57 protein-coding genes and 2 riboswitches (1 of these 59 cut by a window edge) are annotated in these 52,075 nt (G+C 74.1%); of the genes, 25 read left to right on the forward strand and 32 right to left on the reverse strand.

The window, feature by feature from the left end; all coding sequences use genetic code 11:
• Window positions 1-74: 74 nt before the first annotated feature.
• On the forward strand, window positions 75-422 hold the full coding sequence (locus K1Y72_RS15265) for a hypothetical protein (protein WP_220166989.1): 348 nt from the start codon (window positions 75-77) through the stop codon (window positions 420-422).
• Window positions 423-430: 8 nt separating this feature from the next.
• Here K1Y72_RS15265 and K1Y72_RS15270 read toward each other — a convergent pair whose 3' ends face one another.
• Together K1Y72_RS15270 and K1Y72_RS15275 are read right to left on the reverse strand one after the other, a co-directional pair.
• On the reverse strand, window positions 431-1,192 hold the full coding sequence (locus tag K1Y72_RS15270; protein ID WP_220166990.1) for a bestrophin-like domain: 762 nt from the start codon (window positions 1,190-1,192) through the stop codon (window positions 431-433).
• A gap of 49 nt (window positions 1,193-1,241) precedes the next feature.
• Window positions 1,242-2,084 (reverse strand): hypothetical protein, encoded by an 843-nt coding sequence (locus tag K1Y72_RS15275; protein ID WP_258572498.1) that lies wholly within the window; start codon window positions 2,082-2,084, stop codon window positions 1,242-1,244.
• An 81-nt stretch (window positions 2,085-2,165) separates the two neighbouring features.
• Between K1Y72_RS15275 and cds1 the strand changes: the two genes are divergently transcribed.
• Window positions 2,166-3,263 (forward strand): L-cysteine desulfhydrase Cds1, encoded by a 1,098-nt coding sequence (gene cds1 / locus K1Y72_RS15280; RefSeq protein WP_220166991.1) that lies wholly within the window; start codon window positions 2,166-2,168, stop codon window positions 3,261-3,263.
• Between the two features lie 7 nt (window positions 3,264-3,270).
• On the opposite strand, the gene K1Y72_RS15285 is transcribed toward cds1, so the two are convergent.
• Complete coding sequence (locus K1Y72_RS15285; protein ID WP_220166992.1) at window positions 3,271-4,584, reverse strand: M50 family metallopeptidase; 1,314 nt, start codon at window positions 4,582-4,584, stop codon at window positions 3,271-3,273.
• A 131-nt stretch (window positions 4,585-4,715) separates the two neighbouring features.
• Window positions 4,716-5,501 carry a FadR/GntR family transcriptional regulator gene (locus K1Y72_RS15290; protein WP_220166993.1) on the reverse strand — a complete coding sequence of 262 codons (786 nt, stop codon included), beginning with the start codon at window positions 5,499-5,501 and terminating at the stop codon, window positions 4,716-4,718.
• Between the two features lie 184 nt (window positions 5,502-5,685).
• Between K1Y72_RS15290 and K1Y72_RS15295 the strand changes: the two genes are divergently transcribed.
• The 4 genes from K1Y72_RS15295 to K1Y72_RS15310 are packed head-to-tail and all read left to right on the forward strand — an operon-like array spanning window position 5,686 to window position 10,734.
• The gene (locus K1Y72_RS15295) at window positions 5,686-7,221 is read left to right on the forward strand and encodes an amino acid permease (RefSeq protein ID WP_308287094.1); all 1,536 of its coding nucleotides are present in this window, start codon (window positions 5,686-5,688) and stop codon (window positions 7,219-7,221) included.
• A 13-nt stretch (window positions 7,222-7,234) separates the two neighbouring features.
• The gene (locus K1Y72_RS15300; protein WP_220166994.1) at window positions 7,235-8,593 is read left to right on the forward strand and encodes a glutamine synthetase family protein; all 1,359 of its coding nucleotides are present in this window, start codon (window positions 7,235-7,237) and stop codon (window positions 8,591-8,593) included.
• An 8-nt stretch (window positions 8,594-8,601) separates the two neighbouring features.
• Complete coding sequence (locus tag K1Y72_RS15305) at window positions 8,602-9,969, forward strand: aldehyde dehydrogenase family protein (protein ID WP_220166995.1); 1,368 nt, start codon at window positions 8,602-8,604, stop codon at window positions 9,967-9,969.
• Entirely contained in the window at window positions 9,970-10,734 is a 765-nt protein-coding gene (locus K1Y72_RS15310) for a 3-oxoacyl-ACP reductase (RefSeq protein ID WP_220166996.1), read from the forward strand.
• Here the strand turns inward: K1Y72_RS15310 and K1Y72_RS15315 are convergent.
• Complete coding sequence (locus tag K1Y72_RS15315; RefSeq protein ID WP_220166997.1) at window positions 10,721-11,917, reverse strand: MFS transporter; 1,197 nt, start codon at window positions 11,915-11,917, stop codon at window positions 10,721-10,723. The two genes, K1Y72_RS15310 and K1Y72_RS15315, sit on opposite strands and share 14 nt — an antisense overlap.
• Before the next feature lie 47 nt (window positions 11,918-11,964).
• On the opposite strand from K1Y72_RS15315, the gene pdxR reads away from it, so the two are divergent.
• The 5 genes from pdxR to K1Y72_RS15340 all read left to right on the forward strand — a co-directional run bounded on the left by pdxR (window position 11,965) and on the right by K1Y72_RS15340 (window position 17,897).
• Complete coding sequence (pdxR, locus tag K1Y72_RS15320; RefSeq protein WP_220166998.1) at window positions 11,965-13,368, forward strand: MocR-like pyridoxine biosynthesis transcription factor PdxR; 1,404 nt, start codon at window positions 11,965-11,967, stop codon at window positions 13,366-13,368.
• Between the two features lie 61 nt (window positions 13,369-13,429).
• A riboswitch (glycine riboswitch) is annotated at window positions 13,430-13,525 on the forward strand.
• A 4-nt stretch (window positions 13,526-13,529) separates the two neighbouring features.
• Window positions 13,530-13,618: riboswitch (glycine riboswitch) on the forward strand.
• A gap of 72 nt (window positions 13,619-13,690) precedes the next feature.
• Entirely contained in the window at window positions 13,691-14,782 is a 1,092-nt protein-coding gene (gcvT, locus tag K1Y72_RS15325; RefSeq protein ID WP_220166999.1) for a glycine cleavage system aminomethyltransferase GcvT, read from the forward strand.
• A gap of 20 nt (window positions 14,783-14,802) precedes the next feature.
• The gene (gene gcvH / locus K1Y72_RS15330) at window positions 14,803-15,192 is read left to right on the forward strand and encodes a glycine cleavage system protein GcvH (protein WP_220167000.1); all 390 of its coding nucleotides are present in this window, start codon (window positions 14,803-14,805) and stop codon (window positions 15,190-15,192) included.
• A gap of 2 nt (window positions 15,193-15,194) precedes the next feature.
• Entirely contained in the window at window positions 15,195-16,454 is a 1,260-nt protein-coding gene (glyA, locus tag K1Y72_RS15335) for a serine hydroxymethyltransferase (RefSeq protein WP_308287095.1), read from the forward strand.
• Between the two features lie 69 nt (window positions 16,455-16,523).
• Window positions 16,524-17,897 carry an L-serine ammonia-lyase gene (locus tag K1Y72_RS15340; protein WP_220167001.1) on the forward strand — a complete coding sequence of 458 codons (1,374 nt, stop codon included), beginning with the start codon at window positions 16,524-16,526 and terminating at the stop codon, window positions 17,895-17,897.
• Here the strand turns inward: K1Y72_RS15340 and K1Y72_RS15345 are convergent.
• On the reverse strand, window positions 17,871-18,329 hold the full coding sequence (locus K1Y72_RS15345; RefSeq protein ID WP_220167002.1) for an ATP-binding protein: 459 nt from the start codon (window positions 18,327-18,329) through the stop codon (window positions 17,871-17,873). The two genes, K1Y72_RS15340 and K1Y72_RS15345, sit on opposite strands and share 27 nt — an antisense overlap.
• 137 nt (window positions 18,330-18,466) lie before the next feature.
• Between K1Y72_RS15345 and K1Y72_RS15350 the strand changes: the two genes are divergently transcribed.
• From K1Y72_RS15350 to K1Y72_RS15360, 3 genes are all read left to right on the forward strand, one after another.
• Entirely contained in the window at window positions 18,467-19,258 is a 792-nt protein-coding gene (locus K1Y72_RS15350; RefSeq protein WP_220167003.1) for a helix-turn-helix domain-containing protein, read from the forward strand.
• A complete protein-coding gene (locus K1Y72_RS15355; RefSeq protein ID WP_220167004.1) occupies window positions 19,249-19,434 on the forward strand; it encodes a DUF397 domain-containing protein in 186 nt (61 codons plus the stop codon). Before K1Y72_RS15350 ends, K1Y72_RS15355 begins: the two co-directional genes overlap by 10 nt.
• Window positions 19,435-19,656: 222 nt before the next feature.
• Window positions 19,657-20,001, forward strand: coding sequence for a hypothetical protein (locus K1Y72_RS15360; protein ID WP_220167005.1), 345 nt, complete (start codon window positions 19,657-19,659; stop codon window positions 19,999-20,001).
• Between the two features lie 31 nt (window positions 20,002-20,032).
• Here the strand turns inward: K1Y72_RS15360 and K1Y72_RS15365 are convergent, their stop codons facing one another.
• Together K1Y72_RS15365 and K1Y72_RS15370 are read right to left on the reverse strand one after the other, a co-directional pair.
• On the reverse strand, window positions 20,033-20,431 hold the full coding sequence (locus K1Y72_RS15365) for a VOC family protein (RefSeq protein ID WP_258572517.1): 399 nt from the start codon (window positions 20,429-20,431) through the stop codon (window positions 20,033-20,035).
• Window positions 20,432-20,765: 334 nt separating this feature from the next.
• Window positions 20,766-21,140 (reverse strand): VOC family protein, encoded by a 375-nt coding sequence (locus tag K1Y72_RS15370; RefSeq protein WP_220167007.1) that lies wholly within the window; start codon window positions 21,138-21,140, stop codon window positions 20,766-20,768.
• 233 nt (window positions 21,141-21,373) lie between these two features.
• Between K1Y72_RS15370 and K1Y72_RS15375 the strand changes: the two genes are divergently transcribed.
• On the forward strand, window positions 21,374-21,904 hold the full coding sequence (locus K1Y72_RS15375; RefSeq protein WP_220167008.1) for a DUF1707 SHOCT-like domain-containing protein: 531 nt from the start codon (window positions 21,374-21,376) through the stop codon (window positions 21,902-21,904).
• Here K1Y72_RS15375 and map read toward each other — a convergent pair.
• Window positions 21,901-22,686 (reverse strand): type I methionyl aminopeptidase, encoded by a 786-nt coding sequence (gene map / locus K1Y72_RS15380; protein ID WP_220167009.1) that lies wholly within the window; start codon window positions 22,684-22,686, stop codon window positions 21,901-21,903. The two genes, K1Y72_RS15375 and map, sit on opposite strands and share 4 nt — an antisense overlap.
• Before the next feature lie 89 nt (window positions 22,687-22,775).
• On the opposite strand from map, the gene K1Y72_RS15385 reads away from it, so the two are divergent.
• From K1Y72_RS15385 to K1Y72_RS15395, 3 genes are all read left to right on the forward strand, one after another.
• On the forward strand, window positions 22,776-23,045 hold the full coding sequence (locus K1Y72_RS15385) for a helix-turn-helix transcriptional regulator (RefSeq protein WP_220167010.1): 270 nt from the start codon (window positions 22,776-22,778) through the stop codon (window positions 23,043-23,045).
• Between the two features lie 70 nt (window positions 23,046-23,115).
• On the forward strand, window positions 23,116-23,748 hold the full coding sequence (locus tag K1Y72_RS15390; RefSeq protein WP_220167011.1) for a dihydrofolate reductase family protein: 633 nt from the start codon (window positions 23,116-23,118) through the stop codon (window positions 23,746-23,748).
• A 65-nt stretch (window positions 23,749-23,813) separates the two neighbouring features.
• Entirely contained in the window at window positions 23,814-24,173 is a 360-nt protein-coding gene (locus tag K1Y72_RS15395; protein ID WP_220167012.1) for a helix-turn-helix domain-containing protein, read from the forward strand.
• Window positions 24,174-24,185: 12 nt separating this feature from the next.
• Here the strand turns inward: K1Y72_RS15395 and K1Y72_RS15400 are convergent, their stop codons facing one another.
• Complete coding sequence (locus K1Y72_RS15400; protein WP_220167013.1) at window positions 24,186-24,782, reverse strand: ClpP family protease; 597 nt, start codon at window positions 24,780-24,782, stop codon at window positions 24,186-24,188.
• On the reverse strand, window positions 24,779-25,405 hold the full coding sequence (locus tag K1Y72_RS15405) for a ClpP family protease (protein WP_220167014.1): 627 nt from the start codon (window positions 25,403-25,405) through the stop codon (window positions 24,779-24,781). Before K1Y72_RS15405 ends, K1Y72_RS15400 begins: the two co-directional genes overlap by 4 nt.
• 195 nt (window positions 25,406-25,600) lie before the next feature.
• Here K1Y72_RS15405 and K1Y72_RS15410 point away from each other — a divergent pair, with 195 nt between their 5' ends.
• Window positions 25,601-26,491 (forward strand): LysR family transcriptional regulator, encoded by an 891-nt coding sequence (locus K1Y72_RS15410; protein ID WP_220167015.1) that lies wholly within the window; start codon window positions 25,601-25,603, stop codon window positions 26,489-26,491.
• Here K1Y72_RS15410 and K1Y72_RS15415 read toward each other — a convergent pair.
• The gene (locus K1Y72_RS15415; RefSeq protein ID WP_220167016.1) at window positions 26,479-27,675 is read right to left on the reverse strand and encodes an MFS transporter; all 1,197 of its coding nucleotides are present in this window, start codon (window positions 27,673-27,675) and stop codon (window positions 26,479-26,481) included. The two genes, K1Y72_RS15410 and K1Y72_RS15415, sit on opposite strands and share 13 nt — an antisense overlap.
• Before the next feature lie 65 nt (window positions 27,676-27,740).
• On the reverse strand, window positions 27,741-28,364 hold the full coding sequence (locus tag K1Y72_RS15420) for a TetR/AcrR family transcriptional regulator (RefSeq protein WP_220167017.1): 624 nt from the start codon (window positions 28,362-28,364) through the stop codon (window positions 27,741-27,743).
• 102 nt (window positions 28,365-28,466) lie between these two features.
• On the opposite strand from K1Y72_RS15420, the gene K1Y72_RS15425 reads away from it, so the two are divergent.
• Entirely contained in the window at window positions 28,467-29,885 is a 1,419-nt protein-coding gene (locus K1Y72_RS15425; protein WP_258572499.1) for an MFS transporter, read from the forward strand.
• Between the two features lies 1 nt (window position 29,886).
• On the opposite strand, the gene K1Y72_RS15430 is transcribed toward K1Y72_RS15425, so the two are convergent.
• The 3 genes from K1Y72_RS15430 to K1Y72_RS15440 all read right to left on the reverse strand — a co-directional run bounded on the left by K1Y72_RS15430 (window position 29,887) and on the right by K1Y72_RS15440 (window position 31,644).
• Window positions 29,887-30,249, reverse strand: a complete 363-nt coding sequence (locus K1Y72_RS15430) for a YybH family protein (RefSeq protein ID WP_220167018.1) — start codon at window positions 30,247-30,249, stop codon at window positions 29,887-29,889.
• 76 nt (window positions 30,250-30,325) lie between these two features.
• Window positions 30,326-31,117, reverse strand: coding sequence for an SAM-dependent methyltransferase (locus tag K1Y72_RS15435; protein WP_220167019.1), 792 nt, complete (start codon window positions 31,115-31,117; stop codon window positions 30,326-30,328).
• Window positions 31,118-31,185: 68 nt separating this feature from the next.
• Complete coding sequence (locus tag K1Y72_RS15440; protein ID WP_220167020.1) at window positions 31,186-31,644, reverse strand: Lrp/AsnC family transcriptional regulator; 459 nt, start codon at window positions 31,642-31,644, stop codon at window positions 31,186-31,188.
• A 78-nt stretch (window positions 31,645-31,722) separates the two neighbouring features.
• On the opposite strand from K1Y72_RS15440, the gene K1Y72_RS15445 reads away from it, so the two are divergent.
• Together K1Y72_RS15445 and K1Y72_RS15450 are read left to right on the forward strand one after the other, a co-directional pair.
• Window positions 31,723-32,805 (forward strand): Glu/Leu/Phe/Val dehydrogenase dimerization domain-containing protein, encoded by a 1,083-nt coding sequence (locus tag K1Y72_RS15445; RefSeq protein WP_220167021.1) that lies wholly within the window; start codon window positions 31,723-31,725, stop codon window positions 32,803-32,805.
• Between the two features lie 4 nt (window positions 32,806-32,809).
• Window positions 32,810-33,163, forward strand: coding sequence for a VOC family protein (locus K1Y72_RS15450; protein ID WP_220167022.1), 354 nt, complete (start codon window positions 32,810-32,812; stop codon window positions 33,161-33,163).
• Between the two features lie 18 nt (window positions 33,164-33,181).
• Here the strand turns inward: K1Y72_RS15450 and K1Y72_RS15455 are convergent, their stop codons facing one another.
• Window positions 33,182-34,006: an SAM-dependent methyltransferase gene (locus K1Y72_RS15455; RefSeq protein ID WP_220167023.1), complete on the reverse strand. Its 825-nt coding sequence runs from the start codon at window positions 34,004-34,006 to the stop codon at window positions 33,182-33,184.
• Window positions 34,007-34,049: 43 nt separating this feature from the next.
• Between K1Y72_RS15455 and K1Y72_RS15460 the strand changes: the two genes are divergently transcribed.
• Window positions 34,050-34,841: an aminoglycoside phosphotransferase family protein gene (locus K1Y72_RS15460; protein ID WP_220167024.1), complete on the forward strand. Its 792-nt coding sequence runs from the start codon at window positions 34,050-34,052 to the stop codon at window positions 34,839-34,841.
• Window positions 34,842-34,855: 14 nt separating this feature from the next.
• Here the strand turns inward: K1Y72_RS15460 and K1Y72_RS15465 are convergent, their stop codons facing one another.
• On the reverse strand, window positions 34,856-35,434 hold the full coding sequence (locus tag K1Y72_RS15465; RefSeq protein ID WP_220167025.1) for a helix-turn-helix domain-containing protein: 579 nt from the start codon (window positions 35,432-35,434) through the stop codon (window positions 34,856-34,858).
• A gap of 96 nt (window positions 35,435-35,530) precedes the next feature.
• Here K1Y72_RS15465 and K1Y72_RS15470 point away from each other — a divergent pair, with 96 nt between their 5' ends.
• The gene (locus K1Y72_RS15470) at window positions 35,531-36,412 is read left to right on the forward strand and encodes an SDR family oxidoreductase (RefSeq protein ID WP_220167026.1); all 882 of its coding nucleotides are present in this window, start codon (window positions 35,531-35,533) and stop codon (window positions 36,410-36,412) included.
• Between the two features lie 8 nt (window positions 36,413-36,420).
• On the opposite strand, the gene K1Y72_RS15475 is transcribed toward K1Y72_RS15470, so the two are convergent.
• Both K1Y72_RS15475 and K1Y72_RS15480 read right to left on the reverse strand, forming a co-directional pair.
• Window positions 36,421-37,866: a hypothetical protein gene (locus tag K1Y72_RS15475; protein WP_220167027.1), complete on the reverse strand. Its 1,446-nt coding sequence runs from the start codon at window positions 37,864-37,866 to the stop codon at window positions 36,421-36,423.
• Window positions 37,867-38,370: 504 nt separating this feature from the next.
• Window positions 38,371-38,937: an RBBP9/YdeN family alpha/beta hydrolase gene (locus K1Y72_RS15480; protein WP_220167028.1), complete on the reverse strand. Its 567-nt coding sequence runs from the start codon at window positions 38,935-38,937 to the stop codon at window positions 38,371-38,373.
• A 136-nt stretch (window positions 38,938-39,073) separates the two neighbouring features.
• Here K1Y72_RS15480 and K1Y72_RS15485 point away from each other — a divergent pair, with 136 nt between their 5' ends.
• On the forward strand, window positions 39,074-40,183 hold the full coding sequence (locus K1Y72_RS15485; RefSeq protein ID WP_220167029.1) for a hypothetical protein: 1,110 nt from the start codon (window positions 39,074-39,076) through the stop codon (window positions 40,181-40,183).
• Window positions 40,184-40,201: 18 nt separating this feature from the next.
• On the opposite strand, the gene K1Y72_RS37160 is transcribed toward K1Y72_RS15485, so the two are convergent.
• From K1Y72_RS37160 to K1Y72_RS15545, 12 genes are all read right to left on the reverse strand, one after another.
• A complete protein-coding gene (locus tag K1Y72_RS37160) occupies window positions 40,202-41,191 on the reverse strand; it encodes a C39 family peptidase (RefSeq protein WP_220167030.1) in 990 nt (329 codons plus the stop codon).
• A gap of 172 nt (window positions 41,192-41,363) precedes the next feature.
• Window positions 41,364-41,570 (reverse strand): hypothetical protein, encoded by a 207-nt coding sequence (locus tag K1Y72_RS15495; RefSeq protein WP_220167031.1) that lies wholly within the window; start codon window positions 41,568-41,570, stop codon window positions 41,364-41,366.
• Between the two features lie 53 nt (window positions 41,571-41,623).
• Window positions 41,624-42,004, reverse strand: coding sequence for an STAS domain-containing protein (locus tag K1Y72_RS15500; RefSeq protein WP_220167032.1), 381 nt, complete (start codon window positions 42,002-42,004; stop codon window positions 41,624-41,626).
• Window positions 42,001-43,134 (reverse strand): cobalamin B12-binding domain-containing protein, encoded by a 1,134-nt coding sequence (locus tag K1Y72_RS15505; protein ID WP_308287096.1) that lies wholly within the window; start codon window positions 43,132-43,134, stop codon window positions 42,001-42,003. Before K1Y72_RS15505 ends, K1Y72_RS15500 begins: the two co-directional genes overlap by 4 nt.
• On the reverse strand, window positions 43,131-44,810 hold the full coding sequence (locus K1Y72_RS15510; RefSeq protein ID WP_308287097.1) for a PP2C family protein-serine/threonine phosphatase: 1,680 nt from the start codon (window positions 44,808-44,810) through the stop codon (window positions 43,131-43,133). Before K1Y72_RS15510 ends, K1Y72_RS15505 begins: the two co-directional genes overlap by 4 nt.
• Window positions 44,811-44,998: 188 nt before the next feature.
• A complete protein-coding gene (locus tag K1Y72_RS15515) occupies window positions 44,999-45,403 on the reverse strand; it encodes an STAS domain-containing protein (RefSeq protein WP_220167034.1) in 405 nt (134 codons plus the stop codon).
• A gap of 190 nt (window positions 45,404-45,593) precedes the next feature.
• Entirely contained in the window at window positions 45,594-47,237 is a 1,644-nt protein-coding gene (gene pgm, locus K1Y72_RS15520; protein ID WP_220167035.1) for a phosphoglucomutase (alpha-D-glucose-1,6-bisphosphate-dependent), read from the reverse strand.
• Window positions 47,238-47,326: 89 nt separating this feature from the next.
• Complete coding sequence (locus K1Y72_RS15525; RefSeq protein ID WP_220167036.1) at window positions 47,327-48,625, reverse strand: glycoside hydrolase family protein; 1,299 nt, start codon at window positions 48,623-48,625, stop codon at window positions 47,327-47,329.
• Window positions 48,626-48,741: 116 nt separating this feature from the next.
• Complete coding sequence (locus K1Y72_RS15530; protein ID WP_220167037.1) at window positions 48,742-49,185, reverse strand: winged helix-turn-helix transcriptional regulator; 444 nt, start codon at window positions 49,183-49,185, stop codon at window positions 48,742-48,744.
• Between the two features lie 27 nt (window positions 49,186-49,212).
• Window positions 49,213-50,376, reverse strand: a complete 1,164-nt coding sequence (locus tag K1Y72_RS15535; RefSeq protein WP_220167038.1) for a thiolase family protein — start codon at window positions 50,374-50,376, stop codon at window positions 49,213-49,215.
• A gap of 612 nt (window positions 50,377-50,988) precedes the next feature.
• Window positions 50,989-51,573, reverse strand: a complete 585-nt coding sequence (gene amaP, locus K1Y72_RS15540) for an alkaline shock response membrane anchor protein AmaP (protein WP_220167039.1) — start codon at window positions 51,571-51,573, stop codon at window positions 50,989-50,991.
• Between the two features lie 2 nt (window positions 51,574-51,575).
• A protein-coding gene (locus K1Y72_RS15545) for a DUF6286 domain-containing protein (protein WP_220167040.1) crosses the window boundary here: on the reverse strand, window positions 51,576-52,075 show its 3' portion. The gene runs 136 nt beyond the window's last position; 500 of the gene's 636 nt are visible here — the last part of the coding sequence; its start codon lies off the right edge, out of view — the gene reads right to left on this strand; its stop codon occupies window positions 51,576-51,578.

The raw sequence follows: 52,075 nt of genomic DNA on the forward strand, positions 1-52,075 counted from the left end.
GCGTCGACGGGCAGGAACACGGGTGCGGCGCCGTCGCGGGGGGGGGCGGGGGGGCGCGGCTGGGGGGGGCGGGGATGATCGGGCGGGGGGGGCTGGCCCGCCCCCCGCCCCGCGGCCGCCCCCGCTCCGGGCCCCCCCGCGCCGGGCGGGGCGCCGCCGTCGCGGGGGGGCGGCGGGGCGCCCGCCTCTCCGGCGTCGCGGCGGGCCTGCACGCCGTGCTGCGCTTCCCCGGCGGCGCCGACGAGGCCGCGCTGCAGGACGGCCTGCGGGCGCGCGGCGTCGCCGTCCACACCCTGGAGCAGTACCGGTCGGGCGGCGCCCCGACCGGCCTCGTCGTCGGTTACGGGACGCCGCCCGAGCACGGCTACGCGCATGCCCTGGACACGCTCACCGGCGGCCTCGCCGAGCTGCTGCGGCGCTGAGCGAGGGGTCAGGGGATGCGGGCGAGCTCCTTCAACGCGGCGGCGAACGCGTCCGGCTTCACCGCGAGCGGCCCGGTGAAGGCGTGGTTCAGCGCGAAGCAGATGTAGATCGCGACGCCGAGGAGCGCGGCCGTCAGCCCGAGGGTGACGAGCGCCATGCCGCGCGGCCGGGCGCCCGCCAGGAACGGGAAGAAGATCATGATGACGCCGGTGATCGCGGTGAAGGCGAGCACGCCGTGCGGCAGGATCGGCCCGGCGGCCACCGCGCGCTGGCGGCGCGCCGCGTACGCCTCGCGGAGCCGCTCCAGGGCGTCGTCGCGGGCGTCGTTGGCGCGGTCGCCGGACAGGGTCAGGCCGCCGAGCCGGGTGCGCAGCGCGTCGAGGCGCCGCCAGCCCTGCTGGTCCAGCTCCTCCGAGCCGCCGCTGAGGGCGGGGAACTCGCGGTCGACGACGAAGTCCAGGTAGCCGCGGACGTCCGCGCGGACGCCGGCGCGGGCCGCCGCGGGCAGCGACGCGGTGTCCCAGTACAGCTCGACGAGGGCCTGCGCCTCGGCGCCGGTGTTGCGGCGCTCGTCGTCGGCGGCGGTCCACGGCACGATCAGCGCGATCGCGAAGACCAGCAGGAAGAGCGCGGACAGCATCGCGCCGGCGTGCGCGTTGGCCGCGCCGTCCGGCTCGTCGTCGGTCCGGCCGTACTTGCGGAACGCGATGGCCACGAGGGCCACCATCGCCACCGCCGCGACCGCGGCCAGGATGGTCTGGACGAGCAACGCGCCGCCTCCGCATCACCGAACGTTCTTCCGGGCACGGGGGGTGTGCTCATTCAACCCTGGAGCGGCGGTCGCGCGCCTCGGACGACACGCCCCGGCGGCGCTCGCGGACCTGCTCGCGGACCTGGCGGAGGTCGGGCGGGAGCAGGTCGTGGCGGCCCGCGATCACCTCCTGCACCCAGATCTTGGCGCGGATGAGGGGCCGCCGGAACCACGCCTCGTAGCGGACGGCCCGCCGGTACTTGCGGGAGCCGGGCGCGTACCGCCAGCGCGCCCACGGCGAGCCGGGGCGGGCGACGCGGACCGACCCGACGAGCAGCAGGGCGGGCACGAACAGCCCGATCAGCCCCGTCCAGATCTTGCCCTTCAGCAGCGTGACGACGGCGAGCGCGAGGTCGGCCACCAGCGACGCCGCGACCAGCCAGGACCGCGCGGTCCCGGCGACGTCGGCGCCGTAGGTCTCCAGCCCGAGCGGCCGGATGCCCATCAGCAGCAGGCCCGTCATCGCGATCGCGACGAACACCGCGTCGACCGACGCGCGGCCCTTCTCGGTCCAGTACACGTCCGACAGGTGCAGGATCAGCGCGAACTCGTCCAGCACGAGCGCGGCGCCCGCCCCGAACACCGCGGCGGCCGCGACGGTGAGCGCCCCGGCCGGGGACGGCAGCACGATCCCGGCGATGCCGCCGGCGAGCATCAGCACGACGCCGAACACCACGTGGTGGATGTGCAGGTCGCCGGCCTTGACGTTGCGGAACCACCAGCGCACGTCGGCGCGGATCAGCCGGACGTTGATCCGGGTGAGGACGAACGTGACGATGAACGCGGTGAAGAACGCGAACAGCGGCAGCCGCCCGGTGGCGACGATGCGCTGCTCGAAGATGTCGGTCATGATCCCCCCGTGCCCCCCATTCTGCCCCCGTGACGTGCGGCGATATCGTGCGGATCGAGCGATCGAAAGGGGGACGCGGCCATGGGAGAGATCGTCGACCGCTGCGATCCGGGGCGCCGGGCGTGGATCGCCGAGGCCGTCCGCCGGGTCGAGGCCGACGCCAACCGGAGCGCGGACACGCACCTGCACGTGTTCCCGCTGCCGCCGGAATGGGGCGTCGACCTGTACCTGAAGGACGAGTCGGTGCACCCCACGGGTTCCCTCAAGCACCGCCTGGCCCGCTCGCTGTTCCTGTACGGGCTCGCCAACGGCTGGATCCGCGAGGGCACCACGATCATCGAGGCGTCCAGCGGCTCGACCGCCGTCAGCGAGGCGTACTTCGCGCGGCTGCTCGGCCTGCCGTTCGTCGCGGTGATGCCGGCGGCGACCAGCGTCGAGAAGATCGCGCTGATCGAGTTCTACGGCGGCCGCTGCCACCTGGTCGACGACCCGTCGTCGATCTACGACGAGTCGCGCCGGCTCGCCGCCGGGTGCGACGGCCACTTCATGGACCAGTTCACCTACGCCGAGCGGGCCACCGACTGGCGCGGCAACAACAACATCGCCGAGTCGATCTTCGAGCAGCTGCGGCTGGAACGGTTCCCCGAGCCGACGTGGATCGTGGTCGGCGCGGGCACCGGCGGCACCTCGGCGACGATCGGCCGCTACGCCCGCTACCGGCGGCTGGAGACGCGGGTCGCCGTCGTCGACCCGGAGGGCTCGGCGTTCTTCGGCGCGTTCCGCGACGGCGACGCCGGCCGCACCGCGCCCGGGTCGCGGATCGAGGGCATCGGCCGGCCGCGCGTCGAGCCGTCGTTCCTGCCGGCCGTCATCGACCGGATGATCGAGGTCCCGGACGCGGCGTCGATCGCGGCGATGCGCTGGACGCGGGCCGTCACCGGCCGCGGCGTCGGCGGGTCGACCGGCACGAACCTGTGGGGCGCGGCGCGGCTCGTCGCCGAGATGCGCGCCCGCGGCGAGCGCGGCAGCGTCGTCACGTTGATCTGCGACGGCGCCGAGCGGTACGCCCGCACCTACGACTCCGACGCCTGGCTCGCCGACCGCGGCATCGACATCGCCCCCTACACGGCCCTGCTGGACGCCTTCCTGAAGACCGGCGAGCTGCCCGAACCGGCGTGACGGGCCGCTAGCCCGACACGCGGATGGGGTTCACCAGGTCGGCGTAGACGAGCAGGGCGCCCATGACGATCAGCACGCTCGCCATGACGTAGGTGACCGGCAGCGCCTTCGCGACGTCGACCGGGCCGGGGTCGGGGCGGCCGAACAGCCGCGCGAACCCCTTCTTGATCGCCTCCAGCAGCGCGCCCGCCATGTGGCCGCCGTCCAGGGGCAGCAGCGGGACGAGGTTGAACAGCGCGACGGCGAGGTTCAGCGAGCCGAACAGCTGCACGAACAGCACGATCTTGCTCTTCAGCGGGGCGTCGGAGGCGGCGTACTCGCCGCCGATGCGGCTCACCCCGACGACGCCGACCGGCCCGTTCGGGTCGCGCTTCTGGTCGGTGAAGGCGGCCTTCCAGATCCCGACCATCTTCTGCGGCATGTGCAGCAGCGACCCGGCGGTGCGGCCGGTCAGGTCGCCCATGAAGGACGCGACGGCGAGCGGCCCCTGCCGCTCGTAGGCGACGCGCTGGACGGGCGTGATGCCGAGGAACCCGACGGTGACGGTCTTGGTGTCGTCCTTCAGGTCCGGCATCCGGTTGGGGATGATCGGGACCTGGGCGTCCACCTGCTTCCCGCCCCGCTCGACGGTGATCGGGACGGTCTTGCCGGCCGACTCGCGGATCAGCGTCTGCAGCCGCGCGTAGTCGGTGATCTTCTCGCCGTTGAACGCCGTGAAGGTGTCGCCGGGCAGCAGCCCGGCCTTGGCGGCGGGGGTCTGCGGCGTCGTCGGGCCGCAGTCGGTGGCCTTGCTGTCGGCCGACACCACGCACTTGGACACCGTCCCGATGACGGGGTCGGACACCGCGGTCGGCCGGCCGATGCCGATGAGCAGCACGGAGAACGCGATCACCGCGAGCACCAGGTTCATGGCGGGGCCGGCGAACATGATGATGAGCTTCTGCCACCACTTCTTGGCGTAGAAGACGCGGTCCTCGTCGCCCGGCCGGACCTCCTCCAGCGCCGCGCCGCGGGCCGACTCGATCAGCCCCTGCCAGGGGCCGGTGCTGATCTGGCGGACCTGGCCGGGCGCGTCGCCGCGCCGCGGCGGCAGCATCCCGATCATGCGGATGTAGCCGCCGAGCGGGATCCACTTCACCCCGTACTCGGTCTCGCCCTTGCGCCTGGACCAGAGCGTCGGCCCGAAGCCGACCATGAACTGGGTGGTCCGGACGCCGAACAGCTTGGCGAACGAGAAGTGCCCCAGCTCGTGCAGGGCGATGGACAGCAGCAGGCCGAGGAAGACCAGCAGAATCCCCGCCAGCGTCAGCCAGACGACCATGCCTCATCCCCTTGCGATCACGTGCGATCCCCTCAGCGTACTTGACCCCCTCGGTGCCCGGCCGCGTATGCATGCACCCCGCTATGGGCGGTTTTCCCTGTCCTCCAGGCGCCGCGCCCGGCCGGGCGGTGTCAGCTCAGGAAGCCGCGGAGGAGGGCGGCGGTGCCGTCGAGGTGCTCGGTGACGGCGCGGCGGGCGGCCTCGGGGTCGGCGAGCAGGATCGCGTCGACGATCGCGGCGTGCTGGGCGGCGGCGTGCGCGATGTTGGGGCCGAGGACGGGGATCGCGTTCAGCAGGTCGGTGACGCGGAGCCGGGCGTCGGCGCAGGCCGCCGCGAGCAGCCGCGACCCGGTCAGCTCGGCGATCGTCAGGTGGAACAGGGTGTCGCGGCGCCGGTAGTCGTCGGGTCCGGCGCCGTCGACCTCGGCGAGGCGGGTGCGGAGCAGCGTGCGCTGGTCGGCGGTGAGCGGGGTGGCGGCGAGGACCTGCGCGGCGCCGGTCTCCACCGCCGCCCGGTAGGCGAGCGCGTCGTTCAGCTCGTCGCCCATGTCGGCGAGGGCGCGGCGGAGGTCGGCCTTGCGGGGCGGCGGCCGCCGGTAGGTGACGAAGGTGCCGCCGGCGCGGCCGCGCCGCGACTCGACGTAGCCCTCCTGCTGGAGGGCGCGGATCGCCTCGCGGAGCGTGACGCGGCTGATGCCGAGGAGCGGCGCGAGCTCGCGCTCGGGCGGCAGCCGGTCGCCGTGGTCGACCACCCCGAGCTTGATCGCCTGGAGCAGCCGCTCGACGGTCTCCTCGAAGGCGTTGCCCGCCCGGACGGGGCGGAACACCGCCGCGGCGGTCACGTCGGCGGCCTGCGGGAGCGGGGGCGGGGGCGGCGGGGGGCCGGCGGAGCCGGGGCCGTCGGTCGTCCTCGGCATGGGCGCCCTTCGGTGTCGGCGGTGTCGACGGTCTCGGCGGTCCCGCCGGACGCGCCGGCGGAGCGGGGACGGTCCCACGTTACATGTCTGTTTCGCGGTCCACCGGGCCCTTGACGGGGAGGCCCCGGTAAACCATTAATGGTCTGAACTTAGCCCGTTAACGGCGCATCCTGAGGAGCCGCTCGTGACCCTCGACGAGCCCACGGCATCCGTGCCCAGCCCCCCGACCCCCTCCGACGACGAGAAGCGCCTGCACGAACTGGGCTACGCCCAGGAACTCAGCCGCACGATGTCCGGCTTCTCCAACTTCGCGGTCTCGTTCACCATCATCTCGGTGCTGACCGGCTGCCTCACCTCCTACACGATCGGCCTGAAGGGCGGCGGCCCCGTCGTCATCACCTGGGGCTGGCTGTTCGTCGGCGCGATGACGCTGCTCGTCGCGCTGGCGATGGCGGAGGTCTGCTCCAGCTACCCGACGGCGGGCGGCCTCTACTACTGGGCCGCCAAGCTCGCCCCGAGCCGGGCCGCGGCCTGGGCGTGGTTCACCGGCTGGTTCAACTTCATCGGCCAGGTCGCGGTGACCGCCGGCATCATCTACGGCTCGGCGGCCTTCCTCAACCCGCTGCTGGACCTCTGGTTCGGGTTCTCGGTGTCGCTCGGCCACACCTTCCTGCTGTTCGCGGTCATCCTGGTCGTCCACGCGCTGCTCAACCAGTTCGGCGTGAGGCTCGTGTCGCTGCTCGGCGACATCAGCGTGTGGTGGCACGTCGTCGGCGTCGCCGTCGTCGTCGCGGTGCTGGTGTTCAAGCCCGAGCACCACCAGTCGGCGTCGTTCGTGTTCACCGAGTTCCGCAACGAGACCGGCTGGCAGTACGGCGCGTACGCCGCGCTCATCGGCCTGCTGCTGTCGCAGTACACGCTGACCGGCTACGACGCCTCGGCGCACATGACCGAGGAGACCCGGGACGCGGCCCGCTCGGGCCCGAAGGGCATCGTCAACTCGGTGCTGATCTCCATCGTGGCGGGCTGGGTGCTGCTGCTCGGCGTCACCTTCGCCATCCAGGACTACGCCGGCGCGGTCACCGACGGCCCCGCCGGGATCTTCACCTCGGCGGCGGGGCAGAAGACCGGCGAGCTGCTCATCGTGATCTCCTTCGTGGCGCAGTTCTTCTGCGGCATGGCCTCGGTCACCGCGAACTCCCGCATGATCTACGCGTTCTCGCGGGACGGCGCGCTGCCCTTCTCGCGCCTCTGGCACAGCATCAACAAGCGCACCCGCACCCCGACCAACGCGATCTGGCTCGCCGCCGGCGGCGCGTTCGTGCTGGCCCTGCCGGGCCTGTGGAACACGACGGCCTACCTGGCGGTCACCTCCGTCGCCGTCATCGGCCTCTACATCGCCTACGTGATCCCGACGTTCCTGCGGCTGCGGCAGGGCGACCGGTTCGAGGCCGGCCCCTGGAACCTCGGCCGGTGGAGCCGCCCGATCGGGATCACCGCCGTCGTCTGGGTGGTGTTCATCGCGGTGCTGTTCATGCTGCCGCCCGCGAGCCCGATCACCCGCGACAGCTTCAACTACTCCCCGATAGCGGTCCTGGTCGTCCTCGGCGGCGCGGCCCTCTGGTGGGTCGTGTCGGCCCGCAAGTGGTTCACCGGCCCGAAGGTGCAGGGCAGCGCGGCCGAGCTCGCCGCCATCGAGGACGACCTGAAGTCCGTCTGACAAGGAGCCCCCCATGCCCACCCCGCCGCTCACCCTCGACGCGCTCGCCGCCCTCGCCGGCGAGGGCGCGATCGACACCGTGATCATCGCGATCACCGACATGCAGGGCCGCCTCCAGGGCAAGCGCCTGTCCGCGCGCTACTTCCTGGAGGAGGTCGCCGCCCACGGCTCGGAGGGCTGCAACTACCTGCTCGCGGTGGACGTCGACATGAACACCGTCGACGGCTACGCCATGTCGTCCTGGGACAGCGGCTACGGCGACTTCGTCATGCGCCCCGACCTGTCGACGCTGCGCCTGCTGCCCTGGCAGGAGGGCGCCGCGATGGTGCAGGCGGACGTCGTGTGGGCGGACGGCTCGGACGTCGCCGCGTCCCCGCGCCAGATCCTGCGCCGCCAGCTCGACCGGCTGGCGGCGCGGGGCTGGGGCGCCTACGTCGGCACCGAGCTGGAGTTCGTGGTGTTCGCCGACTCCTACGAGGACGCCTGGCGGAAGGGCTACCGCGACCTCACCCCGGCCAACCAGTACAACGTGGACTACTCGCTGCTCGGCGGCGCCCGCGTGGAGCCGCTGCTCCGCCGCATCCGCAACGGCATGACGGGCGCGGGGCTGTACGTCGAGTCGGCCAAGGGCGAGTGCAACCTCGGCCAGCACGAGATCGTGTTCCGCTACACCGACGCGCTCACCACCTGCGACAACCACGTCCTGTACAAGAACGGCGCCAAGGAGATCGCGGCGCAGGAGGGCATGGCCCTCACGTTCATGGCGAAGCCGAACGACCGCGAGGGCAACTCCTGCCACGTCCACATCTCGCTGCGCGGCGACGACGGCGCGTCCGTCCTCGCCGGGGACGGCCCGCACGGCCTGTCGCCGCTCGGCGAACGGTTCGTCGCCGGGCAGCAGGCGGCGCTCCGCGACCTCACCCTGCTGTACGCGCCCAACATCAACTCCTACAAGCGCTACCAGCCCGGCTCGTTCGCCCCCACCGCGATCAAGTGGGGGGTGGACAACCGGACGTGCGCGCTCCGCCTCGTCGGCCACGGCCCGTCGCTGCGGGTGGAGAACCGGGTGCCCGGCGGCGACGTCAACCCCTACCTCGCCGTCGCCGCCCTCATCGCGGGCGGCCTGCACGGCATCGACCACGACCTGCCCCTGGAGGACGCCTACACCGGCAACGCCTACGCGAGCGACGCGCCGACCGTCGTCCCCACCCTGCGCGCGGCCCTCGCCGACTGGGAGGGCAGCGCCCTCGCCCGGGAGGCGTTCGGCGACGAGGTCGTCGCGCACTACGCCAACAACGCCCGCGTCGAGCTCGCCGCCTATGACGGGGCGGTCACCGACTGGGAGCTGTACCGCGGCTTCGAGCGGCTCTGAGGAGACAGATGGACTTCGATGTGATCGACCCGGCGACCGGGGAGGTCGTCGAGAAGGTCGCGCTCGCCTCGGTCGAGGAGACCGACGCGGCCGTGGAACGTGCCAGGCGCGCGTTCCCGGCGTGGCGCGCGGTGGCGCCGGGCGACCGGGCCCGGCTGCTGCGCGCCCTCGCCGACCGGATCGACGCGCACCTGGACGAGCTGGCGGCCCTGGAGGTCGCCAACGCCGGCCACCCCGTCGAGCAGGCCCGCTGGGAGGCGGGCAACCTGCGCGACACCCTGCACTACTGCGCGGGCGGCGTGGAGCGGCTGGCCGGGCGGCAGATCCCGGTCGCGGGCGGGCTGGACGTCACCTTCCACGAGCCGCTCGGCGTCGTCGGGGTGATCGTCCCGTGGAACTACCCGATGCCGATCATGGGCTGGGGCATGGCGCCCGCGCTCGCCGCCGGCAACACCGTCATCGTGAAGCCGGCCGAGCTGACCCCGCTCACCGCCCGCCGCGTCGGCGAGCTCGCCCTCGACGCGGGCCTGCCCGAGGGCGTCCTCCAGGTGCTGCCGGGCGCCGGGCCGGTCGCGGGACGGCGGCTGGTCGGCCACCCGGACGTCGCCAAGATCGTCTTCACCGGCTCGACCCGCGTCGGCAAGGAGATCATGGCGGCCTGCGCGCCGTCGGTGAAGCGCCTCACGCTGGAGCTCGGCGGCAAGAGCGCCAACATCGTGTTCGCGGACGCCGACCTGGAGCGGGCCGCCGCGGCCGCGCCCGCCGCCGTCTTCGACAACGCCGGGCAGGACTGCTGCGCCCGCTCGCGCATCCTCGTCCAGCGCGAGGTCCACGACCGGTTCCTGGAGCTGCTCGAACCGGCCGTCGCCGCCGTCCGGGTCGGCGACCCGCGCGACCCGGCCACCGCCATGGGCCCGCTGATCAGCGCCGCGCAGCGCGACCGCGTCGCGTCCTACGTGCCGGACGGCGCGCCCGTCGCGTTCCGCGGCACCGCCCCCGACGGCCCCGGGTTCTGGTTCGCGCCGACCGTCCTCGCCGGACCGGGCGCGGACGCCCTGCCGGCCTGGCGCGAGGAGGTGTTCGGACCGGTCGTGATCGTCGTGCCGTTCGACGGCGAGGCCGACGCCGTCCGCCTCGCCAACGCCACCCCCTACGGCCTGTCCGGCTCGATCTGGACCCGCGACGTCGGCCGCGCCCTCCGCATGGCGCGGAGCGTCGACGCGGGGAACCTGTCGGTGAACTCGCACGCGTCGGTGCGGTACTGGACGCCGTTCGGCGGCTTCAAGCAGTCCGGGCTCGGCCGCGAGCTCGGCCCCGACGCCCTGACCGCCTTCACCGAGACCAAGAACGTCTTCATCGCCACCGAGGAGTCCTAAGTGCAGCGTCTGCAGGACCGCGTCGCCGTCGTCACCGGCGGCGCGAGCGGCATCGGCCTCGCCACCGCCCGCCGGTTCGCCGAGGAGGGCGCCCGCGTCGTGATCGCCGACCTGGACGCGGCGGCCGGCGAGGCGGCCGCCGGCGAGGTCGGCGGCCTGTTCGTCCGCACCGACGTGACCAGCGAGGACGACGTCGCCGCGCTGTTCGAGGCCGCGCACGGCTCCTACGGCCGCGTCGACGTGGCGTTCAACAACGCCGGGATCTCCCCGCCCGACGACGACTCGATCCTGGAAACCGGCCTGGACGCCTGGAAGCGCGTCCAGGACGTCAACCTGACGAGCGTGTACCTGTGCTGCAAGCACGTCCTCCCCTACATGCGCGCGCAGGGCAAGGGGTCGATCATCAACACCGCGTCGTTCGTCGCCCGGATGGGCGCGGCGACCTCGCAGATCTCCTACACCGCCTCCAAGGGCGGCGTCCTCGCGATGTCGCGGGAGCTCGGCGTCCAGTTCGCCCGCGAGGGCATCCGCGTCAACGCGCTCTGCCCGGGGCCGGTGAACACGCCCCTCCTCCAGGAGCTGTTCGCCACGGACCCCGAGCGGGCGGCGCGGCGGCTCGTGCACATCCCGGCCGGCCGGTTCGCCGAGGCCACCGAGATCGCCGCCGCCGTCGCGTTCCTGGCCTCCGACGACTCCTCGTTCATCACCGCGTCGGAGTTCCTGGTGGACGGCGGCATCTCCGGCGCCTACGTCACGCCGCTGTAGCGGGCCGCGCGGCGCCCGCGGAGGGGACGGGCGCCGCGCGGCCGTCGCGGAGGGCGACGGGCAGCGCCGTCATCAGCAGCGCGGCGGTGAGCGCGAACGCCCACGGGTAGCCGGTGCCGGCGGCGACCGCGCCGAACCCGAGGGCGCCCGCGCCGAGCCCGGCGTCGTAGGCGAGGTTCCACAGGGCGCTGACGGCGCCGTAGCCCGACCGCGTCACCCGGCTGTACATGAGGGCGAGCGTGGCGTTCTGCAGCAACCCGAACCCGACGCCGAACACCGTCACCCCGGCGACGACGGCGGCCGCGCTGCCGGTGAAGGCGATCAGCAGGACGCCCGCCGCCGACGCGACCAGGCCCGGAACGACCAGCCCGGCCGAGCCGTGCCGGTCGCCGCGCCGCCCAGCCCACACGCGGGCGAGGGCCGAGGCGAGCGGCTGGAGGAACAGCGCCGCCGCGACGAGCCCGGCCGAGTGGCCGCCCGCCGCGAGCGGCAGGAACGTCACGACGATCCCCGCGACCAGCGCGGACGCCCCGAACACCAGGGCCGGGCGGGCGAGCGCGGGCGTCCGCAGCCCGGCGAGCATCCCGTCCGCCCGCGCGCCGGGCGCCGGCCGCCCGCCGGGCAGCCCCGGCACCGAGAGCGCGGTGACGAGCGGGACGGCGCCCGCGATGACCGCGACGGCGGTGACGCCGGTGTGCTCGGCCAGGTAGAGGCCGAGGGGCAGCGCGACGACGCTCGGCACGCCGCTCGCGAGCCCGACGAGCGCGAGGCCCTCGCCGCGCCGCCCGTCCGGGATCAGCGCGGCGGTGAGCGCCCCGCCCGCCACGATCGTGAGCGCGAACCCGAGGCCGCGCACCAGGGAGACCAGCAGGATCCAGGCCATGCCGGGCAGCGCCGTGAGGGCGAGCGCGGGCGCGCCGAGCAGCACGAGCCCGGCGGCGAGGACGGTCCGGTCCCCGAACCTGGCCATGAGGCGCGGCGTCGCGAACTCGCCCGCGACCGTCGCGAACATCAGCGCTCCGGTCGCGGCGCCGGGCGAGCCGCCGATCCGCTCGGCGTGCAGCGGGACGACCGACAGCGGGAGGTAGAACCCGACGGACGAGCCGACCAGCGACACGAAGCGGAGGAGCAGGGGCCGCGTCAGCAGCGGCGGCCGGGCGGGGGTGTGCGGGATCGTCGTCATGCCGCTGACGCTACGGGCCGTCCGGCCCACCGGTAAGGTCCGGTTCCATGCCGCTGGAGTGGTCCGGTTCGTCACCCGAACTATTGCTGGCGCTGGACCGGGCGTCCGGCGAGCCCCTGCACGCCCAGCTCAACCGGCGGATCCGGGACGCCGTCCGGTCGGGGCGCCTGGAGCCCGGCGAGCGGCTGCCGTCCTCGCGCGAGCTGGCCCGGGGCCTCGGCCTGTCGCGCGGCCTCGTCCAGGACAGCTACGCCCAGCTCCAGGCGGAGGGCTACCTCGTCACCCGGCCCGGCTCGGCGACGCGCGTCGCCGCCGGGGCCGCGCCGCCCGCGCCCGCGCGCCCCGCGCCGCCCGCGCGGCCGTCGCCGCCGCTCGTCGCCGACTTCCGGCCCGGCGTCCCCGACCTGGCGTCCTTCCCGATGGCCGACTGGCTGTGGGCGCTGCGCGAGGCCGGGCGGGCGATCCCGACCGCCGACCTGGACTACGGCGACCCGCGCGGCAGCGCCGCCCTGCGCACCGTGCTGGCCGGCTACCTGCGGCGCGTCCGGGCCGCCGCCGCCGACCCCGACCACATCGTCGTCTGCTCCGGCTACGCGCAGGGCTTCGCGCTGACGCTGCGCGCCCTCGCCGCGTCCGGCGTGCGGACCGTCGCCTACGAGGACCCCGGCTCCGCGCGCGGCACGTCCGCCGCCGCGGCCGCCGCCGGGATGGCCGCCGTCCCGGTCCCGGTGGACGGCGACGGCGTGGACGTGGCGGCGCTCGCCGCGACCGGCGCCCGCGCCGTCCTCGTCACCCCCGCGCACCAGTGGCCGACCGGCGTCGTCCTGGCCCCGCACCGGCGGCTGGAGCTCGCCGCCTGGGCCGCCGCCCGCGACGCGGTGATCATCGAGGACGACTACGACGCCGAGTTCCGCTACGACCGCGAGCCGGTCGGCGCCCTCCAGGGCCTCGCCGCCGACCGCGTCGTGTCGATCGGCACCGCCAGCAAGTCGCTCGCGCCCGCGCTCCGCATCGGCTGGCTGCTCGCCCCGCCCCGCCTCACCGCCCCGATCGTCGAGCGCAAGCGCCTGGACGACCGCGGCTCGCCCGCCCTGGACCAGCTCGCCCTGGCCCGCCTCATCGAGTCCGGCCGCCACGACCGGCACCTGCGCCGGATGCGGGCCGTCTACGCGGGCCGCCGCGCCGCGCTCGTCGAGGCCCTCGCCGAGCACGCCCCGCACGTCCGCCTCACCGGCCTGGACGCCGGGTTCCACGCCGTCGCGCACCTGGCCGGGCCGCGCGGCGAGGCCGAGGTGATCGCCGCCGCCCGGGAGCGGGGCGTCGGCCTGCACGGCATGAGCGCCTGCCGCCACGACGGCGCCGCCGACCCCGCCCGGCTGATCATCGGGTTCGGCGACACCGGCGAGCGCGCCGTCCGCGCCGGCGTCGCCGCGCTCGCCGGCCTGCTCTGACCCCGGCGGCCGGCGCCGTCTGGCCGCACCCCGTCACCGCTGCTAGATTGGCCGGAGCCGATGATCCCGCGCGGGAGAGTCCCCGGCAGCCGGCCCGGGACGCCGAAGGAGCAAACCCTCCCCGGAACCTCTCAGGCACCCGTACCGCGCGGACGAGGCGACCTCTGGAAAGCGGGGACCGTCGCCGGTCCCCCGCCGAAGGTGAAAGCCCCCGCACGGGGGTGAAGCTCTCAGGCGCCGATGACAGAGGGGGAGGCCGACCCAGCACGGGTGCGGGTGGGACGATGGTCCCGCGCGCGCCCGCGACCAAGGAGCCGACCCGATGTCCGACTCGTCCGCCCTCAAGACGCCGCTGTACGACGTCCACGCCGAGCTCGGCGCGAACCTCGTCGACTTCGCGGGGTTCCTCATGCCGCTCCGCTACGCGAGCGAGGTCGCCGAGCACCGGGCCGTCCGCGAGGCCGCCGGGCTGTTCGACCTCTCGCACATGGGCGAGATCCTGCTGTCCGGCCCGCAGGCCGCCGCCGCGCTCGACTACGCGCTCGTCGGCAACATCACGCCGATGCCGGTCGGCAAGGCCCGCTACACCATGATCGTCGACCGGGACGGCGGGGTGCTCGACGACCTGATCGTCTACCGGCTGGCCGAGCAGACCTACATGGTGGTCGCGAACGCCGCGAACGTCGCCGTCGTCCGGAACGCCCTGGTCGAGCGGGCCGGGGGCTTCGAGACGGTCGTGGACGACCGGTCCGCCACCTACGCGCTGATCGCCCTCCAGGGGCCGGCCGCCGCCGGCGTCCTCGCCCGGTTCACCGCGGCCCCGCTGGACGACCTCAAGTACTACGCGATCATGGCCGCGCCGGTCGCCGGCGTCGACGCCCTGATCGCCCGCACCGGCTACACCGGCGAGGACGGCTTCGAGCTGTTCGTCTCCTCCGACGACGCGGTCAAGCTCTGGAAGGAGCTCGCCGCCGTCGAGGGCGTGACGCCGGCCGGTCTCGCCGCGCGTGATTCGCTGCGGCTGGAGGCGGGCATGCCGCTCTACGGCAACGAGCTCACGGCCGCCACCACGCCGTTCGAGGCGGGCCTCGGCCGGGTGGTGAAGCTGGACAAGCCGGGCGACTTCGTCGGCAAGGCCGCCCTGGCCGCGCAGGCGCAGACCCCGGCAGGCCGTAGGCTCGTGGGACTCGTCGCCCACGGGCGGCGGGCGCCCCGCAAGGGGTACGAGGTCGTCACGTCCGACGGCACGCCGTGCGGTGTCGTGACGAGCGGCGCCCCGTCGCCCACACTGGGCAGGCCGATCGCCATGGCGTACCTCGACAGCGGTGCCGCCGAGTCCGGCCTCGCGGTGGACGTGCGCGGCCGGCGCGAGCCGGTCGACGTGGTGCCCCTGCCGTTCTACAAGCGTTCCTGAGATCTGGAGAAGAAGGACAAGTGAGCGTTCCCGAGCAGCTCCGTTACAGCGAAGAGCACGAGTGGGTGGACGGCCTCGGCGGCGAGTCGGACATCGTCACCGTCGGCGTCACCGCGCACGCGGCCGACGCCCTGGGCGAGATCGTCTTCATCGAGCTGCAGGTGGCCGAGGGCGAGACCGTCGAGGCGGGCGAGACCTGCGGCGAGGTGGAGTCCACCAAGTCGGTCAGCGACCTGTACTCCCCCGTCACCGGCGAGGTCACCGCGATCAACTCCGCGGTGATCGACGAGCCCAAGGTGATCAACGACGACCCGTACGGCGAGGGCTGGATCTTCAAGGTGCGGATCGCCGACGAGCCCGGCGACCTGCTCGGCGCCGAGGCCTACACCAAGCTGATCGAGGAGGACTAGGCGTGGCGTCGCTGCATGACTCCCTGGCCGCCGCCGACCCCGAGGTCGCGGAGGCCGTCGCGGGCGAGCTGCGCCGCCAGCAGTCCACCCTGGAGATGATCGCCTCGGAGAACTTCGCGCCGGTCGCGGTGCTGGAGGCCCAGGGCTCGGTCCTCACCAACAAGTACGCCGAGGGCTACCCCGGCAAGCGGTACTACGGCGGCTGCGAGTACGTCGACGTCACCGAGCAGCTCGCCATCGACCGCGCCAAGGCGCTGTTCGGCGCCGAGCACGCCAACGTCCAGCCGCACTCGGGCGCGCAGGCCAACACCGCGGTGTACTTCGCGCTCCTCCAGCACGGCGACACGATCCTCGGCCTGGACCTCGCGCACGGCGGGCACCTCACCCACGGCATGCGGCTCAACTACTCGGGCAAGACGCTGAACGTGGTGCCCTACCACGTGCGCCCCGAGGACGGCCTGGTCGACATGGACGAGGTCCGCGCCCTCGCCGAGGAGCACCGGCCCAAGATGATCGTCGCGGGCTGGTCGGCGTACCCGCGCCGGCTCGACTTCGCGGCCTTCCGCGAGATCGCCGACGCGGTCGGCGCGCTGCTCATGGTCGACATGGCGCACTTCGCGGGGCTCGTCGCGGCGGGCCTGCACCCGTCGCCGGTGCCGCACGCCGACGTCGTCACCACCACCACGCACAAGACCCTCGGCGGCCCGCGCGGCGGCCTGATCCTGGCGCGCGAGGAGTACGGCAAGAAGATCAACTCGGCCGTGTTCCCGGGCATGCAGGGCGGCCCGCTGGAGCACGTCATCGCCGCCAAGGCGGTCGCGCTGAAGTTCGCCGCGTCCGAGGAGTTCAAGGACCGGCAGGCGCGCACCGTCGAGGGCGCCCGCATCCTCGCCGAGCGCCTGCTCGCCGAGGACACCGCGAAGGCCGGCGTGAAGGTGCTGACCGGCGGCACCGACGTGCACCTGGTGCTCGTCGACCTCGTCGGCTCCGACCTCACCGGCCGCGACGCCGAGGACCGCCTGCACGATATCGGCATCACGGTGAACCGCAACGCCGTCCCGAACGACCCGCGCCCCCCGATGACGACGTCGGGCCTGCGGATCGGCACCCCGGCCCTGGCGACCCGCGGCTTCACCGCCGAGGACTTCGCCGAGGTCGCCGACGTCATCGCGCTGGCGCTCCAGCCGTCGTTCGACGCCGCGGCGCTGTCGGCCCGGGTGAAGGCCCTCGCCGACAAGCACCCCCTGTACCCGAACCTGTAGGTCCCCTCCGCCCGCCCCGCGGACACAGCTCCGCGGGGCGGGCGCGCTACAACGAGGTAGCCCCACCCCATGGCGATCAGCGTTTTCGACCTCTTCAAGATCGGCATCGGGCCGTCCTCGTCGCACACCGGCGGGCCCATGGCCGCCGCGCACCGCTTCGCGCGCGGCCTCGACGCCGACGGCCTGCTCGCGAAGACCGCCCGCGTCCGGGCCGTCCTGTACGGGTCGCTCGGCTTGACGGGCAAGGGCCACGGCAGCGACAAGGCCGTCATCCTCGGCCTGGAGGGCGACAAGCCCGAGCTTGTGGACGTCGACACCGTCGACGCCCGCCTCGCCGCCATCCGCGCGTCCGGCACCCTGCGCCTGTTCGGCTCGCACGACATCCCGTTCGTCGTCGGCGAGGACCTGGAGTTCGAGCGCAAGGAGTCCCTGCCGGGCCACCCGAACGGCATGCGCTTCACCGCTTACGGCGCGGACGGCGCCGAGCTGCGCGCCCGCGTCTACTACTCGGTCGGCGGCGGCTTCGTCGTCGACGAGCACGCCACCGGCGCCGACCGCATCAAGGCCGACGACACCGTCCTGCCGCACCGCTTCGACACCGCCGCCGAGCTCCTCGACCGCTGCCGCGAGACCGGCCTGTCGATCTCGGGGCTGATGCTGGAGAACGAGCTGGCGTTCGGCCGCACCGAGGCCCAGGTCCGCGCGGGCCTCGTCCGGCACTGGCGCGTCATGCAGGAGTGCGTGGAGCGCGGCATCGCCCGCGAGGGCCTGCTGCCCGGCGGCCTCAAGGTCCGCCGCCGCGCCCACCAGCTCCACCGCCAGCTCACCACCGAGAAGCAGGACGATCCGCTCGCCGCGATGGACTGGGTCACCCTGTTCGCCCTCGCCGTCAACGAGGAGAACGCCGCCGGGGGCCGCATCGTCACCGCCCCCACGAACGGCGCGGCGGGCATCATCCCCGCCGTCCTGCACTACTATGCCCGCTTCGTCCCGGGCGCCGACGACGCGGGCGCCGTCCGCTTCCTGCTCGCCGCGGGCGCCATCGGCGTCCTGTTCAAGCAGAACGCCTCGATCTCCGGCGCCGAAGTGGGGTGCCAGGGCGAGGTCGGCTCGGCCTGCTCGATGGCCGCCGCCGGCCTCACCGAGGTCATGGGCGGCACGCCGGAGCAGGTGGAGAACGCCGCCGAGATCGGCATCGAGCACAACCTTGGCCTGACCTGCGACCCCGTCGGCGGCCTCGTCCAGGTCCCCTGCATCGAGCGCAACGCCGTCGGCGCCATCAAGGCCATCAGCGCCACCCGCATCGCCCTCCGCGGCGACGGCCGCCACTTCGTGACCCTCGACCGCGCCATCAAGACGATGCGCGACACCGGCCGCGACATGCTCGACAAGTACAAGGAGACGAGCCGCGGCGGCCTAGCCGTCAACGTCATCGAGTGCTGACGGGTCCACCTCCGCGTCCAGCACGGCCCACACCCCCTTGCCGCCGGCGACGGGGTGGTGCCATCCCCAGCTCCGCACGAGGAACCCGATCATCGACAGCCCCCGCCCCGACGTGGCGCGCAGGCTGAACTCCTGAGGCTCGGGCTCCTTCTCGCTGGCGTCGCCGACGACGCACACCACCCCGCCCTCCGACCGGTACAGCGCAACGGTAATCGGCCGCCCCGGCACGTGCGCGTGCCGGTAGGCGTTCGTCACCAGCTCGCTGACGACGACCTGCGCCGGGAAGAGCGACGCCTCCGCGTACCCGTGGTCGTAGAGCCAGTCCCCCACCCACTCCCGCGCCACCTTCACCGACTCCGCCGCCGACCCCACCCGCAACCGCGTCACCCCGCCCACCACCACCGGCGGCGCCCCGACCACCCACTCACCCACGACGATCTCCCGTCACCCATCGGATTCGACTAGTGACACAGTGGCCCCACCGGGGCTACGGTTACTACGCAAGCAGAACATCGCCAACAGAGCGCAAGCACTCGCAAGCTCATTGCAAGCTTCCAGGGAGTACAGGCATGTCACCTGCAAGCACCCCCAGCGAGGTCTTGTCCTTCGCCGAAGTGGCGAAGAGATTGCGAAAAGAAGCCGGACTCACCCAGGCCCAAGCCGCCGCCGCCGCGAGCGTGTCACGTTCGTACATCGGGCAGGTCGAATCGGGAACGACACGATGCCGACTTGATTTCACGCAACGGCTCGATCGGGCTATCCACGCGAACGGCCAACTGGTCACCGCCTGGGAGGATCTGCTGGAAAGCATCAAGACCACGAAGTACCCCCGGTATTTCGTGAGCTTCCCCAAGGCCGAGAAGGCCGCCGTACTGCTGCGCTGCTACGAAGAGCGCCTGGTGTACGGACTCTTCCAAACCCAGGATTACGCCCGGGCCCTGCTCCCCGACGAAGAATCCTTCATGAGCAGGATGGAACGACAGAAAGTACTGCTCCGAGAAAATCCACCCGCAATATCCGTGGTGATGGACGAGAGCGTGCTGTACCGCGAGTTGGGCGGACCATCGGTGATGCACGCTCAACTAGAGCACCTACTTGGCCTATCGGAGAGACCGAACATCACACTGCAGATCCTACCGATCATCTACGTTCGTAATGTGTGGGGGACATTCGCGATAGCCACCGGGAAGGACAACTCCCAAGTCGTCTACACCGACAAGGCATACGGCGGCGAGACGTCCATGAACGAGGATGACATAGCATTCGTGAACGAGACCTTCACGAGGCTGCAAGCAGAGGCCCTCAACGCGAGAGACACGAGAGCTTTCATCAGAAAGGTGATCCAAGAGCGATGGACATGAGCAACGCCGCGTGGCGCAAGTCCACTTACAGTAACGAGTCCGGATCGAACTGCGTCGAACTCGCAGCCACAACCTCTCTGCTCGCCGTGCGCGACTCCCAAGCCCCCCAGGCCGGCTACCTCCTCCTCACGCGCGACCAGTTCGCCCACCTCAGCGCCGCCATCAAGGCCCTCTAGCCGGTTGAGATGCGGCGTGTTGGGCACTTTGAAGATCGAAAGTGCCCAACACGCCGCATCTCAACCGGCCCTGCCGATCCCTCCATTGCCCGGAGCAGTCGAATCTGGGGCGCGCCGATACGAACGCCGGCGAAGGCGCGGCGTGGGGCTTGGGCAGCCTCGAATGGTTCTCGATGGCGAGTCCCCTGAAGGGCGAGCGGGACCCCGCCATAGGATGGCCGGATGGGGCTGGACTTTTCTGATGATTTTCTTGGTCTGCTCAACTCGGAAAGTAATTTCCAGAGCAGACCCTCGTTTCATGTCCGAGAGATCTACGAGGAGGGACGGCGTTGGAATGAGGTCGTCCTGATCTTCTCCCTCGATATCCGGCCTGCCGAGAGCCGGGACGTGCAGAAGTGGGAGTTGAGGCTCTCTTATCCGCTGGAGGAACTGGCCGGGGCGATGCTCGGGGCGGACTCCGGGCAGCGGGAGTGGATCGCCATGATGATGCGGACCCATGTCGCGGAGTGGTGGGCGACCAAAGACCAGGTCGCGGAATTCACGGCGGCCGGGCGCAGGGTCGGCTAGGGCAGCCCGCCTTCTTCGATCATTACGCGGGTCAGGTGTCGGATTCGAGGGCGAAGGTGTTGCCGTCGGGGTCCTGGAACCAGGCGAGACGGCCGCCGCCGGCGCGGGGTGTGATGCCGTTGGCGTCGTGCTCCAGGCCGTCGTAGCGGGTGAAGGCGACGCCGGCGGCGGTGAGCTCGGCGACGGTCGCGTCGAGGTCGTCGACGTACCAGACCGCCATGGTCGCCTGGGAGTGCCCTGCGGTGTTCGACTGGTACACGTTCAGGGCCGGGCCGCCGCCGGAGGCGTAGATGCGGCTGCCGTCGGGGATCGCGGCGCTGGGGCCGGACCGCAGCGCTCGCAGGCCAAGCTTTCCTTCATAGAACGCGATCGCTCGCTGAATGTCCGACACGGCGACGGAGGCGTGCAAGGGAAAATCGCTCAAAGCCATGAACCACTCTCCCACAGCCCTCCGTCAGCGACCCCTGCCGCTCATGACCGCCTGGTCATTGCTCGTTGACTTGCGGCGTGTTGCGTGTTGGGAGCGCTCCCAACACGCAACACGCCGCAAGTCAACGAAGGATGACCGAGTGGTCGCTTTTCTGGGCCGTCTTCTCCCGCGCCGCGGCGGTGTCGCCGAAGGTCCAAAGGGGCAGGACGACCGGCCGGCCGGCGGGGTCCTCGAAGAGGACGGCGCCGCGCTCGTTCCAGTAAGGGTCGGCGGCGTGCGATGGCGCTCCGTCCCGGCCGGGCGCCGCCGGGTGCCCGGCCGGGGCGGGGCGGGGTCACAGGTAGGGGCGGGTGATCAGCTCGATGGCGTGGCCCGCCGGGTCCTTGAAGTAGACGCCGCGGCCGCCGTGCTCGGTGTTGGTCTCGCCGGGGCGCCGCATCCGGGGGTCGGCCCAGTGCTCGACGCCGCCGTCGCGGAGGCGGGCGTAGGCGCGGTCGAACAGCTCGTCGTCGACGAGGAACGCGTAGTGCTGCATCTGGATGTCCACCGGCGGCTCGGCGAACTGGAGCAGCACGCCACCGTCGAGCTGGATGTTGATGAACGGACCCCAGGACGGCGCTTCGGGAAGCTCCAGCAGTTCCCGGAAGAAGCGCGCCGACGCCTCGCGGTCCTTGACGGCGATGATGGTGTGGTTGAACGTGACTGGCATTCGGCTGGCCTCGCTGATCGTTCGGCACGGGAAGGGGACTCGCGGTGCGCGAGCGCCGGGAGGTCCGCGTGCCGGGCGGGGGTGCTTCGCGCGCGCCCGCCGTGCGATCAGCTCTCCACCGGGTCGCCCGTCCGTGCGTGGCGCGAGGCCGGTCCGGTGTTCACGTCGGAGGACGATACGGCGTCAGTCCCGGGACGGCAACGCCCGGCCGCCGGCTTGCTAGCGTGCCGGGTATGGCGGACGATCTGCCCGAGCTGCGGGCGTCGCACGGGGACCGGGACCGCGCCGTGGACGCGCTGCGGGTCGCCGCGGGCGACGGGCGGCTGGACGCCGGGGAGCTCGACGAGCGCGTGGAGCGCGCGCTGGCGGCGCGGACGCTCGGCGAGCTGGCCGCGCTGACCGCCGATCTCGCGGCGCCGGACGGCGACGTCCTGGTGATCGAGCAGGTGGGCGGCAAGTACGTCAAGGACGGGTCCTGGCAGGTGCCCGCCCGCATCAAGGTCCGCACGCAGATGTGCCGCGTGACCCTGGACTTCACCCGCGCCGCCGTCACCTCCAGCCTCCTGCGGGTCGACGTGGAGATGGCGCGCGGCAGGCTGGTCGTCGTCGGCGCGCCCGGCGTGGTGTTCGACGCGGACGGGCTCAACGTCACGTACTCCAAGGTCAAGCTGCGCCCGCGAGGGGCCGGCGACCCGCTGCTGCGGGTCGAGCTCGCCGGCTCGCTCGTCCACGCCAAGGTCGTCGAGCGCCGCCCGCGCCGCTAAGCGGCGACGGCCTCGTCGGGGCGGCGGGTGAGGACGAGGGCGGCGCCTTCGGTGATGGCGACGGTGTGCTCGGAGTGGGCGGTGCGGGAGCCGTCGGCGGAGCGGATCGTCCAGCCGTCGGGGTCGTAGACGATGCGGTCGGTGGTGCGTGCGAACCAGGGCTCCAGGGCGAGGGTCAGGCCCGGCTGGAGCTTCACGCCGCGGCCCGGACGGCCCTTGTTGGGGATGTGCAGGTCCTCGTGCATGGTGCGGCCGATGCCGTGGCCGCCGAACTCGGTGTTGACCGGGTAGCCGTAGGCGTCGGCGACCGCGCCGATCGCCGCCGAGATGTCGCCGAGGCGGTTGCCGGGGCGGGCCGCGTCGATCGCCGCCGCCAGGGCCTCCTCGGTGGCGCGGACGATCCGCAGGTCCTCCTCGGCGGGGGTGCCGACGATGACGGTGCGCGCCGAGTCGGCGGCCCAGCCGTCGATGGTGACGGCGATGTCGGCGCTGAGGACGTCGCCGTCGCGCAGCGTGTAGTCGCGGGGCAGGCCGTGCAGGACGGCGTCGTTGACCGACAGGCAGATGACGTTGCGGAACGGGCCGCGCCCGAAGGACGGCGCGTAGTCCCAGTAGCAGGACTCCGCGCCGCGCCGCTTGATCATGCCGCGCACGTGGTGCTCCAGCTCCATCAGGTTGACGCCCACGTCGGCGATCTCGCCGACCTCGGTGAGCACCTCGGCGATGAAACGGCCGGTGACGTGCATGCGCTCGATCTCGGCGGGCGACTTCAGTTCGATCACGGGTACCTCGGCAGCGGGACGGGATGGTATTTCTATACCGGCCACCCTAGTCCTTGACGGTATAGAAATACCAGCCCTACCCTGGGCGCATGGTCCGCCACCCCCTCACGCCCGAGCAGATCGAAGCCGGCCGGCGCCTCGGCGCCCTGCTGCGCCGCGCGCGGGCGGGGCGCGAGCTCGCGGACGTCGCGCTGGCGGCCGGCGTCTCCCCGGAGACCCTGCGCAAGATCGAGACGGGCCGGCTGCCGTCCCCCGGCTTCGGGACGATCGTCCGGCTGGGCGCGGCGCTCGGCGTGCCGGTGCAGGACCTCGCGGACGCCTGGCGCGGCCGCGACCTGCCCCTCGGCGCCGTTTCCTGACGGAGCGATGAGTTCGCCGGGGCGCGCCGGTCTGCCTTGCCGAGACGAACCGACGCACCGGGAGCACACCATGGGCCTCATCCACATCGAGCTTTTCGCGACCCTCGACCTCGTCGGGCAGGCGCCCGGCGGCCCCGACGAGGACCCGGACGGCTTCCCGTTCGGCGGCTGGCAGGCGCCGCTGCTCGACGAGGTCGGCGGCGCGCAGGTCGACGCCGCGTACGAGAGCACCGACGCCCTGCTGCTCGGCCGCCGCACCTACGACATCTTCGCCGCCTACTGGCCGCACCAGAAGGGCGGCGAGGACGGCGCGATCGCCGACCTGTTCAACGGCATCCCCAAGTACGTGGCCTCGCGCGGCAACCCCGACCTGTCGTGGGAGGGGTCGACGCGGCTCGGCCCGGACCTGGCCGCCGCGGTGCGCGAGGTCCGCGACCGGCACGAGAACATCAAGGTCGTCGGGAGCCTGGACCTAGTGCAGACGCTGCTGCGCGAGAAGCTCTTCGACCGCCTGGACCTCTGGATCCACCCGATCGTGCTCGGCGTCGGCAAGAAGGTGTTCGACGGCGGCGCGGTGCCCACGAACCTCACCCTGCTGGAGCCGCCTGCGGCCGGGCCGAAGGGCGGGGTGTTCCTGCGCTATGGCCTCGCCGACGGCACGCCGGGGACGGGCGACATGAGCGCGCCCGACCGCGGCGTCTGACGGCGCCGTTCTGCGGAGGGCGGAACGCGTGGTGCGCGTCCGGTATGCCGGGTTACCGTGGGCGCATGGCCGAGACGACACGCCCGCGCCCGCCCGCCGACGACGAGACGCCGGCCCGCCCGGCGGAGCCGCTGTGGCGCGACGCGCTCGGCCGCTGCCTGCGCGACCTGCGGGCGGAGCGCGGCGAGATCCTGGTGGAGACCGCGCGCCGCGCCGGGGTGTCCCCGCAGTACCTGTCGGAGATGGAGCGCGGCGTCAAGGAGCCGTCCAGCGAGATGATCGCCGCGGTCGCGGGCGCCCTCGGCACGACGCTCGGCGACCTGACGCTCGCGGTCGCGACGAGCCTGCTGGCCGTGCCGGCCGGGCCGGCGGCGGCGCGGCCGGCCGGCCCGACCTGCATGGCCGCGTACGCGCTCGCCGCCTGACCGTCACCCGCGCTACCCCGGCTGCCGGTCCTCCAGGACGTGGTCGACGAGGCCGTACTCCCGCGCCGCCGTCGCGGTGAAGACGCGGTCGCGGTCGGTGTCGGCGCGCAGCGTCGCGGTGTCCTGCCCGGTGTGGCGGGACAGGATGCGCTCGATGTCGGCGCGCACGCGCACGACCTCGTCCGCCTGGAGGATCAGGTCGGGGATCGCGCCGCGCCCCTGCCCCACCGGCTGGTGCAGGACGACGCGGGTGTGCGGCAGCGCGGAGCGCTTGCCGGGCGCGCCCGCCGCGAGCAGCACGGCGCCGACGGCGACGGCCTGCCCGACGCACGTCGTCGCGACCTGCGGGCGGATGTAGCGCAGCGTGTCGTAGACCGCGAGCATCGCGCTCGGGTCGCCGCCCTCGCAGTTGATGTAGAGCTGGACGTCCTGCTCGGGGCTGTCGGCCTCCAGGTGCAGGAGCTGCGCGACGAGGGCGTTGGCGACGCCCGCGTCGATGGCGGTGCCGAGGTAGACGATCCGCTCGGCGAGCAGGTGCGAGTAGACGTCCATGATCCGCTCGCCGCGGGGGTGCTGGGCGATGACGTTGGGGATCGTGTAGGTGCTCATCGGGCGGCTCCGGAGGGGACGCCGAGGCCGACCCGGCGGTGGCGGGCGGGCACGAGCTCGTCGTAGGAGCCGACGATGGCGTCGACGAACCCGTAGTCGATGGCCTCCTGCGCGGTGTACCAGCGGTCGTGCAGGGAGTCCTCGAAGACGCGTTCCAGGGGCTGGCCGGTGTCCTCGGCGATGAGGCCGAGGACGGTGTCGCGGGTGTGGCGCAGGTCGTTGGCCTGCAGCTCGATGTCGACGGCGGCGCCGCCGATCCCGGCGGACCCCTGGTGCATCAGGACGCGGGCGTGCGGCAGGGCGCGGCGCTTGCCGGGCGTCCCCGACGACAGCAGGAACTGCCCGGCGCTGTAGGCGATGCCGAACACGACCGTGGCCACGTCGCACGGGACGAGCCGCATGACGTCGCGGATCGCGAGCATCGCCGGCACCGACCCGCCGGGCGAGTGGATCCACAGCGCGATGTCGGCCGCGGCGTCCTCGCCCGCCAGGGTGATCAGCTGGGTGGCCAGCAGCGTGCCGTTGTCGTCGTCGAGCGGACCGTCCAGGACGAGGACGCGCTGCGCGTAGAGCTCGCGGCGCGTCCGCCCGTCGAACATGGGGCTCTTCTCTTCCTCGCTCATGCCCTCCACCCTGCGGCGTCGCGGGCACCGCTCCCAGCCCGATCCGCCCACGGCGGATCCGCTCTCAGCAGCGCGGCCGCGCTCAGCGGGTCCGTCCCTCCGCCGTCGTTCCGCAATACTGCGATCATCACGGGAAGAGATGGATGCACCCAAAGCAATCTTGTCATCGCATTGATCGTGCGGGATCATCGTCCGATGGAGCTGAAGCAGATCCGGTACGCCGTCGCCGTCGCCGATACCGGGAACTTCACCCGGGCCGCCGAGCGGTGCCTCGTCGTGCAGTCCGCGCTCAGCCACCAGATCGCCCGGCTGGAGCGGGAGCTCGGGGCCAAGCTGTTCGACCGGACCAGCCGGCGGGTGCGGGTGACTCCCGCGGGCGAGGCGTTCCTCGTCGCGGCGCGCCAGTGCCTGGACGCGGCCGAGCGGGCCGCCGCCGACGTCGCCGCCGCCGTCGGCGAGGTGCGCGGGCGGCTCGCGGTCGGGCTGATCCCGACCGTCGCGGCAGTCGACGTCCCGGCCGTGCTCCGCGACTTCCGCCGGCGCCACCCCGAGGTCCGCATCAGCCTGCGGGTGGGCGGCAGCGACGAGCTCGTCGAGCAGGTGCGGGAGGGGGTGGTCGAGGCGGCCTTCCTCGGGCTGCCGGCGACCGCCCGGCCCACCGGCGTGCACGTGCGCGAGCTCGCCCGGGACCGGCTCGTCGCGGCGGTGCCGCCCGACCACCCCCTCGCGGGAGAGACGTCGATCGCCCTCAGCCGGTTGGCCGCCGAGGCGTTCGTGGACCTGCCGGAGGGGACGGCGGGCCGCGTCCAGTCCGACCAGGCGTTCGCCGCCGCGGGCGTGCACCGCAGCGTCGCCTTCGAGGTGACGAGCGCGGAGTTCATGGCCCGGCTGATCGCCGAGGGCCTCGGGGTGGGGCTGCTGCCCGCCAGCTACGTCCCCCGGCTGTCCGGGCTCGCCACCATCGAGATCACCGACGCGTCGGCCCGCGTCGAGTACGTGGTGTGGAGCCGGGCGGGCTGCACCCCGGCCGCGCGGGCGTTCCTGGCCCTGCTCGGCATCCCCGACGCGGACGCTCAGGCCCGGTAGGGGCGGAGGGCGGCGAGCAGGGCGAGGCCCGTCAGGGCCGCCGCCAGGCCGCACACGCCGCCCCAGCCGCCGGCCGACCAGGCGAGCGGCGCGAGCACGCCGCCGGCGGCGCCGCCCGCGAAGAACAGCGTCATGAACACGGCGTTGATCCGGCCGCGCGCCTCGGGCCGCAGCTCGTAGCTGATGTTCTGGGAGGCGTTGAGCATGGCCGTCTGCCCGATGTTGAGCAGGACGATCCCGGCGGCGAGCCAGCCGGCGCCGCCGTCCCGGGCGGGGAGCAGCACCGCCCAGGAGGCGGTGGCGAGCGCCAGGCCGGTGAGGAGGACGGCGCGGGGGTGCCCGCCGTCCACGAAGCGTCCGGCGAGCGGCATGCAGAGGGGGCCGACGGCGCCGATGAGGCCGGCCAGGCCGATCGTCGAGGCGCTCCAGCGGTAGGGCGGGCCGTCGAGCAGGAACGTGAGGGTGGCCAGGTGCGCGCTGTACCCGGCCATGCCCAGCGCGGCGACGGCGACGGGGCGGCGCAGCGCCGGCAGCTCCACGAGCAGCGCGGCGGTGGAGCGCAGCAGGGCGCCCGGACGCGTCCCGGCCGCCGCCGTCGCCGGCAGCGTCCGCAGCACCGCGACGGCGACGGCCAGCAGGAGCGCGGCGGTGATCCAGTACACCGACCGCCAGCCGGCGACGTCGGCCACCGCCCCGGAGAAGGCGCGGCCGGCGAGCCCGCCGCCGAGGACCCCGGCCATCACGACGCCGACGTCGCGCGCCCGCCGCTCCGGCGGGCCGATCTCGGCGGCGAAGGGCACGAGGACCTGGGCGCCGACCGAGGTGACGGCGACGAGCCCGGTCGCCGCGAGCAGCAGCGGCCCGTTGGGGGCGAGGCCGGCCAGGGCCAGCAGCACGCCGGTGGCGGCGAGCAGCGCCGCCGCGAGGTCGCGGCGCGGGTAGCGGTCGCCGAGCGGGACAAGGAGCGCCAGCCCGAGGGCGTAGCCGATCTGGAAGACCGCCACGACCAGGCCCGCGACGGTGGCCGACATGTGCAGCTCCGCGCGCAGGACGCCGAGCAGCGGCTGCGCGAAGTAGTTCCCGGCGACGGACAGGCCGGCCGCCAGCGTCATCACCGGCAGGGCCGCCCGCGGGGCGCGCGGTGCGACGGCGGGGGCGTTCGGAGGGGCGGAGGTGCGCGTCATGGACCCATGATCGGCCCGCTTCTATCCATGAGTCCAAGTCATTCTTTTCATTCGATCGATCTGTATCAACGATCGTTTGGCGCGGGCGCGACGCCGGTGCGGAGGGCGGTGAAGAGGCGGTCGAAGCGGGCGCGGTGGTCGGCGAGGACGGCGTCCCGGGGGTCGCCGGCGACGAGGCGGCGCGCGGTCTCCACCAGGACGGCGCCGTAGCCGGCGATGAAGAAGGCGGCAAGCAGCGTCGCGTCGCCGTCGAAGGCCGGGTCGCGGTCCAGCTCCCCGGCGAGAACGGCCTGGAGCTCGGCGGCGATCTCCCGGGCGCGGGCGAGGAGGGCGGGCGAGCCCGCGACGGTCCGGAAGAAGGGGACGGACCGGTCGTTGAGGCCCGAGAGCGGGTGGCGCTCGTCGAGGAGGCGCCGGGCGGCGGCGTGCAGGGCGTCCAGCGCGTCGGTGCCCGGCGCCCGGTCGCGGACCGCCGCGCGCAGCAGGCCGGCGGCGTCGGCCGAGCGGTCCAGGAAAAGGTCCTCCTTGCGCGGGAAGTGCTTGAACACCGTCACGCTCGACACCCCGGCCGCGCGGGCGACCTCGGCGACGGTCACCGCGTCGAAGCCGCGCTCGTGGAACAGGCCCGCGGCGATCTCGGCGATCCTCGCCCGCGTCCGCGGCCCGCCCCGCGCGTCGGTCCTGGCCATCGGACCCCCTCTGTGTTGTGCGACTAAACTTAGTGACATAACCTAGTGGTGCCGTCCCCGGGACGGACCACCGCCATTCTCGCCACCCCGAGGGAGTTCTCCATGCTCATGACCCAGGCCCCGCCGCGCTCGCTGCGGGAAGCGTGGCCGGCCCTCGCCGGGCTGTCCGCCGTGTTCCTGTTCGAGATGCTCGACACCTCGATCCTCACCGTCGCGCTGCCCACGATCGGCCGCGACCTGCACGCCTCCACGACCGCCCTCCAGTGGGCGACCGGCGCCTACACCGTCGTGTTCGGCGGGCTCATGCTCGCCTTCGGCGCGGTCGCCGACCGGTTCGGGCGGCGGCGCGTCATGCTCGCCGGGCTCGTCCTGCTCGGCGCGGCGAGCCTGGCGACCGCGCTCGTCGCCTCGGTGGGGCAGCTCATCGCGGTGCGGGCGGTCATGGGGGTCGCGGCCGCGATGACCACGCCGGGGTCGATGGCGCTGGCCTTCCGGCTGTTCGAGGAGGACCGCCTGCGCGTCCGCGCGATGACGCTGATCTCGACGGTCGGCCTGGCCGGGCTCGCGGTCGGCCCGACCGCCGGCGGCTTCGTCCTCGCGGTCGCGCCGTGGCAGGCGCTGCTGCTGGTGAACGTGCCGATCGCCGCGCTCGCGTTCGCCGGCGTGCGGTCCGGGATCGCCGCCGACGACGCGGCCGGCCTGCACCGCGCTCCGGTGGACGTCGCGGGCGCGCTGCTCGGCACGGCGACGATCGTCCTCGCGCTCGTCGCGCCGACGCTGTTCGTCGGCGGGGGCGCGGGGTCGTGGGGCGCGTGGGCGGCGACGGCGGCGGCCGTCGCGGGGGCCGTGCTGTTCGTCCTGCGCGAGCGTTCGGCGCGGCATCCGCTGCTCGATCTCGGGCTGGTGACCCGTCCCCTGGTGTCGAGCGGGCTGGCGTTCAAGGCCGCGGCCGGGCTGGCGACCGCGGGCCTCGGCTACCTGGTCACGCTGCACCTCCAGCTCGCCTGGGGATGGTCGCCCGGTCTCGCCGCCCTCGGAATGCTGCCGCAGGTCGTGGTGCTCGTCGCGGGCGGCGCGCTCGTCGACCCGTTCGTGCGGCGGGTCGGCCTGGAGCGGGCCGCGTGGCTGAGCGCGGCGGCGGTCGTGTGCGGGCTCGGCGTCTACGGCCTGCTCGGGCGGTCCGGGTACGGGTGGGTCGCGGTCGCGCTCGTCCTCGTGGCGGCCGGGATGCGCGTCGTCGGCGTCGTGGCGGGCGTCAACGTGCTGCGCGGCCTGCCCGAGGAGCGGACGACGGTCGGCGCGGCTCTCACCGACACCGTCACCCAGGTCGCCTCGGGCGCCGGCATCGCGGTCGCCGGGACCGTCCTCGCGGCGCTGTTCGCGGGCGACGTCGCCGCGCCGTCCTGGACCGCGCGGCAGGCCGCGCAGTTCCAGGACGCCGTGACGGTCGGGGGCCTCGCGCTCACGGCCCTGTCCGCGGCGCTCGTCGGCTGGGGCTTCGCCCGCGCGCGGCGGCCGTGACTCAGGCGCCGGGGGTGACGAACTCGGGCTGGTCGAGCACGCGCAGCCAGCTCCCGTCGGGCTGGCGCCGGACGACCTGCGCGCGGGCCCCGGCGCCGTCCCTCGGCGGCGTCGAGGTGAGCGCGATGTCACCGCTGATCAGCGTGGGCAGCGGCTCCTCCTGCTCGAAGCGCGGCCGGTTCGCCAGCACCTTCGCCCACAGGTCGCGGATGGCCTCCCGGCCGACCGTCTGACTCCCGGGCGGGTAGGCCAGCACCGCGTCCTCCGCATAGAGGGCGGCGACCCCGTCGGCGTCGCCGGCGTTGGAGCGCTCGACGAACAGGCGGGTGATGTCCTCGGGCCGCATCGCTTTCTCGTATCCCATGGCTTCAAGCCTGCCCCGGGGCCCCATCAGAAGTCCAACAGATGGTTGTGATGGGAACGAGAAGCGGAAGTGATGGCTACCGGCGGCCGACGCCCGCCAGCATGGGCAGGCCCGCCATGTTCTCCGGGACCTCGGCCGGCTCCCGCTGCCACTCCCCGAGCGGCACGAGGCCCGGCTCCACGAGGGTGAAGCCGTCGAAGAACGCGGCGATCTCGGCCTCGGTGCGCGGCGTCCCGCGGTCGGTCGCGGTCTTGTAGCGCTGCACGGCCTCCCGGATCTCCTCGCTGATCAGGCCGTGCGAGATCGCCAGGTGACCGCCGGGCGCCATCGCGTCCCGGAACGCCGCCACGACGCCGTGCGCGTCCTCCTCGGGGGACAGGAAGTGCAGCGAGGCGACGAACAGGACGCCCACCGGCCGCCCGAAGTCGATCAGCTCGCGCACCGCCGGGTCGTCCAGGATCGCGGCGGGCTCGCTCATGTCGGCCTGGAGCATGCGGGTGCCGGTGCCGGCCAGCAGGGCGTTGCCGTGGCTCACCACGACCGGGTCGTTGTCGACGTAGACGACCCGCGCGTCCGGGTTCAGCGCCTGCGCCACCTGGTGCACGTTGTTCTCGGTCGGCAGGCCGGCGCCGACGTCGACGAACTGGTCGACCCCCTGCTCCACCATGAAGCGGACCGAGCGGCGGATGAACCGCCGGTTGGCGATCGCGGCGTCCGCGGCGCGCGGCCACGCCTCCAGCATCCGCTCGGCGAGGAGCCGGTCGGCCTCCAGGGTGTCCTTGCCGCCGAGGAGGTGGTTGTAGGCGCGGGCGATGTTCGGCGGCGCGGCCCCCTGCGAGGGCAGCGGTCCCGAGTCGTCAGAAGCCATGGCCGCCTCCCTGGCGCAGATCATCCGGCAGCCCACAAACTACAGCGTTCCCGTCCTTCTGGACGGCGTTAGGGATCGAGAGGGTCGAGGACCCGGTTGTGCGCGTGCTGGTAGATCACCGAGGTGCGGAACCCGACGACCTCGCGGCGCCCGGTGAACTTGTCCATGAGGAAGCCGTGCAGGTGGTCCACGCCGGGCACCGCGACGTGCACGATCATGTCGTCGCCGCCGGTGACGACGTAGACGGTGACGACCTCGGGCAGCCCGGCGGCGTAGGACTTGAACCCCTCGATGACCGGCCGGCTGAGCGGCCGGATCTGGAAGTGGACGAGCGCCTGGACGTGGCGGTTCAGCGCGGCCGGGTCGACCGCGGCGTGGTAGCCGGTGATCACCCCGCGGGCGCGCAGCGCGCGGACGCGCTCCAGGCAGGTCGACGGGGCGATGCCGAGCGCGCGGGCGAGGTCGCGGTTGGTCTGCCGCGCATCGCGCTGCAGATGCCGCACGATCGCCGAATCAAGTTCGTCCATGACCGGGATGATAGGACCGGAACCGTTTTTCGTTCGGCGAGCGTTCTCCAGAGCCGTGGCGGCGGCTAGCTTCGCGGCATGGATGCCGTACTTGAGCGAGCACTCGTCGCCCCCACCCATGAGCTGGTGCAGGTCGTGCGCGGCCGCCGCAGCGGGCTGGCCGTCACCCTCGCGATCCACTCCAGCGCCCTCGGACCGGCCGCCGGCGGGTGCCGGATCGTCCACTACCCCGACCCCGCCGCCCCCGTGACGGACGCGCTGCGGCTGTCGGCGGCGATGACCGTCAAGAACGCGCTGGCCGGCCTGGACAACGGCGGCGGCAAGGCGGTCGTCGCGCTGCCCACCCCCGAGCGGCCGGCCGGCGCCGCGCGCGCCGCGCTGCTGCACGACGTGGGCGACGCGATCGAGGCGCTCGGCGGCCGCTACGTCACCGGCCCGGACGTCGGCAGCGGCCCGGCCGACATGGCCGTGATCGGCGAGCGCACCGCGCACGTGTGCTGCCGTCCCGCCGCCGACGGCGGCAGCGGCGACTCCTCCCCGCACACCGCGCGCGGCGTCCTGGCCGCGCTCGGCGCGGTGGTCGAGGAGGCGTTCGGCTCCCCCGGCCTCGCCGGCCGGACCTTCGGGGTGATCGGCCTCGGCGCGGTCGGCGCGCGGGTGGCGCGGCTGCTGCGCGAGGCCGGCGCGCGGCTGACGGTGACCGACGTCGCCCCCGCCGCCCGCGGCCTCGCCGCGGAGCTCGGCGCGACCTGGGCGGACCCGGGCGACGCCCTCGCCGCGCCCGTCGACGTCCTGGTGCCCGCCGCGCTCGGCGGCCTGCTGACGCCCCGCACGGTGCCGCTGCTGCGCTGCGCCGCCGTCGCCGGTCCGGCCAACAACCAGCTCGACGCGCCGGGCACCGCCGACCTCCTCGCGGACCGGGGCGTCCTCTGGGCGCCGGACGTCGTGGTGAGCGCGGGCGGCGTCGTCCACGCGACCGGCGTCGAGCTGCGCCGCGAGCCGCCGGAGCGGTCGGCCGAGCGCGTCGACGGCATCGCCGCGACGCTCCGCGAGGTCTTCCGCCTGGCCCGCGCCGAGCGGATCACCCCCGCCGCCGCGGCCGACCGGCTCGCCGCGCTGCGCGTCCGCCGGGCCGCCTCCGGCACCGTCCGGGAGGGCTGAGCCGATGGCCAATCGCTGGATCGGCGTGACCGTCGACTGCGTCGACGTGGAGCGGGTGGCGGCGTTCTGGAGCGCCCTGCTGGACCGCGAGCCGGGCCCGACCCGGCCCGGCTGGGTCTACCTCGGCCGCCACGACGACCCGCAGCCCCGGCTGGTCTTCCAGCCGGTGGCGACGCCCAAGGAGGGCAAGGTCCGCCTGCACCTGGACGTCCTGGTCGACGACATCGACGCCGGGATCGCCCAGGTCGTCGCGCTGGGCGGCCGCCCCACCGGCGAGCGGCACGACTACGACGAGGGCGTGGTCGTGGTGATGGAGGACCCGGAGGGCCACGAGTTCTGCCTGTCCCAGTTCTACTGACGAGGAGCGCGGCGCCTGTCAGGGTTTGCGGCCGATGCCGCCGACGGCCCAGGTCGACTGCGGGTCGGGGGCGGCCCCGCCGTCGTCGGGGCGCCACCGGTGCACCGGGACCAGGCCGGGCGGCAGCAGGTCCACGCCGCGCATCAGCTCCGCCACCTCGGCGGCGGTCCGCAGGTTGGCGCGGGTGGTGGCGCCCCGGACGGTCCCGTTGTCCTGGTAGAGGTCCGCGAGCCGGGCGGTCGTCTCGGGGGCGGGGTCGCTGATGGCGTGCGACAGCAGCAGCAGGCTCCCGGCGGGCACCCGGGCCAGCAGCCCCTGCACGATGCGGTCGGCCACGTCGTCCTCGGGGATGACGGCGAGGGTGGCGTGCAGGACGAGCCCGACCGGCTCCCCCGGTTCGAGGACCGGGGCGACGGCGGGGTCGTCCATCAGCGCGTCGGGGTCGCGGGCGTCGGCGAGCAGGATGCGCGACGGCCCGTCGAGGCCGAACTCCGACGCCGCGTGCGCCGCCACGACCGGGTCGTTGTCGACGCAGACCAGCCGGTACCCGGGCGCGATCTCCTGGAGGATCTCGTGGGTGCTGCCCTGGGTGGGCAGCCCGCAGCCCACGTCGAGGAACCGCCGGACGCCCTCAGCGACCATCGCCTCCACCGCGCGGCGCTGGAACCGGCGCGCGTACCCCACGGCCAGCCGCAGGTCGGGCGCGATCCGCAGGGCCTGCTCGGCGGCCGCGCGGTCCACGGCGAAGTTGTCCTTGCCGCCGCGCAGGTAGTCGAGGATGCGCGCCTCGTTGGGAACATCGGGGTGGAAGCCCGCGTGCTCGCCGGTCCGTGATGAGGGCATCCGCCGACGGTAGTGCCGTACACGCCTTTTGGGGGTGCAGGTCATGAAAAATGCGATCGAGACGGGACCGCACACGGTCACGAAACGGTTCCCGGAGGGGGACCGCGACCGGTGCGAACGCGAATGGCGCGCCCTGACACTCCTCGCCGCCCACGCGCCGGGCCTCGCGCCCGAACCCCTGGAGCTGGACGCCGGCGCCGCGCGCCCGCTGATCGTGATGTCCCGCCTGCCCGGCGTCCCGCTGCGCGGCCGACCGCTGGACGCACGGCAGGTCGCGGCGCTCGCGACGGCCGTGCGGCAGGTGCACGCGGCGGTGCCGCCGAACGTCCTCGCGGACGTTCCGGAGCGGCCGGGCCGTCCGGCGGAGCTCGCCGCCTGGATCCGGACGCGGGCCGTCCCGCACGTCCGTCCCCGCGTCTCCGGCGAGGTGGCCGGGGCCGTCGACGCGGGGCTCGCGTGGCTGGACGGCGCGGACCTGGACGCGGACGCCGCGCCCGCCTTCGGCCCCGGGGACGGCAACCTCGCCAACTACCTGTGGGACGGGACGCGCGTCCGCGTCGTCGACTTCGAGGAGTCCGGGCGCAGCGACCGCGCCTTCGAGCTGGCCGAGATCACCGAGCATGCGGCCGCCTGGGTCGAGCACCCCCTGGAGGTGGCCGCGTTCCTCGGGCATTGCGACCTGACGGCGGCCGAGGGCGTCCGGCTGTGCGCGTGCCGGAGGCTGCTCGCGTTCGTCTGGTTGCTCATGCTGGCCGCCGACGGCGCGCCGGGCGCGCGCAACCCGCCCGGGACCGCCGAGCGCCAGGCCGGGCGCCTCGCGGCGCTGCTCGGCTGAGCGCGGGCGGGCGGTCAGGCGCCGAGGGCCGCCGCGGACGCCTGGAGGTCGCGGAGCGTCTCGTGCGCGATGTCGGTGAAGGGCCGCGCGTTCCCCTCCTCGGTCCAGGACTCGAAGGCGAGGCCGAAGGCCAGGACGCCGATCTCGGCGGCGAGGCGCGCGGTCGTGTCGCCGGTGCCGCGCGCGCGGAACGCGGCGGCCATCGCGGCGGCGACGCGCGAGAGCTTCAGCAGCTCGCGCTCCCGCAGCTCGCTGCTGGAGGCGACCACCGCGCGCCGCTGCCGGGCCAGCCCGCGCCGCTCGGCGGTGAAGGACGCCGCCGCGGCGGCGTCCAGCGCCGCCGCGAGGCAGGCGGCGGGCGGCGCGGGCGGCGGGGCGGCCGCGATCGCCCCGGCGAGCAGGTCCGCCAGCAGGTCCGGCGCGCCGAACAGCACCTCGCGCTTGTCGGCGAAGTGCCGGAAGAAGGTGCTCTTGGTCAGCCCGGCGCGCTCGGCGATCGCCGCCACCGTCGTGGCGTCGTACCCGTGCTCGACGAACAGGTCGAGCGCCGCCCGTTCCAGGCGTTCGCGAGCGTTCGGTTCCCATCGGCCCATGCCGAGCAGTCTAGTGATGCGACCAAGTCCCATCGCGAGGTAGAGTGATGGGACAAAGTCCCGTCACGGGGCGGTCCACACCTCAGGGGGTCTCCCATGCGCATCTTCGTCACCGGCGCGTCCGGCTGGATCGGTTCGGCCGTCGTCCCCGAGCTCGCCGGCGCGGGCCACGAGGTCGTCGGCCTCGCCCGCTCGGACGCCTCGGCCGCCGCCGTCACCGCCCTCGGCGCCGAGGTGCTCCGCGGCGACTTCCAGGACGCGGACGTGCTGCGGGCCGGGGCCGAGGGCGCCGACGGCGTCGTCCACCTGGCCTTCATCCACGACTTCACCCGCTTCGACGCGGCGATCGAGGCCGAGCGGCGCGCCGTCGAGACGCTCGGCGCCGTCCTGGAGGGCACCGGCAAGCCGCTGGTCATCGCCTCGGGGACGCCCGCCGTCCCGGGCCAGGTCGCGACCGAGCGGGACGACCCGGCCACCGGCGGCCCCGCCGCGGGCCGGATCGCCAACGCCCGCGCGGCCCTCGCCTTCGCGGACCGCGGCGTCCGCGCGTCCGCCGTCCGGCTGCCCCGGTCGGTGCACGGCGAGGGCGACCGCCACGGCTTCGTCGCCCAGCTCGTCGGCATCGCCCGCGAGACCGGCGTCGCCGGCTACGTCGGCGACGGCGCCAACCGCTGGCCCGCCGTCCACGTCGCCGACGCCGCGCGCCTGTTCCGCCTCGCCGTCGAGGAGGCCCCGGCGGGCTCGTCCCTGCACGCCGTCGGCGACGAGGGCGTGCGGGGCGACGCCATCGCCGCCGCGATCGGGCGCCGCCTGGACGTGCCGGTGGCGCCCGTTCCCGCCGAGGAGCTCGGCTTCCTCGGCGCCCTCCTCGCGATCGACCAGCCCGCCTCCGCCGCGCTCACCGCCGAGCTGCTCGGCTGGCGGCCCGAGCGCCCCGGCCTCATCGAGGACCTGGACGCCGGGCACTACTTCGCCTGAGCGGCGGGTCAGCCGTTGGCGATGCGGAGGACGCCCGTCTCGGTGCCCTGGTAGACGACGCCCGGCGTGATCGTGCCGACCATCTGCAGCGTGTCGTAGACGAACCCGGTGCCGAGGCTCTTGGTGCGGACGGTCGCGCCGGTCGCCGGGTCGATCTCGGTGTAGACGTAGGTGTCCAGGATCGACGACGCGGTGGTGCCGGGGATGACCGGCTTGCGGACGACGGTGCGCAGCAGCCCGTCGGCCGTCGACAGGCGCGGGACGGCCGCCGACCGGACGGTGTTGTCCCAGGCCAGGGTGCAGCCGGAGGCGGTGACGTTCACCCGCGACAGGCCGCCGATGAAGTCGGCGGACGCCGGGACGCTGTCGCCCGCGCCGTCGGGCAGCTTCGGGTACGGGTAGCCGTAGGTGCTGGCGATGAACACCGCGTTGCCGGCGCCGATGGGCGAGTTCTCGCTGCCGCTGCCGCCCGCCTTCAGCACGGGGATCTTGCAGATCTGCCGCCCCGTCCCGGTCGCGTACACTAGCAGGTTCACCGTCGGCGCGGCGTTGTCGACGATGGTGACGTAGTCGGTGCCCTTCGCCGGCCCGAAGAACGTCGGGGTGGAGCCCGAGCCCCAGCTGAGCTGGCCCGGCTTGCGGCCCGGACCGCGGTCGTAGGGCTGGCGCCACACCACCGACGGCGTCCCGGCGGCGTCGGCGCGCAGCAGGTAGGTGGCGTGGCTGGTGGTGACGGCCGTGCCCTCGGGCGCGGTGGAGATGCTGTTGGCGACCGTCTCCCCGGCCGGCAGGGCCAGGGTCTTCACGACGCCCGCGGTGTCGTCGGCGGTGCCGACGAGGCCGCCCGCGGTCGCGAACCAGACCCGGCCCTGCCAGTCCGGCGAGAGGCCGACGACGGAGTCGTCGCCGAGGGCGGCGTCCAGCGGCAGCCGGCTCGCGATGTACAGCTCCCAGGCGCCGGCGGCGTTCTTGCGGTGGCCGACGCGCAGCAGGTCCTTGGTGCCGTCCACGACGACGAGCCGGTCGGCGTTGTCGAGGTAGGCGTAGACGCCGCCGAGCAGCGAGCCCTTGGTGAGGCCGAGCTCGGCGACCGAGTCGCCGGTGGCCGGGTCGAGCAGGTGCACGGTCGGCGCCTGCCCGAAGATCTCGGTGCAGAGCGCGACGGGGTACCCGTCGGAGCCCGCGAGGACCGTCGGGCACGCCGACGCGAGCGCGGCGCGGTGCGAGGTCAGCGACGCGGACGTCGGGCCGGCGATCGGGGTGGCGTCGGACGAGCCGGTGTCGCCGTGCATGGTGGCGGTCCCGGCGGGACCGGCGTAAGGGTTGCGGGGCGGCAGCGGCTCGTAGGGGCTCGCGGCGGAGGCGGGCGGGGCGGCCGACAGGGCCGCGGCGAGCACGCCGCCGGCGACGGCGGCGCGCGCCAGGGCGGCACGGGGCGAGACGGTGATGCGCAAGGGGACTCCGCGGGGGTGACGGGGCGGCGGGGGCGGTCGCCCCGTGAGGGGGCGCACGCCGGTGATCACAAAATACACTTTCCCGACTAGAAGAGTAGAGATTGCACACCGGAAGACCCCTCCCGGCCCCCGCCCCGCCTCCGCCCCGTCCTCGCCTCGAGCACCCCCAACCGCACACGGGCACCCCCCGCCATGACCACCCGGCCACCTCCTGTTGAGATGCGGTGTGTTGGCCTTTGGGAGCGCCCCCAAAGGCCAACACGCCGCATCTCAACGACGAATGACCAGGTGGTCGCCGCCTTGGCCGGCCGGACGGGGCGCTCCCGCCGCCAAGCGACCGCCCGGTCACCTCTGGTTGAGATGCGGCGTGTTGGCCACTTCGGAGATCCGAAGTGGCCAACACGCCGCATCTCGACGGGCGACGACCGGGTGGTCATCGTTCGGCGGGGGGCGGGGAGTGGGCCCGGTGGGGCCGGTGTGATCAAGAACATGTCCCCGGGCGGGTCAGCCGAGGGCGGCGGCCAGGGCCTCGGGGAGTTGCGTCACGCCCTCGTCGGCGAGGAAGTGGCCCGCCCCGGGGACGATCCGCGCGGCGACGCCGAGCCGTTCGGCGAGCCGGTCGGTGAGGGCGGTCGGCACGGCCGCGTCCGCGTCGGACCGCAGCACCGCGAGGCGGTCCACGCGGTCCGCGAGGTCGGTGACGTCGCAGCCGTCGCCGATGAAGGAGTCCAGCTCCGGCAGGGCGGGCAGCCGGTCGGTGAACCCGGCGACCAGCACGAGGGCGTCCAGCCGCCAGGGCTCCCGGAGCGAGCGCAGGTGCCGCAGCACCGCCAGGCAGCCGAGGCTGTGCGCGACGACGATCGCGCCCTCGCCGGGGACGCCGACCGCCGCGTCCACCGCCTTGGCCCACCGGGCGGGATCGGGGGCGAGCGGGTCGGGCAGCGCCGGGACGGCCGTCCGGACGCCCGCCTCGCCGAGCCGGGCGGCGAGCCACCCGAACCAGTGGTCGCCGGGAGTCGCGCCGTAGCCGTGGATGATCGTCGCTTGCCGCGAGGGCGTTCCGTCCGCCATGGACCGGACGCTAGACCCTCACACGGATGTCAGGGTCACGACTTTCCGGGACGATCAGCCCGAATCCCTGACAAGATCGACCAGCGCGGCCCGCCCGCCGCGCGGACCGGACCGTTCTCGACCGCCGAGGGGACCCGTGCGGCGCTTGCTGATCCTCATCTCCGGCCTGGCCCTGCTGGCCGGCCTCGCCCGCGCCCTGCGCCGCACGCCGGACGCGCCGCCGCAGGCGGACGCCGACCGCCCGCCGCCGCCCCGCTACCGGCTGGTCCAGGCGGCGCCGCAGCGCGCGCCGGCCCCGCCCGCCCCGCCCCGGCGCGCCGGCGGGACGGTCCCGCGCATCCTCGTCGGCCTCGTCCTCGCCGCCCTGGGCACGAGCTGCGCACTGATCGCGCACCAGCGGTACGAGGACGCCGCGCCGCCGATGCCGAACCCCGGAGCGGGCGGGCGACTGGGCGTGGTGGCACCCGACCTGCCGCTGGACGTCCGGCTGACCGTCTCCCCCTTCTCCCCCGCGCCGGACGCCTTCCCCGGCGAGGCGGACTTCCCCGAGCGCGCGTCGGACGTGCTGACCAGGATGGATGTCACGCTGACGGTGACGAGGAAGCGGGCGGTGAAGAGCTGCGAGACGCTCTTCCTCGGCTTCGACGACGTCACCGCCCCCGAGCACCACGGCGTCCGGGCCGTCACGGCCGCGACCTCCCGGACGGTCGAGCCGAGGAGGGGACTGACGCCCGTGCGGGCGTGCCCGGCCGGCGGAACCGGGACCAGGGCGAACGTCGCCCTGTCGTGGATCGCGCGACGGAGCTCGGCGAACGTGTCCGGGTTCCGGGCGGCCGTCGCCACCCCCGCGATCGGCGTGTCCACGGCGGCCGACTGGCGCGCCTTCACCCGCCTAGCCCGGCGCGACGCCCCTCTGGACCTCGTCAGGGCCGGCGGCGGAATCGATCTCCTCGACGCGTCGGTCACGATCGGCGTCGCGCCGCTGCCGCTCGGCACCCGCGTCGAGAGCGCCGGCTGGACGCCCGCGGCGCCGAGCACGGTCTCGGCGACCGGGATCGCGTGGCGGTCGAAGGCGATGGGCTCCGCCCTCGAACAGCGGGTGGCCGTCGTCCGCCTCCAGGGCGAGGAGGACGCGCGCCGCGCGCTGCTCCTCGCCGGGATCCTCGGCGGCCTCGCCGCCGGGCTGCTGCCCTGGGCCGGGTTCCTGCTGCTCGACGCCGCCCTGTCCCGCCGCCGCGCCGGCTAGCGCGGCGGCGGGCGCCGGTCACTTGGCGGCGAAGACCATGTCGTCGTCGATGTACTGGGACGCCGTCGAGGCGTGGATGAGCTGCGGGACGGTGATGTTGTGGTCACCGCCGCGCGCCGGGTCCCAGGCGGTGAAGCGGCCGACGACGAGGCCGCCGTTCAGGTTCGTGTCGGTCGAGGTGCGGGTGGCGGCGAAGCCGTGCAGCAGGATGTAGTGGCGCACCTTGGTGCCGGTCGGGTTGCTCGACCAGGGCAGCTTGGACGGGTCCACCAGGTAGACGACGGGGTTGCCGGCGGTGATCGAGCGGTGGATCTGCCGGAACGCCAGCTCGCTGGACTGCCCGACCGGCGCGAAGTCGTACACGTGGTACTTGGCCGTGCCGGACGGCTTGTACCTGTTCAGCACGTTGTCGAGGTAGCCGGGGTTGGTGAACCCGAGCTGGTTGGTGTGCAGGTTGCTCTTGTTCGCCAGGGTGTCCTGGGTCGGCGCCGAACCCTTGATCGTCCGCAGTGCCGCCTGGACGGTGGCCGGGCCGCAGTACTTCGCCGAGTTCTCCTGCTTCTTGGCCGACAGGTGGGTGCCGCGCACGACCATGCCCGCGACGCGGTGCCCGGAGATCGTGACGGTGCCGGTGCCGTTCTGCACGACGCGGTTGGCGTTCAGCCACGCCGAGTCGCACTGCTTGCCCGCGCCGGACGCGAGCGTCGCCGAGCAGGTCGGCGCGCTCAGGTTGTGCGACCGGCCGGGCACCTTCAGGTAGACCGCGGCCGCCACCTTCCGCTTGGCCTTGGTCGAGACCCGGGTGACGACGCGGACCTTGCTGTAGGCGCTGTTGTACTGGAGGCAGGTGGTGTAGGTGACCTTGCTGTAGGTGCGCGCGCTCGTGCAGGTCTCGTGGGCGGCGCCGCTCCGGCCGCTCCAGCTCGCCGCCTCGGCGGGCGCCGCGAGCAGCAGGGGGACGGCGAAGGCGGCGACGGCCGCCGGGACGAGCAGGGTCGAGGTTCGCACGGTGCGCTCCCGGGGAGAGTCGATCATGGTGCGGCCACGCTAGCCCTACATGATCGTTTCCCGCTCGGCCGCCGGTCGCGCCGCCACGGCCTCCGGCCTGCGCTTTCCCGCTTCCCGCCGGGATGCCGCCACCGAGATCGTCCAGTTGCGGCCAGCGCGGCCGCGGGCGCCGCTACGCCTGCGCGGGCGACTCGGCCTCGGCCGGTTCGGCGGCGGGATCGGCCGGCCGGCGGGCCGGCTCGCGGAGGGTGTTGACGTAGGCGAGGCCCGCCGTCACGAAGAACAGGCCGACGACGAGCGGCCGCCACGTCGGGACGAGCACGAGGACGGTCAGTCCGAGCGCGGCCGCGGCGAGCAGGGGAAGCGTGGTGCGCGACATACCTCGGGGATGCCCGCCCGGCGGGATTCAAACGTCGGCGCCGCGGCCCGTCGCTACGGGCGGCCGTTCCGCGCGGGGTCGGCGTCGGCGGCCTCCGGCGGCGCCCCGGCGAGGTGCTCCAGCGTCCCGGTGACGTCGAGCAGGCGGTCCAGGGCCGCCGGGCGGGCGTCCAGGTGCAGGCGGACGCGGGCGCGGGCGGCGCGGCGGCGCAGGGTGAGCAGGACCGCGAGGCCGGCGGAGTCGCAGCCGGCGAGGCCGCCGCAGTCCAGGCGCAGGTCGGTGAGGCCGGGCCGCTCGCGCAGCAGGCGGGTCACGCCGTCCAGCAGGCCGTCGGCGGTCACGAAGTCCAGGTCGCCGCTCAGCTCGACCCGCAGGGTGCGCTCGTCGACGGTGACCGGGACCAGGGTCAGCGGTCCGGGGTGTGCAGCGGTCATGCGGTCTTTCCGGGGCCGGGGAAATGGACATTGGACGCGTGGTGGGGCGATTCTCCCATCCGCGCGAACCAGCCCGGGTCGGCGCCCGCCAGCATGGCGTGGGCGTCGCCGATGAGGCGGGCCGCGCGCGGGAAGTCGTCCAGCCGCTCGCCGAGCAGGTCCAGCGCCGGCAGCAGGCTGCGGGCGGGCACCCCGCGCGCGGTGAGGATACCGCCCGTCCAGCCCATGAAGCCCGTGAACAGCGCGGAGTCGTCGACGTAGAGCGCCACGCCGAGGAAGTCCACGATGTGCGCGACGTCCTCGGCGGTGTGCCGGCGCTGCTCGGGCGTGTAGTCGGCCATCGCGGGGAACCGGTCGGCCAGGCCGGCCATCACCTCGCGGACGAGCTGCCGCGCCGACCGGGCGATCAGGGTGTACTCCTGGTCGCCCAGGTGCGGCAGGTCGTCGATCGGCTGGTGCGGCGCGGCCGGGTGCTCCAGGGGTTCGCCCAGCAGCCGCTCGGACGCGGCGCGGGCGTCGGGGGCCCAGGCGTCCGCGCCGAGCTTGAACGCGTAGCGGCCGTCCGGGCCGAACGCGGCGCCGCCCGCGATGACGGGCGTCCCGGTGGCCTGGCAGGCGGTGATGGCGGCGTGCGCGGTGGGCAGCCGCGTCGCGATGGAGCTGGACAGCGCGACCGCCTGCGGGCCGTACCGGTGCAGGTGGGTGATCAGGTGCTCGGTGGGGACCTGCGCGCCGAGGTAGTCGACCCGCCAGCCGCGGAGCCGCAGCACCTCGGCGAGCAGCCGCGCGGGCAGCGCGTGCCACTCGCCGTCGATGCAGGCGACCGCGACGTGCCCGGCGGGCTCGGCGGCCGCGACCGCCGCCCGGACGGCCGGGTGGTGCGCGGTCGCCGCGATGACCCGCTCGTTGATCGCGGTGGCGGTGTGCTCCTGCGCCACGCTGATCCGGTTCGCGGCCCACTCGCGCCCGACCCGGCCCTGCACGGGCGCGATCACGTCCAGCAGCAGCGCCTCGGGGTCGGTGCCGCCGTCCAGCAGCCCGATCGCGCTGTCCACGGCGGCGTACTCGTCGCCCCGGGACGCGGCCTCCCACAACTTGTCGATCCACGGTGCCAGCTCGGCGGACGTCACTGGGTGAACCTCCCCGGTCCGTGGCCGCCGACGGCGCTGAGGTGCGCGCCGCGGGGCGCGCTGACGGCGACGACGGCCATGTCGTCGTGGTACCCCCCGCCGACCCATTCGGCGGCGAGCATCTGCACGCGCTCGGCGAGCGCCTCGGGCGGCATCCCCGCGCAGTCGGCGAGCTCGCGCCGCAGCCGCTCCTCGCCGAACAGCTCGCCGCCGAGCGGGCCGCCCTTGGCCTCGGTGATGCCGTCGGTGTAGAGCAGGCACGTCTCGCCCGGGTCGAGCGCGACCTCCACGGGGTTGCAGACGATCTCGTCCAGCGCGCCGATCAGGGTGCCCTTGGAGATCACCCGCTCGACCGTGCCGTCCGCCCGCACCACCAGCGGCGGCGGGTGCCCGGCGCCGGTCAGCCGGATGCGGACGCGGCCGCCGGCGCGGCGCACCGAGGCCAGCACGAGGGTGACGAAGCGGGTCTGGTCGCCGCCGAGCAGCACGCCGTTCAGCAGCTCCAGGACGCGCCGGTGATCGCCCGCCATGGGCAGCAGCGCCTGCAGCGTGGTGCGGATCTTGCCGGTGAGGACGGCCGCCTCCAGGCCCTTGCCGCACACGTCGCCGAGGACGACCAGGGACTCCTCGCCGCTCGCGCCGGGGTGCACGTCGTAGAAGTCGCCGCCGACGCGCTCGCCGTCGCCCGACGGCCGGTAGCGCGCGGCGAGCTCCACGCCCTCCAGGTGGTGCACCTGCGGCGGCAGCAGCTCGCGCATGAGCATCTCGGTGACCTGCGACTGCTCGGCGTAGAGCCGCGCCGCCGACATCGCGGCGCCGGCGCGGGCGGCGAACAGCCGGGCGAAGACCTCCTCGCCCTCGGAGAACGACCGCCCGTCCGAGCGGCGCAGCAGCACCAGGGCGCCGGCCGGGACGCCGTGGCCGGGCAGCGAGGTGACGACGAGCGAGCCGAGGTCGCCGAGACCCTCGCGGGCGAGCCAGCCGGGCGCCGTGGCCGGGTCGATCCAGCGCGAGGGCATCGGCGGGAACCCCTGGAGCGCCTCGGCGAGGCCGGGCACGTCCGCGGGCTCGACGGCGAGCTCCTCGCGGACGATCGCGCCGTCCGGGCCGCAGTAGGCGACCGGGTGGCGGCGGCCGACCGGCGGGACGATGACGAGGGCGGCGTCGGCGAGGTGCCGGGCGGCGAGCCGCGCGGTGACCTCCATGCAGCGGTCGAGGTTCAGCGACGACAGCAGCTCGGTGGACGCCTCCGACAGGAACTCGGTGCGGCTCCGCTCGATCCGCAGCGCCTCGCTGAGGCGCCGCTGGTCGGTGTCGTCGACGAGCCACCAGACGGTGTCGCCGCCGTCGCGGCCGGCCGGGTGCGCGGCGAAGGTGCGCTCGCCCACGGTGCCGTGGACGCGCTCGCGGGCGGCCGCGCCGTCCACGCCCTCCGTCCCGCGCGCGTGGGCGCGGGCGAGCCAGGGCGGCGCGGCATCGGCCAGCGCGACCCCGGGGGCCGCGGCGGCGAACAGCAGGCGCGCCGCGTCGTTGGCGTGGCGGATCACGCCGGCGGCGTCGGCCACCAGCATCGGGTACGGGGCGGCGTCAAGCAGGTCGCCGCCGCGTTCGCGGGCGACCTCGCGCGGATGCCTCAGCGGACCGTCCACATACGTCCGGCCGGGACCGGACCTCACCTCTCCTCATGCTCGGCTCGTGCTTCGGATCGTGCTTCGGATCTCGGCGCGTCCCCCGGTACGCCCTCCTGTCCACTGTAGACCCGAGTCGCACGATGGCCACCTGGGACAAGAGGACGGCGCCGCGGCGCCGGGACCGCGAGGACGTTTCGCGTCCGACCGGTGCCGGGCGGGCGCCGGGGCGGCGGTCAGGACGCGGCGGTCAGGCCCGCGCCGCTTTGGTGGTCGGCGGTGATGTGGCCGGCGAGGCCGGTGCGGTCGAGCAGGTCGCGGACCTGGCCGGCCATGCCGACCGCCGTGAGCGAGCCGCCCGCGCCGTGCAGCCGCTTCCAGACGAGGATGATGGCGCGCAGCCCCATGGAGTCGCAGAAGGTGACGCCGGACAGGTCCAGCACGACCGCGCCGGCGCGGGCCGCGGGGACCGCGGCCGCGAGCCAGGCGGTGAGCAGGACGGCGGTCTCGTCGTCGAGCTCGCCGGTCAGCGCCACGCGGACGCGGCCGGCGTCCGTGCCGCCGGTGATCTGCAACCGGTCCGCCGCGGACGATCCGTAGCGTCCCAGTTCCCGCCCGCCGTGAAGCTGCTCGCTGTCCATTCGACCCACCCCTGTCGAGACAGTGGTTTCCCCGGTGAGCGCGCGGCTAACCGTCGGAATCCGTCATGACACATCCCGGCAGGGCCGTTCCGCGGCGAGGCGGCGCCGGCCGTCCAGCACCCGACATTCATATCGTGCCGGACGCCCGGCGTGTGCCATCCGCACCGTTACAGGTCGCTGTCACCGTTCGTCACGCCAGCGCGTCGGCGACCAGGGCGCGGGCCTCCTCCTGCACGGCCGCCAGGTGGTCGGGGCCCCGGAACGACTCGGCGTAGATCTTGTAGACGTCCTCGGTGCCGGACGGCCGGGCCGCGAACCAGGCCGACTCCGTGGTCACCTTGAGGCCGCCGATGGGGGCGTCGTTGCCGGGCGCCCTGGTCAGGACGCCGGTGATGGGCTCCCCGGCGAGGGCGTCGGCGGTCACCTGGTCCGCCGACAGCCCCTTCAGGACGGCCTTCTCGTCGGGCGTGGCGGGCGCGTCCACGCGGGCGTAGGCGGGGTCGCCGTACTTTTCGGTGAGATGTGCATAGCGCTGGGAGGGGGTCTCCCCTGTCACGGCGGTGATCTCCGAGGCGAGCAGGGCGAGGATGATGCCATCCTTGTCGGTCGTCCAGGCGCCGCCGTCGCGGCGCAGGAACGAGGCGCCCGCGCTCTCCTCGCCGCCGAAGGCGACCGAGCCGTCGAGCAGCCCGGGGACGAACCACTTGAAACCGACCGGGACCTCCAGCAGCCGGCGGCCGAGCCCGGCCGCCACCCGGTCGATCATCGCGCTGGACACCAGCGTCTTGCCGACCGCGGCGCCCGCCGGCCAGTCCGCGCGGTGCTCGTACAGGTAGGCGATGGCGGCGGACAGGAAGTGGTTGGGGTTCATCAGCCCGGCGTCGGGGGTGACGACGCCGTGCCGGTCGGAGTCGGCGTCGTTGCCGGTGGCGATGTCGTACTCGGTGCGCCGGTCGATGAGCGAGGCCATCGCGTACGGCGACGAGCAGTCCATCCGGATCTTGCCGTCCCAGTCCAGCGCCATGAACCGCCAGGTCGGGTCGGTGGCCGGGTTGACGACGGTGATGTTGAGGGCGTGCCGGTCGGCGATCTCGGCCCAGTAGGCGACGCTCGCGCCGCCGAGCGGGTCGGCGCCGATCCGCACGCCCGCCGAGCGGATCGCGTCGAGGTCGACGACGGCCGGCAGGTCGTCCACGTAGGCGCCGAGGAAGTCGTAGCGGCCGGCGGCGGCGAGCGCGCGGGCGTAGGGGACGCGGCGCACGTCCTTCAGCCCGCCCTTGATGATCTCGTTGGCGCGGTCCTGGATCCAGCCGGTCGCGTCGGTGCCGGCGGGGCCGCCGTCCGGCGGGTTGTACTTGAAGCCGCCGTCGCGCGGCGGGTTGTGCGAGGGGGTGACGACGATGCCGTCGGCGCGCCCCGTGTTACGACCCGCGTCGCGGTTCCGGTTGTGGGTGAGGATCGCGTGCGAGACGGCCGGGGTGGGCGTGAACCCGTCGCGGGCGTCGATGAGGAAGGCGACGTCGTTGGCGGCGAGCACCTCCAGCGCCGACGCGGTCGCGGGCGCCGACAGGGCGTGCGTGTCGGCGCCGAGGAACAGCGGCCCGGTGACGCCCTGCCCGGCGCGGTACTCGCAGATGGCCTGGGTGGTGGCGAGGATGTGGTCCTCGTTGAACGCCGCGTCCAGCGCCGAGCCGCGGTGCCCCGAGGTGCCGAACGCGACGCGCTGCGCGGGCTCGGACGGGTCGGGCCGCAGGCTGTAGTAGGCGGTGACGAGGCCGGGCACGTCGACCAGGTCGCTCTGCTCGGCGGGCTTGCCGGCGCGCGCGTCCACCATCGGGTCTCTCCTTCGGGTCACGGATCCCCGTCGTCATGCCCGGCGGCGAACGGGAGATACGTCCCTTGAACAGCTTTTTCCGTGGTTCGTCACCAGTTCACCCACCGGACCTCGTAGGGGCCGAGGTCCATCTTGGCGCCGCCGACGACGGAGGACGCGGCTTTCGCGCTCGTGTTGACGGCGAGCAGCTGCCGCTTCTGCCCGAGCACGCGCACGGCGGCATTGGAGGAGGTGACGGGAGTCAGCGGCGTCCCGGGCGGGAACCAGCGGGCGAAGTTCTGGAGCATCGTCAGGGTCGGCGTGGGCGCGCCGCCCGCGTCCGGTCCCGTCCATAGGCATCCCTTGCATTCGGCCGCGCCGGTCTGCGGGCTCCAGTAGAACGCCGCCGCCGCGCCGCCCTGGACGAACTGCATCATCGCCGCCGCCTGCACGGCGCCGAGGTGCTCGTCCGTCCAGCTCGTCCCCTCGGGCTGGACGTACCACTCGGCCCACCAGACGGGTAGCCTTCCCTGACTCTGGGCGTTCAGCCACTTGGTGACGGCGGCGAACTTGGCGAGGGCGGCGAACTCGTCGGTCGCGACGCCGGTCTGCTCGGGCAGCGAGCTGCCGTCCACGGCGAGGAAATCGGCGCCGGCCTTGTGCTGGAGCCAGTAGGCGACGGCGTCCAGGGACCGCTGGTCCACGCTCCCCCAGGGGCCGCTGACGGCGGTGACAGGGCCTTTGCCGGGGGCGTTGCTGTTCATCGGCAGGTAGGGGCCGCCGACCTGGATGCGCGGGTTCACCTGCTTCAGCGCCGCGTAGACCTTGTTGTAGAGGGCGGTGTAGCCCGCGTAGTCCCAGGTGCCGGCCTTCTCGTCGAAGAAGCCCTTGAACTCGTTCCACACCAGGTAGTGGCGGACGTCCGGGTAGCGGCGGGCCACCTGGGCGGCGAGCGCGGCGAAGTCGTCGTAGCGGGCGGCGGTCGGGGCGGTCTCCAGCTTCGCCCAGTCGGTCGTCCCGGCGGCGCCGCCCTTCATCCAGTCCGGCGAGCAGCAGAGCGTGATGACCGGGATGCCGCCGGTGTCGCGGACGAGCCGCACGCGGGCGTCCAGGCCGGCGAAGTCGTAGCGGCCGGGCGACGGCTCGGGGCTGTCCACGCCCCACCCCATGATCGCCTGGTTCTGCGCGATCGGGACGGCGCCGAGGCCCGTCCGGGCGGCGGCCCCCGCGCCGTCCGGCGTGACCTTGGTGTGCGTGAGGCCCCAGGACGGCGCCCTGGCCGCGTCCGGGGCGCCGGCGGCGGCGTCCCGGGCCGCGGGCCTGCCGTACGAGTGGAACGCGACGCCGGCCGGCACGGCCAGCAGGGCGACGAGCGCCGCCCACAACGTCACGCGAAGACGCCTGCCCACGGATCCTCCCCAGGGATCGGACTGTCACGGGGAGGATGCGCCGCGAAGCCGAAGGCGCGATGGAGGGGAGCTGAACGTTTCCTGACGATCACCGTGGGTGATCGTCGCGGGGTGCGTCAGGTGGCGGCGGGCTGCTCGTCCAGGATGGTGAGGCCCTCGCGGGCGGGCCGGCCGCAGTGCGCGCAGACCACCTCGGCCTCCAGCTGCTCGCCGCACGCGTGCCGGAACCGGACCGGCGGAGCGCCCGGGTTCAGGTGCCGGTCGCCCCACCGGCCGAGGACGAGCAGCACGTCGTTCAGCTCGGCGCCCTCGGGCGTCAGGTGGTACTCGTAGCGGTCGGGGTGCTCCTGGTAGCGCTCGCGGCGGACGATCCCCACCGCCTCCAGCTTGCGCAGGCGGGCGGTGAGGATGTCGCGGGACGCGCCGGTGTGGTAGGCGATGCCGTCGAAGCGGCGGACACCGCGGGCGATCTCGCGGAGGGCGAGCAGGCTCCAGCGCTCGCCGACGAGGTCGAGCGTGCCGGCGATCGAGCAGTGCCGCGGGTGGGCGTCCTTGGGCATGCTCCGAGCCTATCCGCCCGCCCGCCGCTACAGCCGTTCGATGATCGTGGCGTTGGCGAGGCCGCCCGCCTCGCACATGGTCTGCAGGCCGTAGCGGGCGCCGCGGTCCTCCAGGTTGTGCAGCAGGGTCGTCATGATGCGGGCGCCGGACGCGCCGAGCGGGTGCCCGATCGCGATCGCGCCGCCGCGCACGTTGACCCGCGCGTGGTCGGCGCCGGTCTCGCGCTCCCAGGCCAGCACGACGGGCGCGAACGCCTCGTTGACCTCGAACAGGTCGATGTCGGCCAGGGCGAGGCCGGCGCGGTCCAGCACCTTCGCGGTGGCGGGGATGATCGCGGTGAGCATCAGCAGCGGGTCGTCGCCGACGACCGCGAACGAGTGGAACCGGGCGCGCGGGCGCAGCCCGAGCCGCTCGGCGACGTCGCGGTCCATCACCAGGACGGCCGCCGCGCCGTCGTTGATCGGGGAGGCGTTGCCCGCGGTGATCCGCCAGCCGATCTCGGGGAACCGCTCGGCGTAGCGGTCGGCGTAGTAGGCGGGCTTCAGGCCGGCGAGGATCTCCGGGGTGGTGGACGGGCGGACGGTCTCGTCCGGGACGCCCGTCCAGGCGACCTCGCGGTCGAACTCGCCGTCCTTCCAGGCGCGGGCGGCGCGCTGGTGGGACTCGGCGGCGAACGCGTCGAGCTCGGCGCGCGGCAGGTCCCAGCGGGCGGCGATCAGCTCGGCGCTGATGCCCTGCCCGACCAGGCCCTCGGGGTAGCGGGCGGCGACGCCCGGCCCGAACGGGTCGCTGCCCGGCAGCACCGCCGCGCCCATCGGCACGCGCGACATCGACTCGACGCCGCAGGCGATCGCGACGTCGTAGGCACCGCTGATCACGCCCTGCGCGGCGAAGTGCAGGGCCTGCTGGGACGAGCCGCACTGGCGGTCCACGGTCGTGGCGGGCACGCTCTCGGGGAACCCGGCGGCGAGCACCGCGCTGCGGGTGGCGTTCAGCGCCTGGTCGCCCGCCTGGGTGACCACGCCGCCGATCACGTCGTCCACCAGCGCGGGATCGATCCCGGCCCGCTCCACGAGGGTCTTGAGGGTCCGGGCGAGCAGGTCCACGGGATGCTCCTCGTGCAGCGCCCCGCCCGGCTTGCCCTTGCCGACCGGCGTCCGGACGGCCTCGACGATCACGGCTTCGCGCACCGCGCCCACCTCCGTTGGTTTTTCCACCTGACTGCACCCCCGAGCATGCCACGTCAGTTGGAATTTACTACCCACAGGTAGCGTGACCCGCACCACAGACACCCGCGCCACCACGACCACCTGGTCACCCTTCGTCGACTTGCGGCGTGTTGCCCTATGGAAGCGCTCCCATGGGGCAACACGCCGCAAGTCAACGGGTGATGACCGGGTGGTCGTGGGGTGGACGCGGCTCGGGGCCGCGGCGGTGTGCGCCGCGGCCCCGGGTTTTCGGGTCTCTCAGTGGAAGGAACCCGTCATAGGAATCGGCAATCGGTCCTCCCGCGTGTCGAAGGGCTCCCTTGAGAGCCGCCCGTCGTGTCGGCGTCGGTCAAGCGGGGCCTCCTCCCCTCGACGTTCGGAGCGAACACCCATCACGCTAGACGCGGTTGCGGAGACTCCGGGCCTACCTCGCGCCAATATCGGACAAAGTCCGCGAGACGCCCGCCGAACCGCCCGCCCGGCCGCCCGTGACCGTCCGGTCATCGACGGTCGAGATGCGGCGTGTTGCGCACTTTGAAGATCGAAAGTGCGCAACACGCCGCATCTCGACGTGAGGTGGGCGGGTGGTCATGCTCAGGCGAGGGTGCGCTTGGAGTGATCCGGGCCGGAGACGAGGCGCAGGCGCACGACCGTCGGCAGGGAACGGCGCTCCAGCGCCGCGCAGAGGCGGGTGACCGCCTGGTCGGCGATGCCGAGCCGCAGGCCCTGGAGGTCGGCGCGGTCGTCGTAGGAGACGTTGAGGCGGAGCCGCGGGCGGTCGGCGGTGCCGACGAGGCGCGCGCTGGCGCTGTGCACCCCCGGGTACTCCTCGATCTCGTCCTCCAGCGCCTGCGTCACGGCCTTGCCGGACACGTTCGTGGCGCCGGCCGCGTCGTCGTCCTCCAGCGCCAGGCCGGGCAGGCGGTCCGAGCGCGACTGCGCGAGCAGCCAGGCGATCCCGATGAGCGCGAGCACGACCGCCCCGGCCGCGACCGCGTACCAGAACCAGCCGTGGCCCTCGGCGTAGGCGCGCATCCGGCCGGTGACGAGCGCGTCGTCGCGGAACCGGCGGCCGAAGGCGCCGAGGCCGCGGGCGAGGGCGATGCCGCCGCCGATCACGAGGGCGAGCCCGAGCAGCGTCAGCAGCGTCCGGTTGAGGCGGGCGGCGCGGCGGTCCATGGTCATTTCCTCCCGGAGACGGTGCGGGCCGACACCCGGCGCGCGGGCACCGGGCCGAGCTCGTCCACGCGGCGCTGCACGGCGGCGGCGACGCGCCGGTCGAGGTCGCCGGGCTCGCGGAGCGCGGTGCGGACGGTGACGACCATGGCGCGCCGCTTCAGCTTCACCCCGGCGACGCCGGTGACGCCGTCCACCTCCTCGGCGGCTGCGGACGCGGCGTGCTTCAGCCCGCCCTTGGTGATGCCGATCAGCAGGTTCGGGTCGTCGCCGTGCAGCGGGACGAGCCGCGGCCGGCCCGGCAGCAGCCCGGCCAGCAGGAACAGCAGGCCGGCGGCGATGACCACGCCGGCCATCGTGTACGCCCGCCAGTCGTTGTAGGCGATGCCCGCCAGCCAGTTCGTCAGCCGCTCGTAGGGCACCAGCTTCGCGGGCGACCCGGCCAGCGCCGAGATCGCCTCGATCGCGACGAGCACCCCGGCGGCGGTGAGCAGCACCGCGCCGA

This window comes from Actinomadura parmotrematis (genome assembly GCF_019458805.1).
Classification (GTDB): domain Bacteria; phylum Actinomycetota; class Actinomycetes; order Streptosporangiales; family Streptosporangiaceae; genus Spirillospora; species Spirillospora parmotrematis.

What these genes read in the sequence shown, in the direction of transcription:
- K1Y72_RS15300 (WP_220166994.1), top strand. Translation starts at nt 7,235, where the DNA reads ATGCCCACCCCGCCGCTCACCCTCGACGCGCTCGCCGCCCTCGCCGGC.
- K1Y72_RS15515 (WP_220167034.1), bottom strand. Translation starts at nt 45,403, where the DNA reads ATGGACAGCGAGCAGCTTCACGGCGGGCGGGAACTGGGACGCTACGGA.
- K1Y72_RS15290 (WP_220166993.1), bottom strand. Translation starts at nt 5,501, where the DNA reads ATGCCGAGGACGACCGACGGCCCCGGCTCCGCCGGCCCCCCGCCGCCC.
- K1Y72_RS15480 (WP_220167028.1), bottom strand. Translation starts at nt 38,937, where the DNA reads ATGGCGGACGGAACGCCCTCGCGGCAAGCGACGATCATCCACGGCTAC.
- cds1 (WP_220166991.1), top strand. Translation starts at nt 2,166, where the DNA reads ATGGGAGAGATCGTCGACCGCTGCGATCCGGGGCGCCGGGCGTGGATC.
- K1Y72_RS15370 (WP_220167007.1), bottom strand. Translation starts at nt 21,140, where the DNA reads ATGCCAGTCACGTTCAACCACACCATCATCGCCGTCAAGGACCGCGAG.
- K1Y72_RS15365 (WP_258572517.1), bottom strand. Translation starts at nt 20,431, where the DNA reads ATGGCTTTGAGCGATTTTCCCTTGCACGCCTCCGTCGCCGTGTCGGAC.
- K1Y72_RS15375 (WP_220167008.1), top strand. Translation starts at nt 21,374, where the DNA reads ATGGCGGACGATCTGCCCGAGCTGCGGGCGTCGCACGGGGACCGGGAC.
- K1Y72_RS15265 (WP_220166989.1), top strand. Translation starts at nt 75, where the DNA reads ATGATCGGGCGGGGGGGGCTGGCCCGCCCCCCGCCCCGCGGCCGCCCC.
- K1Y72_RS15460 (WP_220167024.1), top strand. Translation starts at nt 34,050, where the DNA reads ATGAAAAATGCGATCGAGACGGGACCGCACACGGTCACGAAACGGTTC.
- gcvT (WP_220166999.1), top strand. Translation starts at nt 13,691, where the DNA reads ATGTCCGACTCGTCCGCCCTCAAGACGCCGCTGTACGACGTCCACGCC.
- K1Y72_RS15390 (WP_220167011.1), top strand. Translation starts at nt 23,116, where the DNA reads ATGGGCCTCATCCACATCGAGCTTTTCGCGACCCTCGACCTCGTCGGG.
- pgm (WP_220167035.1), bottom strand. Translation starts at nt 47,237, where the DNA reads ATGGTGGACGCGCGCGCCGGCAAGCCCGCCGAGCAGAGCGACCTGGTC.
- pdxR (WP_220166998.1), top strand. Translation starts at nt 11,965, where the DNA reads ATGCCGCTGGAGTGGTCCGGTTCGTCACCCGAACTATTGCTGGCGCTG.
- K1Y72_RS15415 (WP_220167016.1), bottom strand. Translation starts at nt 27,675, where the DNA reads ATGACGCGCACCTCCGCCCCTCCGAACGCCCCCGCCGTCGCACCGCGC.
- K1Y72_RS15450 (WP_220167022.1), top strand. Translation starts at nt 32,810, where the DNA reads ATGGCCAATCGCTGGATCGGCGTGACCGTCGACTGCGTCGACGTGGAG.
- K1Y72_RS15530 (WP_220167037.1), bottom strand. Translation starts at nt 49,185, where the DNA reads ATGCCCAAGGACGCCCACCCGCGGCACTGCTCGATCGCCGGCACGCTC.
- K1Y72_RS15340 (WP_220167001.1), top strand. Translation starts at nt 16,524, where the DNA reads ATGGCGATCAGCGTTTTCGACCTCTTCAAGATCGGCATCGGGCCGTCC.
- K1Y72_RS15350 (WP_220167003.1), top strand. Translation starts at nt 18,467, where the DNA reads ATGTCACCTGCAAGCACCCCCAGCGAGGTCTTGTCCTTCGCCGAAGTG.
- K1Y72_RS15315 (WP_220166997.1), bottom strand. Translation starts at nt 11,917, where the DNA reads ATGACGACGATCCCGCACACCCCCGCCCGGCCGCCGCTGCTGACGCGG.
- K1Y72_RS15400 (WP_220167013.1), bottom strand. Translation starts at nt 24,782, where the DNA reads ATGAGCACCTACACGATCCCCAACGTCATCGCCCAGCACCCCCGCGGC.
- K1Y72_RS15455 (WP_220167023.1), bottom strand. Translation starts at nt 34,006, where the DNA reads ATGCCCTCATCACGGACCGGCGAGCACGCGGGCTTCCACCCCGATGTT.
- K1Y72_RS15385 (WP_220167010.1), top strand. Translation starts at nt 22,776, where the DNA reads ATGGTCCGCCACCCCCTCACGCCCGAGCAGATCGAAGCCGGCCGGCGC.
- K1Y72_RS15410 (WP_220167015.1), top strand. Translation starts at nt 25,601, where the DNA reads ATGGAGCTGAAGCAGATCCGGTACGCCGTCGCCGTCGCCGATACCGGG.
- K1Y72_RS15430 (WP_220167018.1), bottom strand. Translation starts at nt 30,249, where the DNA reads ATGGGATACGAGAAAGCGATGCGGCCCGAGGACATCACCCGCCTGTTC.
- K1Y72_RS15470 (WP_220167026.1), top strand. Translation starts at nt 35,531, where the DNA reads ATGCGCATCTTCGTCACCGGCGCGTCCGGCTGGATCGGTTCGGCCGTC.
- K1Y72_RS15275 (WP_258572498.1), bottom strand. Translation starts at nt 2,084, where the DNA reads ATGACCGACATCTTCGAGCAGCGCATCGTCGCCACCGGGCGGCTGCCG.
- K1Y72_RS15435 (WP_220167019.1), bottom strand. Translation starts at nt 31,117, where the DNA reads ATGGCTTCTGACGACTCGGGACCGCTGCCCTCGCAGGGGGCCGCGCCG.
- K1Y72_RS15405 (WP_220167014.1), bottom strand. Translation starts at nt 25,405, where the DNA reads ATGAGCGAGGAAGAGAAGAGCCCCATGTTCGACGGGCGGACGCGCCGC.
- amaP (WP_220167039.1), bottom strand. Translation starts at nt 51,573, where the DNA reads ATGGACCGCCGCGCCGCCCGCCTCAACCGGACGCTGCTGACGCTGCTC.
- K1Y72_RS15355 (WP_220167004.1), top strand. Translation starts at nt 19,249, where the DNA reads ATGGACATGAGCAACGCCGCGTGGCGCAAGTCCACTTACAGTAACGAG.
- K1Y72_RS15425 (WP_258572499.1), top strand. Translation starts at nt 28,467, where the DNA reads ATGCTCATGACCCAGGCCCCGCCGCGCTCGCTGCGGGAAGCGTGGCCG.
- K1Y72_RS15360 (WP_220167005.1), top strand. Translation starts at nt 19,657, where the DNA reads ATGGGGCTGGACTTTTCTGATGATTTTCTTGGTCTGCTCAACTCGGAA.
- K1Y72_RS15440 (WP_220167020.1), bottom strand. Translation starts at nt 31,644, where the DNA reads ATGGACGAACTTGATTCGGCGATCGTGCGGCATCTGCAGCGCGATGCG.
- K1Y72_RS15495 (WP_220167031.1), bottom strand. Translation starts at nt 41,570, where the DNA reads ATGTCGCGCACCACGCTTCCCCTGCTCGCCGCGGCCGCGCTCGGACTG.
- K1Y72_RS15285 (WP_220166992.1), bottom strand. Translation starts at nt 4,584, where the DNA reads ATGGTCGTCTGGCTGACGCTGGCGGGGATTCTGCTGGTCTTCCTCGGC.
- K1Y72_RS15445 (WP_220167021.1), top strand. Translation starts at nt 31,723, where the DNA reads ATGGATGCCGTACTTGAGCGAGCACTCGTCGCCCCCACCCATGAGCTG.
- K1Y72_RS15500 (WP_220167032.1), bottom strand. Translation starts at nt 42,004, where the DNA reads ATGACCGCTGCACACCCCGGACCGCTGACCCTGGTCCCGGTCACCGTC.
- K1Y72_RS15420 (WP_220167017.1), bottom strand. Translation starts at nt 28,364, where the DNA reads ATGGCCAGGACCGACGCGCGGGGCGGGCCGCGGACGCGGGCGAGGATC.
- K1Y72_RS15395 (WP_220167012.1), top strand. Translation starts at nt 23,814, where the DNA reads ATGGCCGAGACGACACGCCCGCGCCCGCCCGCCGACGACGAGACGCCG.
- K1Y72_RS15305 (WP_220166995.1), top strand. Translation starts at nt 8,602, where the DNA reads ATGGACTTCGATGTGATCGACCCGGCGACCGGGGAGGTCGTCGAGAAG.
- K1Y72_RS15465 (WP_220167025.1), bottom strand. Translation starts at nt 35,434, where the DNA reads ATGGGCCGATGGGAACCGAACGCTCGCGAACGCCTGGAACGGGCGGCG.